The sequence below is a fragment of the Rossellomorea sp. H136 genome (assembly GCF_056838065.1).
On the sequence record NZ_CM166371.1, the window covers coordinates 1,693,187 to 1,749,013 of the forward strand.

63 protein-coding genes, 1 pseudogene and 1 other annotated feature (2 of these 65 only partly in view) are annotated in these 55,827 nt (G+C 40.1%); of the genes and pseudogenes, 44 read left to right on the plus strand and 20 right to left on the minus strand.

What is annotated here, in order from left to right; genetic code table 11:
• The 4 genes from ACYH0O_RS08530 to ACYH0O_RS08545 form a co-directional block, all read right to left on the minus strand.
• On the minus strand, positions 1-1,337 hold the 5' portion of the coding sequence (locus tag ACYH0O_RS08530; RefSeq protein ID WP_482631951.1) for a CoA-disulfide reductase. Its footprint begins 16 nt before the window's first position; 1,337 of the gene's 1,353 nt are visible here — the first part of the coding sequence; the start codon lies at positions 1,335-1,337; its stop codon lies off the left edge, out of view.
• A 69-nt stretch (positions 1,338-1,406) separates the two neighbouring features.
• A complete protein-coding gene (locus ACYH0O_RS08535) occupies positions 1,407-1,898 on the minus strand; it encodes a YajQ family cyclic di-GMP-binding protein (protein ID WP_034763412.1) in 492 nt (163 codons plus the stop codon).
• A gap of 167 nt (positions 1,899-2,065) precedes the next feature.
• Positions 2,066-2,197, minus strand: coding sequence for a DUF3941 domain-containing protein (locus ACYH0O_RS08540; RefSeq protein ID WP_149155174.1), 132 nt, complete (start codon positions 2,195-2,197; stop codon positions 2,066-2,068).
• Between the two features lie 57 nt (positions 2,198-2,254).
• Positions 2,255-3,112, minus strand: coding sequence for a DegV family protein (locus tag ACYH0O_RS08545; RefSeq protein ID WP_149155175.1), 858 nt, complete (start codon positions 3,110-3,112; stop codon positions 2,255-2,257).
• A gap of 187 nt (positions 3,113-3,299) precedes the next feature.
• Here ACYH0O_RS08545 and ACYH0O_RS08550 point away from each other — a divergent pair, with 187 nt between their 5' ends.
• Both ACYH0O_RS08550 and ACYH0O_RS08555 read left to right on the plus strand, forming a co-directional pair.
• Entirely contained in the window at positions 3,300-4,154 is an 855-nt protein-coding gene (locus ACYH0O_RS08550) for a YitT family protein (RefSeq protein WP_149155176.1), read from the plus strand.
• 54 nt (positions 4,155-4,208) lie between these two features.
• Positions 4,209-4,946, plus strand: coding sequence for a BsuPI-related putative proteinase inhibitor (locus tag ACYH0O_RS08555; RefSeq protein ID WP_482631952.1), 738 nt, complete (start codon positions 4,209-4,211; stop codon positions 4,944-4,946).
• A gap of 41 nt (positions 4,947-4,987) precedes the next feature.
• Here the strand turns inward: ACYH0O_RS08555 and ACYH0O_RS08560 are convergent, their stop codons facing one another.
• The 3 genes from ACYH0O_RS08560 to ACYH0O_RS08570 form a co-directional block, all read right to left on the minus strand.
• Complete coding sequence (locus ACYH0O_RS08560) at positions 4,988-5,179, minus strand: DUF3813 domain-containing protein (protein ID WP_044337708.1); 192 nt, start codon at positions 5,177-5,179, stop codon at positions 4,988-4,990.
• Positions 5,179-5,328 carry a hypothetical protein gene (locus ACYH0O_RS08565; RefSeq protein WP_187443328.1) on the minus strand — a complete coding sequence of 50 codons (150 nt, stop codon included), beginning with the start codon at positions 5,326-5,328 and terminating at the stop codon, positions 5,179-5,181. The genes ACYH0O_RS08560 and ACYH0O_RS08565 overlap by 1 nt, the downstream gene beginning before the upstream one ends.
• A 114-nt stretch (positions 5,329-5,442) precedes the next feature.
• The gene (locus ACYH0O_RS08570; protein WP_482631953.1) at positions 5,443-6,258 is read right to left on the minus strand and encodes a Cof-type HAD-IIB family hydrolase; all 816 of its coding nucleotides are present in this window, start codon (positions 6,256-6,258) and stop codon (positions 5,443-5,445) included.
• Positions 6,259-6,441: 183 nt separating this feature from the next.
• On the opposite strand from ACYH0O_RS08570, the gene ACYH0O_RS08575 reads away from it, so the two are divergent.
• Together ACYH0O_RS08575 and ACYH0O_RS08580 are read left to right on the plus strand one after the other, a co-directional pair.
• Positions 6,442-7,215 (plus strand): prolyl oligopeptidase family serine peptidase, encoded by a 774-nt coding sequence (locus tag ACYH0O_RS08575; protein ID WP_482631954.1) that lies wholly within the window; start codon positions 6,442-6,444, stop codon positions 7,213-7,215.
• Positions 7,216-7,299: 84 nt separating this feature from the next.
• Entirely contained in the window at positions 7,300-7,608 is a 309-nt protein-coding gene (locus ACYH0O_RS08580; protein WP_044337705.1) for a metal-sulfur cluster assembly factor, read from the plus strand.
• A gap of 130 nt (positions 7,609-7,738) precedes the next feature.
• Here ACYH0O_RS08580 and ACYH0O_RS08585 read toward each other — a convergent pair.
• Positions 7,739-8,432 (minus strand): annotated as a pseudogene (locus ACYH0O_RS08585) (Crp/Fnr family transcriptional regulator).
• 72 nt (positions 8,433-8,504) lie between these two features.
• Positions 8,505-9,314, minus strand: a complete 810-nt coding sequence (locus ACYH0O_RS08590; RefSeq protein ID WP_149155181.1) for an undecaprenyl-diphosphate phosphatase — start codon at positions 9,312-9,314, stop codon at positions 8,505-8,507.
• A 204-nt stretch (positions 9,315-9,518) separates the two neighbouring features.
• Between ACYH0O_RS08590 and ACYH0O_RS08595 the strand changes: the two genes are divergently transcribed.
• Together ACYH0O_RS08595 and clpB are read left to right on the plus strand one after the other, a co-directional pair.
• Complete coding sequence (locus ACYH0O_RS08595; RefSeq protein WP_113969938.1) at positions 9,519-9,698, plus strand: YjzC family protein; 180 nt, start codon at positions 9,519-9,521, stop codon at positions 9,696-9,698.
• A gap of 159 nt (positions 9,699-9,857) precedes the next feature.
• On the plus strand, positions 9,858-12,461 hold the full coding sequence (clpB, locus tag ACYH0O_RS08600) for an ATP-dependent chaperone ClpB (RefSeq protein WP_482631955.1): 2,604 nt from the start codon (positions 9,858-9,860) through the stop codon (positions 12,459-12,461).
• 28 nt (positions 12,462-12,489) lie between these two features.
• On the opposite strand, the gene ACYH0O_RS08605 is transcribed toward clpB, so the two are convergent.
• Positions 12,490-12,657 (minus strand): YjzD family protein, encoded by a 168-nt coding sequence (locus tag ACYH0O_RS08605; protein WP_395940667.1) that lies wholly within the window; start codon positions 12,655-12,657, stop codon positions 12,490-12,492.
• 288 nt (positions 12,658-12,945) lie between these two features.
• On the opposite strand from ACYH0O_RS08605, the gene ACYH0O_RS08610 reads away from it, so the two are divergent.
• The 4 genes from ACYH0O_RS08610 to ACYH0O_RS08625 all read left to right on the plus strand — a co-directional run bounded on the left by ACYH0O_RS08610 (position 12,946) and on the right by ACYH0O_RS08625 (position 15,696).
• A complete protein-coding gene (locus ACYH0O_RS08610) occupies positions 12,946-13,689 on the plus strand; it encodes a hydrolase (protein WP_482631956.1) in 744 nt (247 codons plus the stop codon).
• A 22-nt stretch (positions 13,690-13,711) separates the two neighbouring features.
• Positions 13,712-14,428: a hypothetical protein gene (locus ACYH0O_RS08615; protein ID WP_482631957.1), complete on the plus strand. Its 717-nt coding sequence runs from the start codon at positions 13,712-13,714 to the stop codon at positions 14,426-14,428.
• A gap of 114 nt (positions 14,429-14,542) precedes the next feature.
• Positions 14,543-15,508: a BMP family ABC transporter substrate-binding protein gene (locus tag ACYH0O_RS08620; protein ID WP_482631958.1), complete on the plus strand. Its 966-nt coding sequence runs from the start codon at positions 14,543-14,545 to the stop codon at positions 15,506-15,508.
• A complete protein-coding gene (locus ACYH0O_RS08625) occupies positions 15,508-15,696 on the plus strand; it encodes a ComZ family protein (protein ID WP_148968454.1) in 189 nt (62 codons plus the stop codon). The genes ACYH0O_RS08620 and ACYH0O_RS08625 overlap by 1 nt, the downstream gene beginning before the upstream one ends.
• 47 nt (positions 15,697-15,743) lie before the next feature.
• On the opposite strand, the gene ACYH0O_RS08630 is transcribed toward ACYH0O_RS08625, so the two are convergent.
• Positions 15,744-15,959: a hypothetical protein gene (locus ACYH0O_RS08630; protein ID WP_149155188.1), complete on the minus strand. Its 216-nt coding sequence runs from the start codon at positions 15,957-15,959 to the stop codon at positions 15,744-15,746.
• A gap of 197 nt (positions 15,960-16,156) precedes the next feature.
• Here ACYH0O_RS08630 and ACYH0O_RS08635 point away from each other — a divergent pair, with 197 nt between their 5' ends.
• From ACYH0O_RS08635 to ACYH0O_RS08655, 5 genes are all read left to right on the plus strand, one after another.
• A complete protein-coding gene (locus ACYH0O_RS08635) occupies positions 16,157-17,089 on the plus strand; it encodes a beta-ketoacyl-ACP synthase III (RefSeq protein WP_149155189.1) in 933 nt (310 codons plus the stop codon).
• A gap of 44 nt (positions 17,090-17,133) precedes the next feature.
• Positions 17,134-18,378 (plus strand): beta-ketoacyl-ACP synthase II, encoded by a 1,245-nt coding sequence (gene fabF / locus ACYH0O_RS08640; RefSeq protein WP_482631959.1) that lies wholly within the window; start codon positions 17,134-17,136, stop codon positions 18,376-18,378.
• A gap of 94 nt (positions 18,379-18,472) precedes the next feature.
• Positions 18,473-19,240 carry a DUF2268 domain-containing putative Zn-dependent protease gene (locus ACYH0O_RS08645; protein WP_482631960.1) on the plus strand — a complete coding sequence of 256 codons (768 nt, stop codon included), beginning with the start codon at positions 18,473-18,475 and terminating at the stop codon, positions 19,238-19,240.
• Positions 19,241-19,407: 167 nt separating this feature from the next.
• Entirely contained in the window at positions 19,408-19,617 is a 210-nt protein-coding gene (locus tag ACYH0O_RS08650; RefSeq protein ID WP_430313385.1) for a YuzI family membrane protein, read from the plus strand.
• A gap of 84 nt (positions 19,618-19,701) precedes the next feature.
• A complete protein-coding gene (locus ACYH0O_RS08655; RefSeq protein WP_482631961.1) occupies positions 19,702-20,451 on the plus strand; it encodes a DUF3603 family protein in 750 nt (249 codons plus the stop codon).
• A gap of 129 nt (positions 20,452-20,580) precedes the next feature.
• On the opposite strand, the gene trpS is transcribed toward ACYH0O_RS08655, so the two are convergent.
• Complete coding sequence (gene trpS, locus ACYH0O_RS08660) at positions 20,581-21,579, minus strand: tryptophan--tRNA ligase (RefSeq protein WP_482631962.1); 999 nt, start codon at positions 21,577-21,579, stop codon at positions 20,581-20,583.
• A gap of 51 nt (positions 21,580-21,630) precedes the next feature.
• Positions 21,631-21,863: a binding site (T-box leader), on the minus strand.
• 44 nt (positions 21,864-21,907) lie between these two features.
• Positions 21,908-22,291 (minus strand): DUF3899 domain-containing protein, encoded by a 384-nt coding sequence (locus ACYH0O_RS08665; RefSeq protein WP_188048433.1) that lies wholly within the window; start codon positions 22,289-22,291, stop codon positions 21,908-21,910.
• A 507-nt stretch (positions 22,292-22,798) separates the two neighbouring features.
• Here ACYH0O_RS08665 and ACYH0O_RS08670 point away from each other — a divergent pair.
• From ACYH0O_RS08670 to pepF, 12 genes are all read left to right on the plus strand, one after another.
• Positions 22,799-24,454, plus strand: a complete 1,656-nt coding sequence (locus tag ACYH0O_RS08670; protein WP_482631963.1) for a peptide ABC transporter substrate-binding protein — start codon at positions 22,799-22,801, stop codon at positions 24,452-24,454.
• A 170-nt stretch (positions 24,455-24,624) separates the two neighbouring features.
• Complete coding sequence (gene opp3b, locus ACYH0O_RS08675) at positions 24,625-25,554, plus strand: oligopeptide ABC transporter permease (RefSeq protein ID WP_475141251.1); 930 nt, start codon at positions 24,625-24,627, stop codon at positions 25,552-25,554.
• Positions 25,554-26,579, plus strand: coding sequence for an oligopeptide ABC transporter permease (gene opp3C, locus ACYH0O_RS08680; protein ID WP_482631964.1), 1,026 nt, complete (start codon positions 25,554-25,556; stop codon positions 26,577-26,579). Before opp3b ends, opp3C begins: the two co-directional genes overlap by 1 nt.
• A 19-nt stretch (positions 26,580-26,598) precedes the next feature.
• Positions 26,599-27,669, plus strand: coding sequence for an ABC transporter ATP-binding protein (locus tag ACYH0O_RS08685; RefSeq protein WP_482631965.1), 1,071 nt, complete (start codon positions 26,599-26,601; stop codon positions 27,667-27,669).
• Positions 27,669-28,604: an ABC transporter ATP-binding protein gene (locus ACYH0O_RS08690; RefSeq protein WP_149155199.1), complete on the plus strand. Its 936-nt coding sequence runs from the start codon at positions 27,669-27,671 to the stop codon at positions 28,602-28,604. The genes ACYH0O_RS08685 and ACYH0O_RS08690 overlap by 1 nt, the downstream gene beginning before the upstream one ends.
• Positions 28,605-28,886: 282 nt before the next feature.
• Complete coding sequence (locus ACYH0O_RS08695; protein ID WP_482632529.1) at positions 28,887-30,038, plus strand: putative glycoside hydrolase; 1,152 nt, start codon at positions 28,887-28,889, stop codon at positions 30,036-30,038.
• A 259-nt stretch (positions 30,039-30,297) separates the two neighbouring features.
• Positions 30,298-30,870, plus strand: coding sequence for a GNAT family N-acetyltransferase (locus ACYH0O_RS08700; RefSeq protein ID WP_149155200.1), 573 nt, complete (start codon positions 30,298-30,300; stop codon positions 30,868-30,870).
• Positions 30,871-31,173: 303 nt separating this feature from the next.
• Positions 31,174-31,569 (plus strand): transcriptional regulator SpxA, encoded by a 396-nt coding sequence (gene spxA / locus ACYH0O_RS08705; RefSeq protein WP_032089161.1) that lies wholly within the window; start codon positions 31,174-31,176, stop codon positions 31,567-31,569.
• 359 nt (positions 31,570-31,928) lie between these two features.
• Complete coding sequence (gene mecA / locus ACYH0O_RS08710) at positions 31,929-32,600, plus strand: adaptor protein MecA (RefSeq protein WP_149155201.1); 672 nt, start codon at positions 31,929-31,931, stop codon at positions 32,598-32,600.
• A gap of 74 nt (positions 32,601-32,674) precedes the next feature.
• Complete coding sequence (gene cls, locus ACYH0O_RS08715) at positions 32,675-34,180, plus strand: cardiolipin synthase (protein ID WP_482631966.1); 1,506 nt, start codon at positions 32,675-32,677, stop codon at positions 34,178-34,180.
• An 88-nt stretch (positions 34,181-34,268) separates the two neighbouring features.
• Positions 34,269-35,465, plus strand: a complete 1,197-nt coding sequence (locus tag ACYH0O_RS08720) for a competence protein CoiA (protein ID WP_482631967.1) — start codon at positions 34,269-34,271, stop codon at positions 35,463-35,465.
• 85 nt (positions 35,466-35,550) lie between these two features.
• Positions 35,551-37,374: an oligoendopeptidase F gene (pepF, locus tag ACYH0O_RS08725; RefSeq protein WP_482631968.1), complete on the plus strand. Its 1,824-nt coding sequence runs from the start codon at positions 35,551-35,553 to the stop codon at positions 37,372-37,374.
• Between the two features lie 103 nt (positions 37,375-37,477).
• Here the strand turns inward: pepF and ACYH0O_RS08730 are convergent, their stop codons facing one another.
• The 5 genes from ACYH0O_RS08730 to ACYH0O_RS08750 form a co-directional block, all read right to left on the minus strand.
• Positions 37,478-37,666, minus strand: coding sequence for a hypothetical protein (locus tag ACYH0O_RS08730; protein WP_482631969.1), 189 nt, complete (start codon positions 37,664-37,666; stop codon positions 37,478-37,480).
• A gap of 284 nt (positions 37,667-37,950) precedes the next feature.
• Positions 37,951-38,817 (minus strand): ClpXP adapter SpxH family protein, encoded by an 867-nt coding sequence (locus ACYH0O_RS08735; protein WP_482631970.1) that lies wholly within the window; start codon positions 38,815-38,817, stop codon positions 37,951-37,953.
• Complete coding sequence (locus tag ACYH0O_RS08740) at positions 38,810-39,211, minus strand: globin domain-containing protein (RefSeq protein WP_149155206.1); 402 nt, start codon at positions 39,209-39,211, stop codon at positions 38,810-38,812. Before ACYH0O_RS08740 ends, ACYH0O_RS08735 begins: the two co-directional genes overlap by 8 nt.
• 268 nt (positions 39,212-39,479) lie before the next feature.
• A complete protein-coding gene (locus ACYH0O_RS08745; protein ID WP_482631971.1) occupies positions 39,480-40,121 on the minus strand; it encodes a lytic transglycosylase domain-containing protein in 642 nt (213 codons plus the stop codon).
• Between the two features lie 52 nt (positions 40,122-40,173).
• Positions 40,174-40,755, minus strand: coding sequence for a CYTH domain-containing protein (locus ACYH0O_RS08750; RefSeq protein ID WP_482631972.1), 582 nt, complete (start codon positions 40,753-40,755; stop codon positions 40,174-40,176).
• A gap of 128 nt (positions 40,756-40,883) precedes the next feature.
• Here ACYH0O_RS08750 and ACYH0O_RS08755 point away from each other — a divergent pair, with 128 nt between their 5' ends.
• The 4 genes from ACYH0O_RS08755 to ACYH0O_RS08770 are packed head-to-tail and all read left to right on the plus strand — an operon-like array spanning position 40,884 to position 43,672.
• Positions 40,884-41,258: a UPF0738 family protein gene (locus ACYH0O_RS08755; RefSeq protein ID WP_482631973.1), complete on the plus strand. Its 375-nt coding sequence runs from the start codon at positions 40,884-40,886 to the stop codon at positions 41,256-41,258.
• A 26-nt stretch (positions 41,259-41,284) separates the two neighbouring features.
• Entirely contained in the window at positions 41,285-41,941 is a 657-nt protein-coding gene (yjbM, locus tag ACYH0O_RS08760; protein ID WP_149155210.1) for a GTP diphosphokinase, read from the plus strand.
• Positions 41,942-41,959: 18 nt separating this feature from the next.
• Positions 41,960-42,757, plus strand: a complete 798-nt coding sequence (locus ACYH0O_RS08765; protein ID WP_034763479.1) for an NAD kinase — start codon at positions 41,960-41,962, stop codon at positions 42,755-42,757.
• Positions 42,758-42,778: 21 nt separating this feature from the next.
• Positions 42,779-43,672, plus strand: coding sequence for an RluA family pseudouridine synthase (locus tag ACYH0O_RS08770; protein ID WP_482631974.1), 894 nt, complete (start codon positions 42,779-42,781; stop codon positions 43,670-43,672).
• 75 nt (positions 43,673-43,747) lie between these two features.
• Here the strand turns inward: ACYH0O_RS08770 and prpE are convergent, their stop codons facing one another.
• Entirely contained in the window at positions 43,748-44,485 is a 738-nt protein-coding gene (prpE, locus tag ACYH0O_RS08775) for a bis(5'-nucleosyl)-tetraphosphatase PrpE (RefSeq protein WP_482631975.1), read from the minus strand.
• 286 nt (positions 44,486-44,771) lie between these two features.
• Here prpE and mgtE point away from each other — a divergent pair, with 286 nt between their 5' ends.
• The 5 genes from mgtE (at position 44,772) to ACYH0O_RS08800 (ending at position 50,456) form a co-directional block, all read left to right on the plus strand.
• The gene (gene mgtE / locus ACYH0O_RS08780) at positions 44,772-46,115 is read left to right on the plus strand and encodes a magnesium transporter (RefSeq protein ID WP_149155390.1); all 1,344 of its coding nucleotides are present in this window, start codon (positions 44,772-44,774) and stop codon (positions 46,113-46,115) included.
• A 25-nt stretch (positions 46,116-46,140) separates the two neighbouring features.
• Positions 46,141-48,003, plus strand: a complete 1,863-nt coding sequence (locus ACYH0O_RS08785; RefSeq protein WP_149155213.1) for a monovalent cation:proton antiporter family protein — start codon at positions 46,141-46,143, stop codon at positions 48,001-48,003.
• A gap of 403 nt (positions 48,004-48,406) precedes the next feature.
• The gene (locus ACYH0O_RS08790; RefSeq protein WP_482631976.1) at positions 48,407-48,892 is read left to right on the plus strand and encodes a DinB family protein; all 486 of its coding nucleotides are present in this window, start codon (positions 48,407-48,409) and stop codon (positions 48,890-48,892) included.
• A gap of 81 nt (positions 48,893-48,973) precedes the next feature.
• Positions 48,974-49,750, plus strand: a complete 777-nt coding sequence (gene fabI, locus ACYH0O_RS08795) for an enoyl-ACP reductase FabI (RefSeq protein WP_113969974.1) — start codon at positions 48,974-48,976, stop codon at positions 49,748-49,750.
• Between the two features lie 148 nt (positions 49,751-49,898).
• The gene (locus ACYH0O_RS08800) at positions 49,899-50,456 is read left to right on the plus strand and encodes a CotO family spore coat protein (protein ID WP_482631977.1); all 558 of its coding nucleotides are present in this window, start codon (positions 49,899-49,901) and stop codon (positions 50,454-50,456) included.
• A 46-nt stretch (positions 50,457-50,502) separates the two neighbouring features.
• On the opposite strand, the gene ACYH0O_RS08805 is transcribed toward ACYH0O_RS08800, so the two are convergent.
• Positions 50,503-50,988, minus strand: a complete 486-nt coding sequence (locus ACYH0O_RS08805; RefSeq protein WP_148968484.1) for a CotY/CotZ family spore coat protein — start codon at positions 50,986-50,988, stop codon at positions 50,503-50,505.
• A 127-nt stretch (positions 50,989-51,115) separates the two neighbouring features.
• Between ACYH0O_RS08805 and ACYH0O_RS08810 the strand changes: the two genes are divergently transcribed.
• The 8 genes from ACYH0O_RS08810 to spoVIF all read left to right on the plus strand — a co-directional run.
• Positions 51,116-51,466, plus strand: a complete 351-nt coding sequence (locus ACYH0O_RS08810) for a DUF1360 domain-containing protein (RefSeq protein ID WP_149155216.1) — start codon at positions 51,116-51,118, stop codon at positions 51,464-51,466.
• 266 nt (positions 51,467-51,732) lie between these two features.
• A complete protein-coding gene (locus tag ACYH0O_RS08815; RefSeq protein WP_482631978.1) occupies positions 51,733-52,200 on the plus strand; it encodes a sporulation protein in 468 nt (155 codons plus the stop codon).
• Between the two features lie 12 nt (positions 52,201-52,212).
• Positions 52,213-52,683: a stage V sporulation protein AC gene (gene spoVAC, locus ACYH0O_RS08820; RefSeq protein WP_149155218.1), complete on the plus strand. Its 471-nt coding sequence runs from the start codon at positions 52,213-52,215 to the stop codon at positions 52,681-52,683.
• On the plus strand, positions 52,683-53,699 hold the full coding sequence (gene spoVAD, locus ACYH0O_RS08825) for a stage V sporulation protein AD (protein ID WP_482631979.1): 1,017 nt from the start codon (positions 52,683-52,685) through the stop codon (positions 53,697-53,699). The genes spoVAC and spoVAD overlap by 1 nt, the downstream gene beginning before the upstream one ends.
• Before the next feature lie 18 nt (positions 53,700-53,717).
• Positions 53,718-54,074, plus strand: a complete 357-nt coding sequence (gene spoVAE / locus ACYH0O_RS08830; RefSeq protein WP_149155220.1) for a stage V sporulation protein AE — start codon at positions 53,718-53,720, stop codon at positions 54,072-54,074.
• A 15-nt stretch (positions 54,075-54,089) separates the two neighbouring features.
• Entirely contained in the window at positions 54,090-54,782 is a 693-nt protein-coding gene (locus tag ACYH0O_RS08835; RefSeq protein WP_149155221.1) for a DUF421 domain-containing protein, read from the plus strand.
• Between the two features lie 79 nt (positions 54,783-54,861).
• Entirely contained in the window at positions 54,862-54,978 is a 117-nt protein-coding gene (locus ACYH0O_RS08840) for a YjcZ family sporulation protein (protein ID WP_082051146.1), read from the plus strand.
• Positions 54,979-55,595: 617 nt separating this feature from the next.
• Positions 55,596-55,827: the 5' portion of a sporulation-specific transcription regulator SpoVIF gene (gene spoVIF, locus ACYH0O_RS08845; RefSeq protein ID WP_113970022.1), read on the plus strand. 29 nt of this gene lie beyond the right edge of the window; 232 of the gene's 261 nt are visible here — the first part of the coding sequence; its start codon is at positions 55,596-55,598; the stop codon falls past the right edge of the window.

Consider the following 55,827-nt stretch of genomic DNA (forward strand, 5'->3'; position numbering starts at 1 on the left):
AACCCGGCACCCTTATAGCCGATCATATTCAACAAACCTTTAGGAGAAGAGAAGGGAGGGGCGTAGCAGGTTTCGATTTCCTGGAGGTCGGTAATGGTCAGGCCACCGTAAATGGCTGTGGCAAGAACGTCGATTTGCTTGTCTACTCCTTCGCCACCAACTACATTTCCTCCAAAGATCTTTCCGGTGTCAGGACAAAAGTGGACTCTCACATACATATCATGAGCACCGGGATAATAGCCGGCATGTGACTTTCCTTCATGCACGGATGTTTTATACGAATAGCCCTTTTCAATTAATTCCTTCTCGCCTATACCGGTAGATGCGATGGAAAGGTCGAATACCTTCGCAATAGCAGTACCCAGCATCCCCTTAAAAGGTACGGGGTTTCCTGAAAGATGTCTTGCGATTATATAAGCTTGCCGATGGGCTGGCCATGCGAGAGGAACCTGCTTAGGGGTCCCGTCAATAAGATCCATGGACTCTACCACATCTCCAACTGCATAAATGGAGGGGTCGTCTGTTTGCATAAACTCATTACTGACGACACCACCTGACTCTCCTGTTGATAACCCGGCTTCCTTAGCAAGAAGGTTATTAGGCTTTACGCCTACCGAAAGGAGAATGAAGTCAGACTGAAACGTTTCTCCGCTATCTAGTTTCAGGGTATTTTCTGCTAGCACCTCTTTCAGTCCATCATTGGTGTACAACTTAACACCTTGTTTCGTTATATGCTCTTGCAGTTTGATGGCAGTCTCTTCATCGATTACACTAATCACATGTTCCGATCTTTCAACCAGATTGACTTTCATCTCCAAATGAGTGAAGTTCTCAGACATTTCGACTCCTATATAGCCACCGCCGATAATGGTACAGTTTTTTGGGTTTGAGGTTTCAACGAATTGCTTTATTCTGTCCATGTCTTCAACGGTTCTGAGATGGAAAGCCGGAATTTTATCAAGTCCCGGGATGTCAGGGATAAAGGGGGAAGCCCCTGTTGCGAGCACGAGGTAATCATATGCTTCTTCGTAATCCCGGTTTTTGTCATGATCTCTCACAAGTATAGATTTTTTATCACGATCAATTTTTAGCGCCTCATGATGCATGCGAACATCGATGTTTTTTTTCGTATGTAGTTTTTCAGGTGTGGCAGCAAAAAGACTTTCACGGTCTTTAATGACTTGACCTAAATAATAAGGCATTCCGCATGCCCCGTATGAAAGATAGGATGTCTTTTCAAGAAGAATAATTTCTATTTCACTATCCAGTTTTCTAATCTGTGATGCAGTGGTGGCACCGCCGCCGACCGCCCCAATAATGATGACCTTTTTTTTCATGTTTTTCCTCCTAAATGAAAGAAGTCTAATGGATATATTGTACCCATTAGACTTCTTTGAAAAACCGAATTAACGAAAGTTTACGTACTGCACATCGATAGAAAGATCTGCCTCGCGGATAGCGGCGATGATTTTTTGAAGATCATCCTTGCTTTTTCCAGTGACCCGTACTTGATCATCCTGCACCTGACTCTTCACTTTTACGCCGGAGTTTTTGATGATGGTATTGATTTTTTTTGCATTATCTTTATCGATTCCTTGAACGAGCTTCGCACGCTGACGAACGGTTCCGCCCGAGGCCCCTTCAAGCTTGCTGTAGTCAAGGTTCTTAACAGGTACATTACGCTTGATGAGTTTGCTTAGAAGTACATCCTTTAACTGATTCATTTTAAATTCATCATCAGAAACGAGAACGATTTCCTCTCCATCTAATTTAATGTCACTCTTACTTCCTTTAAAGTCATAACGTGTTTGAACTTCTTTCAACGCAATTTGAATCGCATTACTCACTTCAGACATATCCACTTTCGACACAATATCAAATGAACTCTCTTTTGCCATATGTAACCCCTCCATAGTATTATCTCTTTCATTATAGACAACCTTTAATGGTGCATACAACTTCTATGAATGCATTGGGGGGATTTTTTAAAAAATAAAAAGCACCAGCTCTATAAAGAACTGGCACTTTCCGTATCCAAGAGCCGGAGACTGCCCACGGCAACCCCTTACAAATGATCCGTCTTCTTAGAATACTGATTTTTCCCGGCTTTACGATTCACTTCTTTGATCTTATTTTTTTCCTGATGCAGGGCATTGTTGTCTCTGGCCTTTTTTTCGTTATCAGATGTATGTGGCATAGTGATTCTCCCTTCGAGTATATTCTTCTCTCATAGTATGAGGAAGAAGAGGGGAGTTTATGAGTGTTCGTTTAAGAAAAATATGGCTAAAGTGCCTGTGCCTGTATGAGAACCTATGGCACATCCAATAATACTGATATATACATCTTTCGGTGAGAATTTTTCTTGAATGAGCTTCTTCATTTCAAGAGCAATTTCTTCGTCGTCTCCGTGGCTGATGGCGATCACTTGATTGGAGAGGTCTTCACCCCGTTCTTCCATCAAGTCGAGAATTCGTTTGAGAAGCTTCTTCTTCCCACGCAATTTTTCAATCGGGACAAGCTTTCCATCTTCTACATGTAGAAGAGGCTTGATGTTTAGCAGACCGCCAAGAAAAGCTGATGCTTTTGATACTCGTCCGCCTTTTGCCAGGTATTCTAGGTCTTCTACAGTGAATAGGTGCTCCATATGCTCTGAGTGGAAACGGGAGGCTGCGATAATTTCTTCTTTACTTCCGCCGTTCTGTAACAGTTCAGCAGCCTTCATTACAACTAATCCGTAACCCAGAGAAGCGCATTTTGAATCGATAATGGTCAAATCAAGAGCGGGGTGTTCCTCTTTTACCTGATCGCGAATCATCACAGCCGTTTGATACGTCCCTGATAATTGTGAGGAAAAGGCAATGTAGATACCGGATTGATTCGATTCTGCAAGCTCTGTGAACTTCTTCATGAAAAGGTCCGGTGATACTTGAGACGTTTTTGGCATATGTCCTTCCCTTATTTTGTTGAATACGGTTTTCGGCTCGATGGTGACGAGGTCCTCGTAGTCCTGACCATTAATATGTACTTTCAGTGGCAGCAGTTCTATGTTGTGTTCGTTGAAATATGCAGCAGGAAGGTCGCTCGCACTATCAGCAAATAATTTTACTGTCATCCTAATCATCCTTTGATTATTCTATATAGCTTTAGTCTAGCTATATTTCATTCAAATAACAATCCATAGAGTATGAATTAAAGGTGAAAAGTATCATTATCTTCTGAAAGGATGATTATCGGGATGAGTTTAGTTAAGATGAATTGTGGAACATAGAAAATAACAACTAGATGTGGGAGGTCTGTCAATGTCGAGAGATCATGTTCAGTTAGAAGCGAAGAAGTTTTTCGTAGTGTTAGTAGGGGCAGTACTGGGCGCCATTGCGATGAATTTTTTCCTGATACCGGCAAATGTTTATGCAAGTGGGTTTACAGGATTGGCACAGTTATTGTCGAGTGTGTTAAAAGAATTTGCACCATTCAATATTTCAACAGGTATTTTATTATTTATTTTAAATATTCCTGTGACGATTCTGGGGTGGCTTAAAGTTGGCCGTTCCTTTACAGTGTATAGCTTCATTTCCGTATTTCTGACGTCCTTATTCCTGGAAGTGATTCCTGTGATTAAATTATCGCCTGATATTCTTTTAAACGCCGTCTTTGGCGGGGTCATTGCCGCGGTGGGAGTTGGAATCACGTTAAAATGGGGTGCATCTACGGGAGGGATGGACATTATTGCCATGATTCTTTCCAGAATGAAAGATAAGCCTGTCGGGTCTTATTTCTTTCTGATGAATGCGGTCATCATTACTTCTGCAGGATTTCTTTATGGGTGGGAGAAAGCATTGTATACGTTAGTAACGTTGTATGCTTCTACCCGTGTCATTGATTCCATCCATACACGCCATGAAAAACTCACAGCGATGATTGTGACAAAGAAATCCAATGAATTAAGAGAAGCCATTCATTCAAAGCTTGTCAGGGGAATCACGACTCTGCCTGCAAAAGGGGCTTTTTCCGGTGAAGATAAGGAAATGTTGATCATTGTCATTTCTCGCTATGAACTTTACGAACTCGAACATACTATTAAAGATGTAGATCCAAACGCATTTACCAATATCGTGCAAACGACTGGGATATTCGGATTTTTTAGAAAAGATTAGATTCTTAATATTAACAAATACTAAAGGTGAACTTGAATAGAAAGGGGTATCACCTTGAAGGCATTTGTTTATATACTTATTAGTTCTTTCATGCTCTTTAGTGTACCATCTCAGATGAAAGCAGAGAAGGCACCTTTGATCTTTTCTGTAAAAACTTTTCCGGGAGAAGAAGGAACTCAGATCAGGCTCGTTCTTTATAATAATAGTGAAGGGGATAATAAGATCACTTTCCCTACGAGTCAGATGTTTGACTTTACAATCAAAAACAAAGCGGGCCAAATGGTCTATCGGTACAGTCAGGGGAAATCATTCCTACAGGCGTTTCAAACCCTTACGTTGAAAAAGGGTGAAACGAAGATTTGGAAAGAAACATGGGATTACAAGCAGGAAGGAAAACGTGTCCCAAAAGGGGACTATAGAATTGAAGCACAGCTGATTGGAGAGGATATGAGTGGATTTGATCATCCTTTGCGAGCTGTGGACTCATTCTCGGTTCCAGAAGAAAACCCGTCCTTTAGAGGAATTACTGTACGTGAGGTGAAAGGGCGTTATACCATCACAGGGCGAGCCCGGGTATCAGATGGCAGCTTTTATTATTCGGTGGAGGACGGACATAGAGTGTTTCTAAAAGAAACATTATTCAAGGTTAATAAAGAAGCGCCTAACTGGACTGATTTTTCCATCATACTTCCGGAGTTATCAGGTAGTGCTGAGAAGTTCTTTATAAGTCTTTATGAGCGGGATAAAGGCGATGGGAAGATTCTTCACCAATATGTCATCTCCATTCCGTAAAAAAACAAGGGTTGTCGATTTGGACAACCCTTGTTTTTTCTTTATGACAGGCGGTTTAACTCATCTTGAAGAGCGTGAAGCTGCTTTTGTTCTTCGACATTTGAGTTAGCGTAAGCAGATGACAACGCGTTTTTCGCTTTATCAATGGACATTTGAGCGTTTTCTCCCGTACTGCATGCTTGTTGGGCAGAATGAACCGCGTTACGGGCCTGTTGGAATAATGGATTACTCATTACTCCATTCCCCCTAACCCTTCGCCATGTGATGCAAGCTTTTTAGCCTCTGCTTCAGCATACGTCAGATGGTACGGAATACGTTCATCATGTTTTGTTACAGCGATTTTACCTTGTTGTACAAATCGTTTAGATTTATTTCTACCCATCACTACCACCCCTTTTGCAAGTTGGAACGCATGATGCGCTCCTTTTTAGTATGGCTCAAGTGGTGGTGGAATACAGTAAGAAGATATACCCACAGCTTCCAAAAACGTTCTGGTTTAGAGATTAAAACGTTTTTGCAAGTAGCGTCCGATCCCGTCGTCTTGATTCGAAAATGTCACTTCATTGGCAATATCTTTAAGGGGATCAATGGCATTCCCCATGGCAACTCCAGTGCCTGCATATTCAAGCATTTCAAGATCGTTATCTTCATCTCCGAATGCAATAATCCGTTCTTGCGGAATATTTAAAGATGATGCAACTCGTTCAATTCCGACTGCTTTATTCAATCCTGATTTAACGATTTCGATGATGTGCCACGGTGCAGCCCAGCGGCGGTGGTCAATCAATTCTGCATGAACATTATCCAGGTGTGCACGAATCTCGGGAACATCTTCTTCCTCAGCGTGAATGAGCATGGAAGTAGGATGATCAGAAAGTACATTTCGGATGTCTCCAGTTGAGATCGCTGGATTGCCCATCATGAATACATCTATGATCTTTTCATCGTGATAGTGCAGATACACATCATCCATCACTTCGGCAACAATGTTGCGGAATTTAAAATCGTCACATGCATCAATGATTTGTTTTGCCACTTTTAAATCCATTGGCTCGTGATACAATCCCCATGCATCATTCATAGGATGATGCACGAAAGCACCGTTGAAATTTACTATCGGAGTAGTTAGCTTTAATTGTTGATAATACAATTCACTCGCACGATAAGGCCTGCCTGTGGCAATCATCACCTCATGCCCTTTCATGCGTGCTTTTGTTAATGTATCAAGAGTTTTTGATGAGATTTTCTTCTCATCCGTTAATAGTGTTCCGTCTAAATCCAGAACAATCAGATGTTTTTCTTGTGCGTTCATGAATACAAATCCCCAATCTTATTGGTATTAAGGCAATTTTAGCGCCAGACATTGAAAGTTGTCCACCCCAGCTTCATATCATTTAAAAATGTTTACAAACGCTTACGATTTAAATATTATACATACTACCAAATCTAGGATATCATAGTAAAGTGAAATGCATTCAGGAGGGAGAGACCACACATGATCTTAGTTGACAAATCAACCATTCAAAGCATTCCATTTCTTCACCTTGTAAAAGAAGAGGATATTGATAAGCAAGTCCCGGTATGCTTTTTTATCCACGGATTTACAAGTGCCAAGGAGCATAATTTACATTACGCCTATTATCTTGCGGAAAAAGGATTTAGAGTGATTCTTCCCGATTGTTTAGAGCATGGAGAGCGGTCGACAGGCAAATCAGAGCATCAATTAGGACAAGTATTCTGGAAGATCGTCTTAAATACGATTCATGAATTATCGATTATTAAAGGCCATTTTGAAGAAAAAGGATTGCTCGTTCATAATGGTGTCGGAGTTGCAGGGACTTCAATGGGTGGTATCGTCACACTTGGAGCGTTGACTCAATATGATTGGATCTCTTCTGCTGTCTCGCTGATGGGGAATCCTGCATATGTGAAGTTTGCTCAAGCTCAGTTGGCCCAAGTTGAATCATTAGGATATGAACTTCCATTCAGCGATGAAGAAATAGAAAACATGATAAGCGAACTGGCTCATTATGACTTAAGTCTTCAGCCTGAAAAACTTAGCGGCAGACCATTAATGTTCTGGCACGGAAAACGGGACAAAGTTGTACCATTCAACCTGACACACGAATTCTACCAAAGCATCCTGCCATACTATGAATCCCAGGAAGATAACCTGTTATTTATAGAAGATGATAAAGCGGATCATAAAGTAACGAGAGAAGGCGTGTTAAAGCTTGTTGAGTGGTTTGAGAAGCATCTATCGGCCTAACGTTTTGTTTTATAAACGTTCTTTTGTTAAGATGAATAGTGAAAATAGAAATGGGACAAGTATTGAGAGCAAAGGAGTGTTAGCATGGATCAAGATCTTAAAGATAATTTGATGGGGGCACTGGAACAGGTGGTTGACCCTGAATTAGGAATAGACATTGTTAATTTAGGTCTGGTATATGACGTGGATCTGGATGAAGAAGGTAAAGCAACGGTCACTATGACACTTACCTCAATGGGATGCCCGCTGGCTGGTACCATTGTCGATCAAGTGAAAACAGCCCTAAGTGACATCCCTGAAGTGAAGGAAACAGAAGTAGACATCGTCTGGAATCCGCCATGGAGCAAAGACAACATGTCCCGCTATGCTAAAATTGCATTGGGGATTAGGTAACACGAAAAGCGGAGCCGACTGGTCAGGCTTGACTTATGACCTCGAGGGTCTAGCCGCCGGAGCTGGACAAGTAAAAAGCCGAGGATGCAGTACCTCTACTGCATCCTCGGCTTTATTCATGCATCGGTCATCAGTCAATCCTACAAATCGAAACCGGACAGTTTTCACAATCGATTTCATCTTTGAGAAAATTCAAATCAAGTATCGTGAAATATCCTTTTTCCCACACCAGGATATTGTCTTTCTTCAATTCACTAAGTAAACCGATTCACGACTTCCCTTGAGGAACCACAGAAATTGGCCAGCTCCTGATTGGTTAACGGAAAATCAATCAGTATGCCATTTTCAACGGTTTTTCCATAGCTGTTGGACATACGGATCAGTGTTGAGTAGAGTGCACCTTTTTTTCCATGAAGAACCAGATCCCGAAACTTCGTTTGATTTTGTTGATTTTGAATTTGAATCCATTTTAGCCATTGGATTGTCAGACCGTTATTACCGGATAGCTTATCTTCAAAGGCTTCTTTAGGAAGTACATAAGTCTCCGTATCCTCAAGGATTTTTGCACTGAGCATATAGTAAGCTTCTTCGGTAAATAACGTTAACTCCCCGATCACATCGTCACTTGAACATATGCGTAATGACAACTCCCGGCCATCAGGAATCACTTTGCTGATCTGAACTCGACCACTTTTGATTAAGTATAACTCGTGAGCTGGTTTCCCCTCTTGAAACAGGAAAGTTCCTTTTTTAACGGTTTTCAACGTTTTTTTCTCGAAAAATAATTGTTTAATACCGGAAGGAACTTCTAGATTTTCACTCATGAGATCACTTCATTTCCATCGTAATGTCTTATTCTTAAAGCCTACCAAAGGAAACAGACAGTTAGAAGTGATTTACGCGAAAATTAAAACAGCAGCTCCGACAACGGCACAGTAAATGGCAAAATATTTCAGGTTACCTTTAGCCATAATATTCATGAACCATTTTAAAGAGAAGTATGAAGCAATAAGAGACGCAATAAACGCGACTAAGTAAGGAATGGCCATTGAAGCAAGGTTCGGATCCTTGATCAAATCACTTATTCCGAATACCATAACCCCGACACTTACAGGGATATAGAGCAGGAAAGAGAATCGTAATGCCGTTTCAGCTTTCATCCCGCTTGCCATTGCCGCAACAATGGTTGCACCTGAACGACTGATTCCAGGGATAAGGGCTACTGCCTGGGCAAGACCGATAATGATAGCGTCTTTCACATTTAAGTCGCCATCGTTTTTTCTACCTCGAAGGTTACGGATTAACCACAAGGCAATACCGGTAATAATTAAAGTAACCCCTACTGTCCATACATAAGTTAAATTTTTCTCAATCACGTCACCAAATAATACACCAATCACCCCGGCAGGGATAGTACCAATCAATAAGTAAACAATGAAATGAAAATCACGTTTCGTTTCTGGTGTTTTATGTTTGAAATAGCCTAAGCCATTCACGACCAGGCGCATGATATCTTCACGGTAAATAATGAGTACAGCCACTAACGAAGCCGTATTAACCAGCATTTCAAATGTTAGGGTAGCATCCTTGATTCCAAGGAAATGCTGGGCTAATAATAAATGCCCACTGGATGAAATCGGGATTGGTTCAGTAAACCCTTGAAAAATCCCTAAAAATAAATATTTCATAATCAGATAAAAATCCATTGTGTTTCCTCCAAGCTTTTTTTCTCCACAGTTTTTAATTTAACACCATAAAGGGAAAGACTGTAAAGCCTTTTTCCAAATGTTAACCGAACCGTAACTTGTTTATCATATAAAGCATTCTGATATCCTTCATCTGGCATGCATGAATGCTCAGCCTTGTAGAAAAATAGTAAGGAAGCATCGCTTCGAAAAGGAGGGGTAAGAATGGGCCAGTCACGACAGTTCAAAGCTGGAGAAAAAGCACCTAATAATGGTGAATATATCGAAATTGGTGAAACTGGGAGTATGGTGAAAAATCCGCAGAAACTACGATTAAATGCGGGGGACCGATTTCCTGAAAACTCCAACCATAATCGTCTATGGACGTATATGAGAAAACCTTAACCCCATAAGGGAACAAGGATGCCGTGACGGCAACCCACCTTAGTAAGGATGGTGACGTCTATAGGAGGCTTTCCTTGTTCCTTTTTCTTTTCCTTTTTCCATGAAAGATATATAATAGATGGAAAGGTCAATAAAGGTCAAAATGCGAGGTGTAGCACGATGAATTTTGATAATATGACTCACAACATTCAAGAAGGATTGGCTTTGGCGGGAGAGACAGCTAAAGAAAGACTACATACAGATATTACCCTTTTTCATTTGTGGAAATCACTCCTCAGCTCAGAAGACAGTTTTCTCAGAACGATCTATGAGCGTGCAGGAGTAGACGTAGAAGACTTAAAGAATTGGATCGATGACAAGTTAAACGGAATCCCTTCTGTAGAGGGGGATGGTCTGCAGTATGGCCGGTTTTTTGCAAGAGATATCCATCAGCTTATGCAAGATAGTGATGCATTAAAGGCTAAATGGAAAGATGACTATATCTCGATCGAACATCTTGCCCTTGGGCTATTCAACCAAAAGAACCACCCGGTTACGACATACTTAACAAAACACAATGTAACAGAAAAAGAATTTAAGGAGATCATTGAGACAATTAGAGGAGGGAGCAAGGTGACCACACAGAATCCTGAAGTGAAATATGAGGCGTTGAAAAGATATGGAAGGGATCTTGTTGCGGAGGTCAAGTCGGGAAGAATAGATCCGGTCATAGGCAGGGACAGTGAAATCCGCCACGTGGTTCGAATCCTTTCCCGTAAAACGAAAAATAATCCTGTCCTCATAGGAGAGCCCGGTGTCGGTAAGACGGCCATCGTTGAAGGACTTGCACAGCGGATTGTCAGAAAAGATGTCCCGGAAGGCTTGAAAGATAAAACCATCTTCGAATTAGATATGAGCTCTTTAGTTGCAGGTGCCAAGTTCAGGGGTGAGTTTGAGGAACGCTTAAAGGCTGTATTGCAGGAAGTGAAAAAGAGTGAGGGACGCATTCTTCTTTTCATTGATGAACTCCATACGATTGTTGGAGCAGGGAAAACGGAAGGAGCGATGGATGCGGGGAATATCTTAAAGCCGATGCTTGCGAGGGGAGAACTTCATTGTATAGGTGCTACCACGCTCAATGAATACCGTAAGTACATTGAAAAGGATCCCGCTTTGGAAAGACGTTTCCAACAAGTACTCGTTCAGGAACCAAATGTGGAAGATACGATATCTATTCTAAGGGGCTTAAAGGAACGATTTGAAATTCATCATGGAGTAAATATTCATGACCGGGCCATTGTGGCAGCTTCAAGACTTTCCGATCGCTATATATCCGACCGTTTCTTGCCGGACAAAGCAATAGACTTAATCGACGAGGCATGTGCGATGATCAGGACGGAAATTGACTCGATGCCATCAGAACTGGATGAAGTGACACGTAAAGTGATGCAGCTGGAAATTGAAGAAGCTGCTTTAAATAATGAAAAGGATTCTGCCAGTCTTGAACGCCTGGATCGAATTCGTGAAGATTTAAGCAATCTGAAGGAAAAAGCGAATACGATGAAGTTAAAATGGCAGCAGGAGAAAGAAAGCATAGGGATCGTCCAGGAGAAGCGGGAAGAACTGGAGAAGCTCAGGCGTTTACTCGAAGAAGCTGAAAGTGATTATGATCTGAATAAAGCTGCTGAGCTTCGTCACGGCAGGATTCCAGCTATGGAAAAAGAACTTGTTGCTGTTGAGTCTGAGATGATGAAAGAGCAGGAAGGGCGGTTGCTGCGTGAAGAAGTGACGGAGGATGAAGTGGCAAATATTGTAGCAAGATGGACAGGGATACCGATCACTAAGCTTGTAGAAGGTGAAAGGGAGAAGCTGTTAAAACTTGATCGCATTTTGCATGAAAGGGTGATCGGGCAGGATGAGGCTGTTCAATTAGTAAGTGACGCCGTTATTCGTGCGAGAGCAGGTATTAAAGATCCGAATCGTCCAATTGGTTCATTCATTTTCTTGGGTCCAACGGGAGTAGGGAAGACAGAACTTGCGAAGACACTTGCTCACACGTTATTTGATAGTGAGGAACAGATAATTCGGATTGATATGTCTGAATATATGGAGAAGCATGCGGTTTCACGCTTGATTGGTGCACCTCCAGGTTATGTTGGTTATGAAGAAGGCGGCCAGCTGACAGAAGCGATCAGACGCAAACCGTATTCGGTCATCCTACTTGATGAAATTGAGAAAGCTCATCCAGAAGTATTCAATATTCTTCTGCAAATGCTCGATGATGGGAGGATAACCGATTCTCAAGGAAGGACAGTTGATTGTAAGAACACGGTTATCATTATGACCTCTAACATCGGGTCCTCTCATCTTCTTGAACGGAATAAGGGGGAAGAGGAAATTGATATAGAAACGAAGAATCTGGTCATGAGTCAGCTTCGTTCCTCTTTCAGACCGGAATTCCTTAACCGGGTAGACGACATTATTCTCTTTAAACCATTGAGCATTGAGAATATAAAAGGGATCATCGATAAGCTAGTAGAAGACTTGCAAAACCGAGTGGAAGAACAGCTTATATCATTGTCATTAACGGAAGGTGCAAAAGAATATATAGCACAGGAAGCTTTTGATCCGGTTTATGGTGCACGCCCTTTGAAAAGGTATTTGCAGAGAGAAATCGAAACCAAACTGGCAAGAGAACTGATAGCAGGAAATATCAGGTCAAACGAAACCATTACCATCGACAGAGGAGAGAACGGTATATCGATCATTAAGAAGGATAAATAAAAAAAGCAGCCGGACTTGGCTGCTTTTTTTAGTGCTTTTCGACTGGCTCGTTTGGTATAACAAGCGTGATAAGGAATACTAATATCGTTACACAAACCGATATAATTAATCCTGTTTCAAAGTGAAAAGCAATTCCATTCATTGAACTTACAACGTAAGTTAACATTTCAGTCAGAGCAAATGCCCAGAAAAACATCCAGAAAAATCTCACGTCAAGTCACCTCATTCCTATGTAATCAACTAATACATTATTAGAGTGTTCTAACCAATTTCAATCTTTTTTATCTTACCACAGGTTCATGAATTAATAAATGACTAATCTGTGAAATGTAAACCTTATCATATACCGGTAAAAATCTCTTTAGGGATACTCTCTTTTTTAACTAAATTTGCAAATATCAAAGGTTCTTTGGGCTATCTCCCTTACCAATGTTGTCTCCTTACATAAACTATAATGACTTACTATGTAAAAGGAGAAATTCTAATGTATCAGCGATTGTTTCAATTAGAGCAAGAGTGGTGCATGATTCATTATCCTGAACGCCCAAATGGATTCGCTGTAATGGTAATAGGAGATTCCCATCACTATGTAGATGATAAGAGCAGCTTTTGGGTTCAACATGAGGCACGTTACAAGTGGATTCAAGAACTGACCGCCAAAGGCTACATTGTGTATTATAGTAATCTTTACGGAGCGAATTGGGGTAGCAATCAAGCCGTGCAGTTAGCCAAACGACTTTATCAGCATGTGAAACGAAATGAAATCATTAATGGAAAGATTCATATATTGGCTGAAGGAATGGGGGCTTTGGTATTGAAAGACCTCTATCCGAAAATGGAGCAGGACATTAGAAGTGCAGTTATGCTTGCACCTTGCGTGTCTTTATATGATCATCTGGAACAAGAGAAGGAACAGAAGTTCTTTTATAAAAAGATAATAAAAGAACTCTCACACACGTTTCGATTGAAAGAGGAGGAGTGCGAATCCTTCATCAGTCAACAATCGAAGGACTACGAAGTATTTAAAAATATCTCGATTCCGCTTTACATTGTTCAATCAACGACTCTTAATCGTTATAAAAATCAATTCACTCTCATAAAAGATATATATACGGAGCGTTTAGAAAAAGGCACATCAACGGATTTGTTCTTTGTACTCCCTGAAAAACGTGCTTCTCTGGGAAGGAAATTTGCTTCATACTTTTCTTTACATGAGAAAGAGTTATAACAAACACATTGGAGTGATTGACTTGAATCATGCATTCGTATTTGCCGCTCAAAAGTTTTTGGGATTTGAGCTTTGTGATGCCCTTCTTGAGAATGGATGGACCGTAACGGCAGTGGATGAAACAAAAGAAACAGAGGAAAAGTGGTTAGGAATTGGAAGGAACTCAAACATTCAATATGTTCCTTATGACGACTGGGATAAGGAAGTACAATCAGGATGCAGTGTGTTCCTTCCATACTATGATCAGGTAAGAGAAGATAAAGTAAGTTACTTGTCAGAAGTAGAAGGGCTGCTGTCAAAAATTGAACAACCCCTCTCGATCATTCGAATCTATTCCAATCTAGACAGAGATCAAAAATGCAATGAAGGAACAGTTTTCTACCTTCCAACTCTGTACGGAATTCACCAGCCGACAGAATTTCTGTTCGCTCAACTTTTAAATGGAGAAGATGGTGACTCTCCATACATTGATGATCCAAGTGGAGCGATCTATGTAAAGGACGCTGCCCGATCTATAATAAAGCATTCATCCAATTCAGGAGAAATCTATAAGGTGAAAGCACTCTCAAATCAAAGCTGGAAGGAAGCCTTATCGTATGTAACGAAGAAGTCTTTTACTCCCGTCAGAATGGATGCCGAACCAAATGGAAAAGAGCTTATCGTCAAGCCGTCCAAGTCTCATGAATCGGTCATTAAAGAACAATTAAGGGGCATTCATTTGCATGAAATTCAGGAATAAGAAAACTTTTTCTTTCCTTGTGGATAGGGATGAGGGTAAAATAAATATGATGTAATAATTTGCTATTGATTCTTTTTTATAGATGCTGCACGGGCTTTAAAGGAGTTGCTGCACATGAGTAAGAAATTTTACACCATTTTCATGATTGTATTCCTTATTGGAATAAGTGGTTGTTCAACAGGAGACAGCGTTGAAATAGAAAATGTTGGTTTACTGGTTCCGGAAACCGTAAGCGATGGAGTATGGGGAACAAAAGGTTACAAAGGATTATTGAAAATTCAATCCGATTACAATGCAGACGTTTTCTATAAAGAGAGCATAAAAAATGATACATCAATTAAACAAGCGGTAAAAGAGTACAGTGATGATGATGTTACCTTAGTGTTTGGCCACGGAAGTGAATATTCCGGGATATTTAACACCCTTTCCGGTGATTATCCCACCATCCATTTTGTAAGCTTTAATGGGGATGCCACAGAGGAGAATACAACAAGCCTACAATTTAAGGGCTATGCAATGGGCTTCTTCGGAGGCATGACAGCAGCTTATCAAACCAATACGAATATAGTCGGGGTGATTGCTGCTTTTGAATGGCAACCTGAGGTTCAAGGGTTTATAGATGGAGTGAAATACCAAGATAGTGAAACGGAGCTCATTGTCGAGTACACCAATCACTGGAATGATCAAGATATTGCCTTCGAAAAGTTGGAGGGATTAATGAATCAACGTGTCGATGTTGTATATCCTGCAGGTGACGGCTATAATGTAGCTGTAATCGAAAAACTGAAGGAAAAGGGTCTCTATGCCATTGGCTATGTCTCGGATCAATCAGATTTAGGTGAATCCACGGTATTAACGAGTACTGTGCAGCATGCAGATAAACTGTATAGTATAGTTGCGGAAAGATTCGCGAAAGGCGAACTCGATTCTGGAAACCTCGAATTTGATTTTGAAGACGGAGTCATTTCCATGGGTAAATATAGTCCTATCATTCCAGAAGATTTTCAAGCTGAGATGAAGCAACATGTTCAAGCCTACATCGAAACAGGCAAATTGCCGAACGGAAAGGAATCGAAGTAATGAATCAAGACAAAACGATGGAGTTCATGCAGATTGCCATGAAGTACTTCCCACAAGCAAAAGAGCAACTGGATCAAGCGGGTGTTGAGTTCACTCCCGAAATGCTGCAACCATTCATGACGCTATTTACACAAGTCATGAGTGAAGCCTATGAATTAGGGAAACAGGATGCCTTACATAAAGAGTGAGTGTACAGTAAAACGGTTCATTGAATTTTTCAATGAACCGTTTTTTTTTATTTAATATTCCATTGCTTTAATAATGGACTGATTTTCTTATAGAGTGGTTTCAGTTCATCGATGGAATTCATCATGGAGTGAACGCCATCGAGTAATGATCCTCCTTCATTGCTGCCTTCACGCTTTTCCTGAGAAGGAGCCGCTTCTTTTTTTCGGATCCTTCCTCCATACATCATCTGATCAAATGGATGCAGCTTCTTTTCTTCAGACATTTCCTCACCCCCTCTACCTACTATGTAACCTATGAAAGGGGGGTTGTACGAGTATAGTCAAACGCATAGAAGAAAGGGAAAAGAAAAAATAATTGCAGAAAGTAGAAATCTTCGATAAAATTAGTACCAAGTCATAATAATTGATAATAAACTAAAGAATAAGAAAAAAACATAAAAAGAAAGTAGGGAATGCCGGTATGAATACAGGAATTATTGGAATTGGGCGTTACCTTCCAGAGAAAATCGTAACCAATGCAGATCTTGAGAAAATGGTGGATACATCTGACGAATGGATTCGTACGAGAACGGGCATTGAAGAGCGAAGAATAGCAGATAATGAAACAGACACATCAGACATGGCGTACGAAGCAGCAAAAACGGCCATTGCGGATGCAGATATTTCGGCAGAAGAAATTGATCTGATCCTAGTGGCTACGGTGACACCTGACCAGCCATTTCCATCTGTAGCATGCTTACTTCAAGAAAGATTAGGAGCAAAAAAAGCAGCTGCGATGGATATAAGTGCTGCATGTGCCGGATTTATGTATGGTATGATTACGGCAAAGCAGTTTATCGACAATGGTGCGTATAAGCATGTACTCGTTATAGGAGTTGAAAAGTTATCCAAGGTCACAGATTGGGATGACCGGAATACTGCTGTTCTGTTCGGGGACGCAGCAGGTGCAGCGGTACTTGGACCGGTTCCCGATGATAAGGGAATACTTGCCTTTGAATTAGGTGCAGACGGATCGGGTGCAAAGCATTTGTACCAGGAAGAAAACATCATCATGAATGGACGAGAAGTTTTTAAATTTGCCGTTCGTCAAATGGGCGAATCGAGTGTGAATGTCATTGAAAAAGCAGGCTTAAAGAAAGAAGATGTTGATTTCTTAATTCCTCACCAAGCTAATATCCGTATTATGGAAGCAGCAAGGCAACGATTGGAATTGCCTATTGAAAAGATGTCTAAAACTGTAAATAAATACGGGAATACTTCAGCAGCTTCCATCCCTGTTTCTTTAGTGGAAGATTTAGAAGCAGGAAGAGTGAAAGAAAATGATGTAGTCGTCATGGTAGGATTCGGCGGCGGTTTAACCTGGGGCGCTATTATCATGCGCTGGGGCAAATAAATAGAACTCTCTTCTATAACTTGCAGACAAAGGAGATGGAATAAATGAACAAGAAACGTGTAGTCGTAACAGGATTGGGAAGTGTTACCCCGTTAGGTAATGATGTTGAATCAACGTGGGCGAATATTTTAGCAGGGAAAACGGGTGTAGGTCCGTTAACGCGCTTAAATGCAGATGATTATCCAGCCAAAGTGGCAGCAGAATTGAAAGATTTCAATATCGAGGATTTCGGTGTCGAAAAAAAAGAAGCGAGAAAAATGGATCGCTTCACTCATTATGCGATTGCAGCATCGTTAATGGCTGTCAAAGATTCCAAGCTCGACATTACAGACGAAATCGCTCACCGCGTCGGCGTGTGGATCGGTTCGGGTATTGGTGGAATGGAAACGTTCGAACAGCAATATGAAACCTTCCAAAAGCGAGGGTATCGCAGAGTAAGTCCATTTTTCGTTCCAATGATCATTCCTGATATGGCTGCTGGACAAGTTTCCATCATGCTGGGAGCAAAGGGCTTTAACTCTTGCACAGTCACTGCGTGTGCGACAGGGACCAATTCGATTGGAGATGCATTTAAAGTCATCCAGCGGGGAGACGCGGATGTCATGGTTTCAGGTGGGGCAGAAGCACCGATTACAAAGATGTCAGTAGCGGGCTTCTGTGCGAACACAGCTCTATCGACTAATACAGATCCTGAAAAAGCTTCGAGACCATTCGATGCAAACCGTGACGGATTTGTCATGGGAGAAGGAGCAGGTGTCGTGGTTCTGGAAGAGCTTGAGCATGCACTGAAACGTGGAGCGCCGATCTATGCTGAAATCGTAGGCTATGGCTGTACGGGTGATGCGTATCATATCACAGCTCCTGCACCGGCTGGAGAAGGTGGAGCCCGAGCAATGAAAATGGCATTGGATGACGGTGGAATCCTTCCTGAGCAAATGGATTATATTAATGCTCACGGAACAAGCACTCCTTACAATGATAAATACGAAACGATGGCAGTAAAAGAAGTATTTGGGGAACATGCCTATAAATTAGCCATGAGCTCAACGAAATCCATGACAGGTCATCTTCTGGGAGCAGCAGGGGGAGTTGAAGCGATTTTCACAGTACTCGCGATGAAAGACAGTGTGTTGCCTCCAACAATCAATATAGAAACACCAGATCCGGATTGTGATCTTGATTATGTAGCGAACGAAGCAAGAAAACAGGAAGTGAATGTGGCGATGAGTAACTCATTAGGTTTCGGTGGCCATAATGCTACGATCGTCTTTAAAAAATATAACAACTAAAATGAGAACGAGCCTGCTACACGTTAGCAGGCTCGTTTTTTGTTGTGAACTCTCTTTCCTTTACATATACATGATAAAAAGCCAGGAAAGAGGGATGAAGGTGACCGTTGCTCCTACTGATGAATGGCTGGTGGAATCCATTCATAAGCCTTTAGAGCTGTTAAAGAATACAATTAACGGAAAAGACGATCAAAAATCGTTTTATCAATACCTTATGAGGCATGGCATGTACAAATCATCACAGCATGCCGAAGATATTTACGAAAAGATGAAAGAACATAACATTTGGGAACGGTTTGCCCTTTATGAAAAAAAGTATAAAAGAAAATGGAATGGTCCCAATGTTCCTATTTACTTATTTCCCGTGCAGGAAAAGAGAGGTATGTTCCAATCGTCAATGAAAAAGTCAGGTGTATGCTTTAAAGACGAGATATTCTTTTTTATAACAGAACAGGAAGATATGAAAGAGTACGAAGCTCTCTTTGTTCATGAATACCATCACTGTGTCAGAATGAAATTACTAAACAAAAAAGACACACAATATACCTTATTGGATTCAATCATTTTTGAAGGACTGGCAGAACATGCCGTTAAAGAGTACTGTGGAGAAAAATACTCAGCTTCCTGGACAAAGGCATATGAAGAAAAAGAAATGTCACGTTATTACGATAAATGGATACATCCTAATTTAGATGTAACAAGAAGCAGTCCCATTCACGATCACTTACTTCTTGGGAAGAAATCGTATCCTAACATGCTGGGTTATGCTGCTGGTTATTATCTGGTAGAAAATTATTTGAAGAAGAATGTTGCATCTACCATAGCCCTAATAGGAAAAGCATCATCAACCTTCTTACCATAGGAGAATGGGGGATCAAATCTTTCAGGTATTTTTATGAATACTAGGCATGGGATAAAAATAGGAGCCTAATTTCGTCATATCTTCCATTTACCCTCATAAACTATAGTAAGAATGGACGAGCTAAATCTCTAAATGCGAGGATAGAGGCGGAAGGTATGGTGTTTCGAATGTTTGTATTGTTTATCGGGTTTGGACTGGCTGTTTCAGGAGGAGTGAGTTTAATAATTTATTTAAACCTTCTCACCACCGGAATGACTTTTTCAGACTATATTCTTTTCGTATCCACCCGAGTCGAATGCTATTTATTTCTCTTAGGGATTCTCATCATCACGCTCTCGATCTATATCCCCCGAAGGAAAAATAATCACTATCTATAAAACCCTTGTTGAATAGGAATAAATTTACACCGATTTGCCTATACTGATTGACAAATAAGATTGTAGCAAAGCGAGGGGTCAATCATGTTATATCTTCATGATGTATGGGTAAATTGGTTCGAAGGCGAAGAAAATGGCTACAATGTCTGTCATTTTCACGAATGGAGAAAAGAGGACGTTATTGAGTTATTGGATCAAGTTCCTCTCATTAAAGTGGACACTGTTCTATTTCATTACATCGAGAATGATTTATCAGAGTTACCTCAACAACTGCTTAATAATGTCTATCAAAAAGCTTACTTACGAAAAAACCATGAACGAATTCAGCTGGATTATTGCTTCATTGTCACAGACGGGACAGGAATACTCGCAGTGGATACGATTGGGTATACCGTTCCAATCAGAAAAAGCAGGCTGATCCCAAGACAGGAACAGCTCGTCTATGAAATGGTGGAAAGTCATGAAACGATGCAATATGCCATTCAGCCTGAGGCTAAAAGAGAGGATTCCTATCACATTCTCTCACCAAGTCCATATATGATGAGTGGACTGACGAGAAAAGAAAGACAGTTGAAGCAATTATTATTTATGGCGCTTGATCAGCTTCACAGCTCGAACAATACGGCCGAAATCCGCTACTGGTACACCGAATGGGCTCCACAGCGATACCGGACCATCCAGGAATTGGACTTTGAAGAAATTTGGCAAATGTTATACGAAGAAACGCAGTATGGCTGGTCGGACAAGCACCTGACCCTCTGTGAAAATTTAATCAAGGGACAACCCTTCTTCGAAAAACTGTGGGAAGTGGAGAATCGTCCTAAGGTAAATTGATAGGTGGATGAAAACCTCTAGTCTGTGATGGACTTGGGGTTTTTTGTTTAGGGTTTGAGGGGGAAGGCGATGATGATCGGTCACAATAAAAAAGCCCAGAGCTTCATATGCAAGCTCTGAGCAACAATACTATTTCCTCTTTCTCTCTTTACGCCCGAGTCCCATGGCCTTTTCCATCTTCTTCAGCATTTTGTTTGCTGTGAAATTAGCTTTTTCTGCCCCGCGATCGAGGATATCATCCAGCTCTTCAGAATCAATCAATTCATAGTAGCGGTCCTGCACGGGCTTAATGGCATTGACGACTACTTGAGCTAAGTCACCTTTAAAGTCTCCATAGCCCTTACCTTCATACTTTTGTTCAAGTCCTTCTATTGAAGTGCCTTCAAGAATCGAATAGATGGAAAGGAGATTTGATACTCCTGGTTTGTTTTCTTTATCGTATTTAACGACTCCTTCTGAATCCGTCACAGCACTTTTTATTTTCTTTTCAATCTGTTTCGGATCGTCGAGAAGTGTAATAAATGATTTCTGGTTAAGGTCGGACTTACTCATTTTCTTCAAAGGATCCTGAAGGGACATGACGCGGGCGCCCACTTTAGGAATCCGGACTTCAGGAACCGTAAAGATGCTGTTGTATTTATTATTAAAGCGCTCTGCAAGATTTCTCGTTAATTCCAAATGTTGTTTCTGATCTTCTCCCACAGGGACTAGATCTGTTCCATATAGAAGAATATCGGCTGCCATTAATGGTGGGTAAGTTAACAAACCTGCAGAAACGGCTTCTTTCCCATGTGATTTATCCTTGAATTGCGTCATTCTTTCGAGTTCACCAATATACGTCACACATTGCAGGATCCATCCTGCCTGTGCATGAGCAGGAACCTCTGATTGAATGAATAGTGTTGATTTCTCAGGGTCGATACCGCACGCAATGTAGAGTGCAGCAAGGCTTCGGATGTTTTTGCGAAGCTCCATTTTATCCTGCGCTACCGTGATTGCATGTTGATCCACTACACAGAAATAACAATTGTATTCTTCCTGAAGCTCAGTGAATTGCTTCATGGCCCCGATGAAATTCCCAAGCGTAATCGTACCGCTCGGTTGTATGCCGCTAAATATTGTTTTCATCTTTATTTCCTCCTGTTTTACACAAAATAAAAACCCACCCGTCCTATTGAAGATAGGGACGAATGGGATGATTTCCGCGGTGCCACCCTAAGTACTCAGATGAGTCAGCTTAGTCCATGACGAGCATGGAACCCCTTTAACGTGAGGTAAATCCGTTATATGCTACTCCATTTCACAAATAAAGCTCAGAAGTCCATTCCCTTTCCAATGATTACTTGTTTTCACCATCCACAAGCTCTCTATAAATCATATTGAAAAGTACTACTCTTCATCTACGCTTATTACTTTCATTTATATATTTTTATTATATGAAAAATCAAAGGGTAATTCAAGTGTACAGCAGATAGGACAAGGCAATAGAAAGAAGCAGGGTGATGGAGCCGACTATCAGTACTGACCTTGTAATGGAAAAAGATCGCTTGACTCCGTATTCTTCATGGGCTTCCTTAGTCTCGTCCAGATCGTCAAACTGGGAAATATACTTTCCTTGTTTCGTGCTGTTTCGGAATCTCTTAAGGGCATAAACGATGCCGTTGAAAAATCCTTTTTGAAATATATAAAGGAGGGAACCTGCGGCAACATACGTTATTCCGATAATAAACAAGCTATCTATAATAGAGAGAAACAGGCTTTTTTCCTGAAAAATAGCAGTGACGATGGCAATGATGAAAAACAGCAGGGTAAGTAAGTAGAAAAAATTTAATCGTTTCATAGTTCTCCTTAAAATGTTTTTATCAAAAGTATACATGAAGCACTTAGGAGAATTCAATCATTCATATATATTCAAGCCATCTTGCATTGTATGAGGAGGGAGAACATAAATCCGTATATGGCGTACATAGTTGAAGCTTAGGTGAAATCATAAAAATATGACTAGAATAAAGTATGTATTCTATTTTTTATATTTAGTCCTGAATATTTATATTTATAATAGAAAATCAGGTCGTAATTTTAGGGATAGGCCCAAAAAACATAATAAGATACGTGCTGGGAAATTTACATTTGTAACAATTGTAATGGGACAAACTCTCTAAAATGTTCAACTAAAACCCTTTTATACCAACGTTTTGGCATCAATATACCTACTAATCTGATAATTTAGCAAAAAAACTGTTAAATTCATATTGCAATAATTTCTCTATCATGTATAATAAGTAACAAATCTTCTGAAAATTAGAAGATAAATAAATATGAGATTTACGAGGAGGTCAATTTCAAGATGAAGAAAAAGTTTTCATTCTTGCTAGTTCTTCTTCTTGCTCTTAGTACTTTCTTAGCTGCTTGTGGCGGCGACAAGAAAACTGAGGGCGATGAAGGAGCATCTGGCGAAGGCGGCGAGTCTGCTGAACAAAGAGAACAGGTACTTAACTTAATTGAGGGTTCTGAGATCCCATCAATGGACTCTACTCTAGCAACTGACGCTGTTTCATTCAAAGTAATGAACAACGTATTTGAAGGTCTTTACCGTTTAGGTGAAAATGATGAAGCTGTACTTGGTATGGCTGCAGAAGAACCACAAATCAGTGAAGATGGTAAAACATACACGTTCAAAATCCGTGATGCTAAATGGTCAAACGGAGATGCAGTCACTGCGAACGACTTCGTTTACGGTTGGCAAAAAGCTTTAAACCCTGATACTGGTGCTGAGTATGCGTACATCATGTACGATATCAAAAACGCTGCAAAAGTAAATGCTGGTGAAGTTCCAGTTGAAGAATTAGGTGTTAAAGCTGTTGATGAAAAAACATTAGAAGTTCAGCTTGAAACAGCTGTACCTTACTTCAAAGCTTTACTTTCTTTCGCAACTTTCTATCCTCAAAACCAAAAGTTTGTTGAAGAACAAGGCGATAAATTCGGTCTTGAAGCCGACACTACAGTTTACAATGGTCCATTCACACTTTCTGAGTGGAAGCATGAGCAAAGCTTCAAGTTAACTAAGAACGACGGTTACTGGGATGCAGAAACTGTTAAGTTAAAAGAAGTTAACTTCAATATCGTTAAAGATACTGCTACTGGAGTTAACTTATACGAAACAGAAAAAGCGGATATCGCTGGTCTTTCTGCTGAATTTGTTGACAAATACAAATCAGATGAAAACTTCAAAACAAAGGCTGATACTGCGGTATTCTTCCTACGTTTAAACCAAAAGAATGAAATTATGGCTAACGTAAATGCTCGTAAAGCATTTGATGCAGCTTATGACAAGCAAGGTATGGTTGACGTTCTTCTTAACAATGGTTCAATTCCTGCGTACTTCTTAGTACCAAAAGATTTCGTTTCAGGTCCAGACGGCGCTGAGTATCGTGAAGCTGTAGGTGATTTCGGTGGTTACGATACTGATAAAGCTGCAGAGTATTGGGCTAAAGCGAAAGAAGAGTTAGGGAAAGATTCTATTGAATTAGAACTACTAAACTATGACTCTGACAGCTCTAAGAAAATCGGTGAATTCTTAAAAGAACAATTAGAGCAAAACTTAGAAGGATTAACTGTTTCAATCAAAGCACAACCATTCAAGCAAAAGCTTGAGTTAGAATCTAAAGGTGATTATGATGTTTCATTCGCCGGATGGGGTCCTGACTATCCAGATCCGATGACATTTGTTGACATGTTCGTTACTGATGGTGCACATAACCAAATGGCTTACTCTAATCCAGAGTATGACAAGTTAATCGAACAAGCTAAAGGTGAACTTCTTGATGATCCGGAAGCTCGCTGGCAAGCAATGGTTGACGCAGAAAAGATTCTTTTCGAAGATCAAGCGATCAGCCCAATGTACCAACGTGGAACTGCTTTCCTAGAGCGTCCATATGTTAAAGGTCTGTTACGTCACTCATTTGGTGCAGATGCATCATACAAATGGGCTTACATTGAGTAATCGTTAGCTCAATTAACAAACCTTCTGAGGAGAGTGTATGCGTAAGCATACGCTCTCCTTTTCCAGTGAGTGTCGAAAATTATCAAAAAAGTAAAAATATATTGAATATTTGTCGAAAATCGATATAATTAAAATGTAGAAAAAAAAAGATAAAAAAGGGGGGCTAAAGAATGGTCAGATATACAATTCAACGTATCGTCTATATGATCATCACTTTGCTTATCATTGCAACCGCCACTTTCTTTCTGATGAAGCTCCTACCTGGATCTCCACTACAAAACACAGAAAGGCTGACTCCGGAACAACAACAAATCATCCTGGATAAATACGGTCTGAATGACCCACTGCCAGAACAATATGTGAATTATATGGTTGGGTTGGCAAAAGGTGATTTAGGGTTGTCCTTCCAATATGACAATCGTCCAGTAACACAAATTCTTGGAGATCGTATTGGTCCTTCCGCACTTCTTGGATTCCAAGCTATGGTATTAGGTACATTCTTAGGGCTACTTATTGGAATTATTGCAGCAATCAAACACAACACATGGTTGGATTACGGCTCAACATTCCTTGCTGTACTGGGTATTTCGATTCCTTCCTTTGTATTCGCAGGACTTCTGCAGTATTATGTTGGGGTTAAACTTGAATGGCTGCCGGTTGCATTATGGGGAGAATATAAACACACGATTCTTCCAACATTAGCACTGACAGTATTCGTAGTAGCGACCATTGCACGTTTCATGCGTACTGAAATGCTGGAAATATTAAACTCGGATTATATTTTACTTGCAAAGGCAAAAGGGATTTCCCAAACATCTACAGTTGTAAAGCATGCTGTTAGAAATGCTTTAATCCCGATTGTAACGATTCTAGGACCAATGACTGTTGGTGTAATGACAGGATCTCTTGTTGTTGAACGTATTTTTGCTGTCCCTGGTTTAGGGGAACAATTCGTTTTATCTATTAACACAAATGATTACACGGTTATTATGGGGATTACCCTCTTCTTTAGTGCTTTATTCATTGGTGTAATCTTCTTGGTAGATATTCTTTATGGAATTATCGACCCACGTATTCGCTTAGCTGGAGGGAAGAAATAATGGAAGCAAACAAAAAGAATTTAGATCAACTTAGTCCAGAACTCTTCCAACCTCAAAAGGCTAGGGGAGATGAGTCAGAAAAAATTTCGCGTCCAAGCCTTAATTTCTGGCAAGATTCTTGGATTCGCTTACGTAAGAACAAGGGTGCAATTGCTGGTATTATTATCACGGCAATCATTATTTTCTTTGCTCTCTTTGGTCCAATGATGAACGAATACAAGTTTAGCGATCAAAATATCCGGCATGCAAAGCTGCCACCAAAAATTGAAGCGCTTTCAGGGATTAGTTGGTTACCATTTGACGGAAAAGATGCAGATGGCTTTGATGTATATGAATCAAGACAAATTAAAGAAAACTATTGGTTTGGTACTGATGACTTAGGGCGTGACCTTTGGACCCGTACTTGGAATGGTACTCGTGTATCTCTTTACATTGGTATATTAGCAGCCATTATCGATTTCATAATCGGTATCTCTTATGGTGGGATTTCTGCTTATTACGGTGGGAAAGTCGACGATATTATGCAACGTATCATTGAAATTCTTGTCGGGATTCCAAACTTAATTGTGGTAATTCTCTTTATCCTAATCTTTGAGCCGGGTATATTCTCCATAACCATGGCCATGGTTATAACCGGTTGGACCGGCATGGCCCGTATCGTCCGTGGACAGGTTCTTCAATTAAAGAACCAGGAATTTGTACTTGCTTCCCGTACTTTAGGAGCAACAAGCAACCGTTTAATCTTTAAACACTTGCTTCCAAACGTAATGGGACCTGTTATTATCACTACAATGTTCACAGTTCCTGCTGCGATTTACACAGAAGCATTCTTAAGCTTTATCGGATTGGGGATTGCTCCACCAAGAGCATCTCTGGGATCATTGGTTAATGAGGGATACAGATCAATCCAGTCATTTCCTCATATGATGTTGGTACCATCATTTGTCATCTCATTAGTCATTTTAAGCTTTAACTTAATGGCAGATGGTCTGCGTGATGCACTAGATCCGAAAATGCGTAAGTAATGGAAGGGAGATTATGAATATGTCAAAAATTTTAGAAGTGAAAGATCTACACGTCTCCTTCAATACGCATGGAGGGGAAGTACAGGCTGTCCGTGGTGTAGATTTCCATTTAGATAAAGGTGAAACACTAGCCATTGTAGGTGAATCTGGTTCCGGTAAATCAGTAACTACTAAGGCGATCATGAGATTGATCCCAAATCCTCCAGGCTTCATTAAGGGTGGAGAAATGTTATTTGAGGGGAAAGACTTAGCAAAATTACCGGAGAAGGATATGCAGAAAATCCGTGGGAAAGATATCTCTATGATTTTCCAAGATCCGATGACGTCCTTGAACCCTACAATGACAATTGGTAAACAGATCATGGAACCCCTGGTGAAGCACCAGAAAATGAGTAAAAATGATGCGAAAAAACGTGCCATCGAGTTACTTAAACTTGTTGGTCTGCCTAGTCCGGAAACTCGCTTTAAACAATATCCTCACCAATTCTCGGGTGGTCAGCGTCAGCGTGTCGTAATCGCAATCGCTCTTGCTTGTAATCCGAAGATTCTGATTGCCGATGAGCCGACGACGGCATTGGATGTTACCATCCAGGCTCAGATCCTTGAATTGATGAAAGATTTACAAACAAAGATAGAAACTTCCATCATTTTCATCACTCACGATCTTGGAGTTGTTGCGAACGTAGCTGATCGTGTAGCTGTTATGTATGGTGGACAAATTGTTGAGACAGGTACGGTGGATGAAATCTTCTACGATCCACGCCACCCATATACTTGGGGATTGATCGGCTCAATGCCGACAACAGAAACAGAAGGTGAGCAGGAGCTGGTTGCCATACCTGGGACTCCACCGGATTTATTAAATCCACCTAAAGGAGATGCATTCGCTCTTCGCAGTGAGTATGCATTGAAAGTGGATTTTGAACAAGAGCCACCATATTATCAGGTTTCAGATACTCATTATGTTAAGTCCTGGTTATTGCATCCAAGTGCTCCAAAAGTTGAGCCACCTGAAATCGTGAAATTAAGACATAGACAAATGCCTTCTAATTATAAAGAGCCGGTACTTGTTGAGGGGGTTCGTTCATAATGGCAGAAAAATTATTGGAAATCAAAAATTTAAAACAGTACTTTAACCCGGGGAAACCGAATATGGTTAAAGCTGTCGATGATATCAGCTTTGATATTTATAAAGGGGAAACCCTTGGCCTGGTAGGGGAATCTGGCTGCGGTAAATCAACGACTGGTCGAACGATCATTCGTTTGTATGATGCTACAGACGGTCAGGTTCTCTTTAATGGTGAGGACGTTCATGGTAAAAAATCGCGTTCACAATTAAAGAAATTCAACCGTAAGATGCAAATGATCTTCCAGGATCCATACGCAAGTTTGAACCCTCGTATGAAGGTTGCGGATATCATTGCTGAAGGTATTGACATTCATGGACTGGCTTCTTCCAAAGAAGAACGCATAAAGAGAGTTCATGACCTGCTTGAAACAGTTGGTTTGAATAAAGAGCATGCCGGCCGTTATCCACATGAATTCTCTGGTGGTCAAAGACAGCGTATCGGGATTGCCCGTGCCTTGGCAGTAGACCCGGACTTCATCATTGCCGATGAGCCAATTTCCGCTCTTGACGTTTCGATTCAGGCTCAGGTAGTTAATCTTATGCAAGAGCTTCAGAAAGAGAAAGGACTAACGTACTTATTTATCGCCCATGATCTTTCCATGGTAAAATATATTAGTGATCGCATCGGGGTTATGTATTTTGGTAAGTTAGTCGAGTTGGCACCGAGTGATGCCCTTTACAAGAACCCGCTACATCCTTATACGCAATCTCTTTTATCAGCGATTCCGTTACCGGATCCAGAGTATGAGCGCACACGCAGAAGAAAAGAATATAATCCTTCTGTTCACAATTATACAGAGGATGATAATCTTGAAATGCGTGAAGTGGCGCCTGGCCATTTCGTATATTGCTCGGAGAAAGAGTTTGCGCAGTATAAAGCTCAGTACAAAAGCTAAATATTTTGCAAAGCTCCCTTTTATGAGGGGAGCTTTTTTTAATGAAGGGTTTTCATAATAGCTTATTTTATTCTTTTTTAACATGAAAATCATACTATATAATGAAGATATTTAATTTCCTTGGAAATTTCGACAGATTAGGAGTAATACCCCTTTTCTTTCAAGTTATTTCCTTGTTAGAATAGTATAAGGTGTTACATATTTTACTAGATAGCTTATTTAATAGAGGAGAGGTTTATTTTGAAATGGAGTAAGGTAGCGACATCCTTATGTTTAGTCACAATGTGCGTATTGCCGTTCCAAACAGCGAGTGCTGAAGGAGAAGGGACGGTTGCCCATGAGAAGAGAAGTCTTTCTTTAAGTAAGAAAGAAATAGCAAGTCCCGTCCCAAGATTTGCATATGATTCCGGCTTTAAATTTGAATATCCTGGTGCGGTTAGAGGGGTTTATGTTACAGGTCACTCTGCTGGTGGAGCGAGATTTGACAGCTTAACGAAACTAATGGATGATACGGATCTAAATGCAATGGTTATTGATATTAAAGATGATCACGGATATGTTACATACGAACCCGATGAATCTTCTCCATACGCTAAAGTAGGTCAGCCTTATATCAAAGATCCTAAAGCGATTTTAAAGACACTTGAAGAAAAACAGATATACCCGATCGCAAGAATTGTGGTATTCAAAGATACAGTTTTAGCGAATGAGAAACCCGAGCTTTCCTTTAAAGATGGAAGCCAGGTATGGAAAAATGGCAGAGGTGAATCCTTTGTGAACCCATTCCTGAAAGAAGTATGGGATTATAATGTGGGAATTGCAATCGAAGCCGCTAAGATGGGATTCCAGGAAATCCAGTTTGATTATGTCCGTTTCCCTGAAGGCTTTGAAAAACGTGATGATGAGCTGCAATATAATGGTGGCGAATATGCGAATCAAGACTCAGATAATGTACAGAAACGTGTGCATGCCGTTACAGATTTTGTAGAGTACGCGCATAAAAAACTCGAGCCATATGGAGTTAAGGTTTCTGTGGACATTTTCGGTTATACAGCAACGCTTCCAGAGGCACCTGGGATTGGACAGAACTTCTCCAAGATATCTGAAAATGTCGATGTGATTTCATCCATGATTTATCCAAGTCACTGGACTCCGTACTTTGGAATTGCAAAGCCCGATTTACAACCTTATGAATTGGTTTCTGAATATGCTAAGCTTGAAAATTCTAAATTAGCAGAATTAGAAAATCCTCCTATTTCAAGACCATGGCTACAGGATTTCACTGCTTCCTGGTTAGGAAGTGGAAACTATAAAGCCTACGGAAAAGCAGAAGTTGAAGCACAGATTAAAGCATTGAATGATCAAGGCATTAAAGAATTCCTTTTATGGGATGCCGGTAATACGTATACAGAAGGTGTAGATTATACACCTTGATCGAGAAGACCGACCTGGGAAGTTTTAGGGGCGGTCTTTTCGATTTGAAAAAATACTCAAACATTGTTATCATTAAAGTATTGGTAAGATTAACCGCTTTCAACCACATTACCCTCTTCATAGGTGTTTCAAGCCTGTGATTCCGTATTTTTTATCCCACGGATGAGACTAACATCAAACATAAACATTTTTTTTCTGAGAAACATAATTGTATCCCGTTAGTCAATGTCACCCAAAATTCTTTTAAAGGAGTAGATCCATGCATTGGTATGAAAAGTTAAATAAGTATTTCCCGGTAGAGGAAATGAAATCAAAAGAACACCTTGAGTCATTACTCAAAGAAAGAAGCGACATCTATCATAAAGATGAGGGGCAATACCACGTACTTATGTATGCCGAGCTTGATGATTTCATCTTTATCGATTATCTTTTTGTCTCAAAGGATGCTCGTGGACAAGGATTAGGTCATAAGCTGCTCGAGAAGTTAAAGGAAAAGAACAAAGCGATTATTTTAGAAGTAGAGCCAGTTGATTATGAAGATACTGACACTGAAAAGCGTTTAAAGTTCTACAAGCGTGAAGGATTCGAACATGCTGTCAGTATTGGATATGCACGTCGATCCCTTGCAACAAACGAAATCAATGAAATGGAAATCCTTTATTGGGCTCCAAATAACGAATCAGAAGATCTGATCTTCAATTCTATGAAGAAAACATATGAATTAATCCACACTTATAATGATAAAAAGTTTTATGGTGCGTCTTACCAGCCGGTTGAAGAAGTCTTGAAGAAAGACAAAGACCGAGATGGGGATGTTCTGAAAAATCTCTAAATCAAAAGAACCTTATTGTCCATTCGCAATAAGGTTTTCTAAATGAAAAAATGAAAATGTCCTATATCATGTTTAGGCTCTTTTTGAACCGGGTAAAGCCATAGTAGAAAGAGATGATATAGCATATGTTAAACCTATGTATAGGAAATTTGACAAATTGGTTAAAACTATGTTCAAGGGACAGTAATTCATGTATAATACATAATAGAGATTTCTTATTTAAACTTATTTTAATTAACAGCCGATGTTTAAAATGAAATACTCTATATAATAAAAAAATCCTTAAGGGAGTGTGAATGATTCGTGGTTACATTATTCACTTCACCTAGTTGTACATCTTGTCGTAAGGCAAAAGCTTGGTTAGAAGAGCATGAGATTCCATATACAGAGCGTAACGTATTTTCCGAGCCATTAAGCATTGATGAAATAAAGGAAATCCTGCGTATGACTGAGGACGGAACGGATGAAATCATTTCAACCCGTTCTAAGACATTCCAAAAGCTTAATGTAGATTTAGAAACTTTACCACTTCAAGAACTGTTCGAGCTTATTCAGAAAAATCCTGGTCTTTTAAGACGTCCAATCATTTTGGATGAGAAACGTCTTCAGGTAGGATACAATGAAGATGAAATCAGACGATTCCTGCCTAGAAAGGTTCGTACGTTCCAACTTCTCGAAGCTCAAAGAATGGTAAACTAAAGTATTCTTACATTCTCATCATATTATCAATGTTTGAGAATATATAAGGAAAAAGGGGCTGACCCTTTAAGGAACGTTGCGTATCCTTTCGGGTCAACCCCTTTTATATTAGTATAAGTATTAACACTTGAATTTTCTGCAAATATTCGCTAGAATGTCAAAAACACGTTAAATAGTGGGATTTGTGAAGAAAAAAATGGGTGTTATTTTTATTCCATTTTCAGTGTTTATATCATAAAATAGAAGTACAAGGTACAAACTAACCTAAATGTATCTTCTATCTTCACCAGCAATCGAGCAAAATTGCTCAGAGGGTGTAGTCCCTTCACCAACATCATGCAAGAAGGGAGAGGTGTTAATTGGAAATCGAACGCATTAACGAAAATACGGTCAAGTTCTATATATCTTACGGAGATATAGAGGATCGCGGCTTTGACCGCGAGGAGATCTGGTATAATCGTGAAAGAAGTGAAGAACTCTTCTGGGAAATGATGGATGAAGTTCATCAAGAAGAAGATTTCGGAATTGAAGGACCGCTATGGATTCAAGTTCAAGCGTTAGATAAAGGGCTTGAAGTACTGGTTACAAGAGCTCAGGTTTCAAAGGATGGTCAGCGATTTGAGTTGCCAATTCCAGAGGATAAACTCAAGGAACTGCCTGTAGATGAACGGATAGAGGAGCTTCTGGATCAGCATTTCCAAATCAAGCAGGATCAAGATGGAGAAGCAGAAGTGGCACTGGATTTTACTTTGAAGTTCAATGATTTCGAAGATGCGATTTCTTTATCCCATCGGATGAAAGACATGCCTTTAGATCATTTGGAAACCAAGCTGCTTGCATTCGAAAATAAATATTTTATTTACGTTAAATTTTCAGAAGAGCACTTCTCGGAAGAAGATATCGACAATATGTTAAGTATACTACTTGAATATGCGGATGAGACACGAATGACGGTTCATCGCTTAGAAGAGTATGGAAAAGTAGTCATTAATGAACATGTATTCGGGACATTAAGTGAACACTTTTCTTAAGGATCATACCGGTTTCATTTAGAAATCGGTATTTTTTTATTTAGCTCATTAAGCCAGTGGAAGGTGTTAGAGGTATGAAAAATACAGTGAGAGTCCTCTTATTTATTGCTGTTCTTGTGCTAAGTTATATTTTTTATTTTGATCAGTACCTTTCAGGAATGGTCAAATATATTAGTCTGGTTTTTACTTTCTCTGTAATTGTGATAGGATTTCTTATCTTCTTTGAGAATCGTCACCCCACTCAAACAATAACATGGTTAGTTGTTTTAGGTGCTTTCCCATTCCTTGGTTTTATCTTCTATTTATTATTTGGCCGAAATTACCGGAAAGAGAAAATGTATAAGAAGAAGTACATATTGGACAAGGAAACTTATAATAAATTTGAGCCTGGCCCTAAGGAAATGAACGCTGAAATGTTTGGTTTGTTTCAGGAAAAGCACTTTCAGCTTGCTCAGCGAATAGGAAACAGTGCCATTTCTTTTTCCAGTGAAACGAAGCTTTTAACCAATGGTAACGAGACATTCGGGGAAATCCTGAGATGGTTAAAAACTGCCAAACATCACATTCATATGGAATATTATATTGTCCGTCATGATGATATTGGAAATCAGATTAAGGATATCCTTATTGAACGAGCCAATAATGGGGTGAAAATTCGCTTCCTTTATGACGCGGTTGGGGCATGGCAATTATCAAAGGATTATATTGCTGAATTAAAAGATGCAGGGATTGAAGTGGTTCCATTTGGTCCCGTTAAAATTCCTGTTCTCAATAATAAGTTTAACTTCAGAAATCATCGCAAGATCATCGTCATTGATGGAAGTATTGGATTTGTTGGGGGACTTAATATTGGCGATGAGTACTTAGGTAAAAATCCACATTTTGGTTTCTGGAGGGATACCCACCTGCTTGTAAGGGGGGAAGCGGTTCGTACGTTGCAGCTCATCTTTCTACAAGATTGGTATTATATGACAAATGATGATTTCTTGACTCCAGGGTATTTAAGCCCTGATCCATTGGAAGATGCAAACGATGGTGGAGTTCAAATGATTGCAGGAGGACCTGATAATGAGTTGAGCGTTTTGAAGAATATCTTCTTTTCGATGATCACTTCTGCAAGAAAAAGCGTATGGGTAGCATCACCATATTTCATACCGGATGAAGATATTTTCTCAGCACTTAAAATTGCTGCTTTAAGTGGTGTGGATGTCAGGCTATTGGTTCCCCATAAGCCTGATAAACGAATTGTATTTCACGCTTCACGATCTTATTTCCCTGATCTTCTCGAAGCAGGAGCCCGAATCTTTGAATATCAAAAGGGCTTTATGCATAGTAAGATCATCATTGTAGATGAAGAAATGGCATCAATCGGGACATCAAATATGGATATGAGAAGCTTTCATTTAAATTTTGAAGTCAATGCATTTCTATATAAAACAGAAAGTACCGATTCTCTTGTGAAGGAATATTTACATGATTTAGAGGATGCAGAAGAACTTAAGCTGGAAGAGTTTCAAAAGAGACACCTTGGCTACCGGTTATTGGAATCCACTTCACGCTTAATGTCACCTCTACTATAAGATGAAGCCTTCAAGTGATTATTTGCTTGAAGGTTTTTTTGAAGGATTTTCACGATTTTTGGCGAATAATTATTGAAGGAGGTGTTCTATGTTAACAGCTTTATTTCAAGAGAAAGTGTTTTCTACCATCCACTACACAAGAGAGGAATTAAAGAATCTGCGAAGTAAGCGTCTTATATTTCTCTGTCCTCATTGTTCATCCGAATTGAACCTGCGCATCGGAAACCAAAACGTTCCACATTTTGCTCATTATTCACAGTTCCATTGTGAGATCGGAAAGCAGCATGAGTCACCGCGACATCTGCTTAGTAAGCAACTGCTATATGAAAGATTAAGAGAGCTTTATACGGAGGTAAAGGTTGAATATTTTGTAAAAGAGCTTCAGCAAATCGCTGATGTTTATGTAAAAACAAAATCAAAAAAAGTTGCCATTGAGATTCAATGTTCTTCCATTCCCATTCCCGACATCCTTTCTAGAACTGGAGGATATCACAGTCAAAACATCACTCCGTTTTGGATACTTACCCAACCGGTGACAGTAAAGCAAAAGGGATTGTTGCATTTACCGTCATTTCAGCAAGCCTTTATCAGGTATTCACCCCATGTACACCATTTTCTTCTACAATTTTCTCCTGAAGATAGAAGCCTTACATTATTTACTCATCTCATACCTGTTTCAGTCTCAGCTTTTATTAGTGCAGCACCTGTCAGGATCCCTATCGAGCAATTCACTCTTCCTTTGTCCATTCAACATTCTACAATCAATCACCTGTATTTATTAAAAAACTGGAATCAATTCCGAATGAAGTGGATCTATAACAAACTTCATTACAATAAAGCGAAAAACGATTTATTTCTAAGGGAAGTGTATAGAGATGGGGATACATTTTTATATTTACCTTTGTTTGTTGGAATGCCTGTTTTCCCTCATGGGATTCATTTTAAGAATCATGCGATCGAGTGGCAATACTATTTATGGAAGGATTGCATGAAAAAGGATCGATTTATTTCAGAGGAAAAAGTAGCTGGGGTGATAAAAAGAAGGATGGATAGAGGATATTTAGAATTCCGTTCGTTTCCTTTTGTATCGAGGGATCATTTGCTAAAGGATTTAGTAAAGAGTTATTTGGCTCTCTTGGAGGATATGCAGGTGGTAAGAAGGATGGAGGATGGAAACTATCAGCTTATACAGACGTGGAATTGTCCAGACAACTTTCCAGGTTTCGAACAGCATCAGAATGAGTTTTTTCCTAAATGGAAGCATATATTAAAAAAGATCCAATAAAGATTGTTTAGTTGCAGGAAAATCTTAGATAAGAGAGAATGTAACTATAAGGAATTTTCTGTAGATTTCAGAATGGAGGATGAATATGTCAAAAGATACAGCTGCGAAAAGTCTGCCTGGCAGGAAAGAGGTAGAGGAGAAGTTAACGTGGAGATTGGAAGATATATTTGAGAGTGATGAAGCGTGGGAAAAAGAATACAAAGAAATTAAAGAGTTAACAGGCAAAGCTGACGAGTTTAAAGGAACTTTAGGTGAGAGTGCAGAACAGCTTTATAAAGCATTTGCCTTCCAGGATGAAATTATGGAACGTATGGGCAGGGTATATACATATTCTCATATGCGATATGACCAGGACACAACCAATTCATACTATCAAGGACTAGATGACCGTGCCAAAAGTCTTTATACTCAGTTAGGGAGTAAATTTGCCTACTTAGTGCCTGAAGTGCTTTCGATTGAGGAAAGTAAGCTTCAAGGATTTCTTGACGAAAAAGAAGAGCTGAAGAAATATAAGCATGCTTTAGAAGAAATTAATCTCCAGCGTCCACATGTTCTTTCAGCGGAGGAAGAAGCATTACTTGCTCAAGCTTCCGAAGTGTTCAGTGCGGCGAGTAACACGTTTGGTATGCTGAACAATGCAGACTTGGAGTTTCCGAGCATTAAAGATGAAAACGGGGAAGAAGTAGACATCACACATGGCCGTTTCATTCGTTTCCTGGAGAGCAGTGATCGACGCGTGCGGGAAGAAGCGTTTAAAAAAGTGTATGAAACATATGACAAATTCGAAAATACGTTTGCCTCTACATTAAGTGGAGCAGTGAAGAAAGATAATTTCGTCGCAAACGTTAGAAATTACGATTCAGCAAGACATGCGGCATTATCAAATAATAATATTCCTGAACAGGTGTATGATAACCTGGTTGATACTGTCAATAAGAACCTTCATTTGCTGCAGCGCTATGTAAAGCTTCGTAAGAAAGTATTAGGCTTGGATGAAGTTCATATGTATGACTTATATACACCATTAGTGAAGGAAGTCAAGATGGACATCAGCTATGATGACGCACAGAATATGATCCTGGATGGCTTAAAGCCTTTAGGAGAAGAATATGCCAATGTCCTTAAAGAAGGCTTTGATAACCGTTGGGTGGATGTTGTCGAGAACAAAGGAAAAAGAAGTGGTGCATACTCTTCAGGAGCATATGGTACCAACCCTTATATCCTCATGAACTGGCAGGATAATGTGAATAATCTATTTACACTCGCACATGAGTTCGGGCATAGTGTTCACAGCTATTATACGCGCAGTGCTCAGCCGTACACGTACGGGCATTACTCCATCTTTGTTGCCGAGGTGGCTTCTACGTGTAATGAAGCTTTATTGAATGATTATCTATTAAACACAATTGATGACGAGAAAAAACGTCTGTACCTATTAAATCATTACCTGGAAGGATTCAGAGGAACCGTTTTCCGTCAAACTATGTTTGCAGAGTTTGAACACCTCATTCATAAAAAAGCCCAAGAAGGAGAAGCACTTACTTCTGAATTCTTAACGAAAGAATATTATGAATTGAATAAGAAGTATTTCGGAGAAGACATCTCCATTGATGAAGAGATTGGATTGGAATGGGCTCGAATTCCTCACTTCTACTACAATTACTATGTTTATCAATATGCAACCGGCTTCTCGGCTGCGACCGCACTCAGTCAGCAAATCCTTGAAGAAGGAGAGCCGGCAGTTGAACGCTACATCGATTTCCTGAAAGCGGGCAGTTCTGATTATCCGATCGAAGTACTGAAAAAAGCAGGAGTGGATATGACAACCTCCAAGCCGGTAGAAGACGCGTGCAAAGTCTTTGAAGAAAAGTTGAATGAAATGGAAGAACTTCTTGAAAAATTACAGTAAATAGAGATCAGGAGCTATTGGTTTAAAAATAAACTCCCCTTAGAAAGGAATATATTCTAAGGGGAGTTTATTTTGGTAGTATTTGCCAAACGAGGTCCGTCCCTCATTTCATTGATTTGAATCCTTTGAAGCGGTTGCGGTTTCCAAGGGAGTTGAAGAAGAGCAGGAGTGAGAGAAAGAGGATCGGGGATGTTATATAGATCGGAACAAGGCGCATGAGTCCGAGGATGTTTATGAAGAAGCTGATCAGGATTAACAGCAGGAGGATTCCGTATTTTATTTTTAGTGCCATATCATTTCCCTCCCGTGATAAGTTGTCTTATAGACATATATATGAAGGAGGGGAAGAGAACATGAATGGTTTTTGACAATATTGTGAAATACCATACAAACAACTTGCCAATACAAGTGGATGCGTGATATATTATCAGTGTGAAGTTGATCACAAGCAAACATATACCCCTTTGTTTGACCGTGAAAAATTTCTCCCATCCCCTTTGTTCGTATTGAAAAACCGATGTTGGAAACAACATCGGTTTTTCTTGTTTATAGGCTTATTTTAATATATTGAAATAATTAATCGCTTATATATTTCCAGAAAGTTCCGTGCTTTGCAGGGAGCCTCTTTACTTTTTGCTGAAGTGTCCATTTCTTCATTTGCTTTTCTACTTCTTCAATGGATAAATCATAGACAACGGCTATTTCCTTCGATGCCACTACACGATAATATTTCATAAATACTTCCAGTGGAGGCAATGGTTGCTTATCAGGCTTCTCCCCAAGCATTTCTTCAATAATATGAACATATACCTCGTAGGAATACAATCCCGTGATCTTTAAGCCTTCATCTTCAATATTTTCATTAAAGAAGACCAATGTAGGAATTTCTTCTACTTCCATCTCAGATGTGATCTTTACATCACACTGAAATGCTTTGGACGCAGATGATGAATTGATATCGTTCATAAATTCACTCAAATCGAGCTTGGCGGCTTGAGCACACTCCTTGAGTACCTCGATATTGGAAATGTCCTGTTTCTGTAAGAATAATCTTTCCTGTAAAAATCTTAGAAACCGGATACCCGAATGCTTTCCTTGAAGCTCGGCAGCTTTAATGGCGAATGAAGCAAGATAAGGTGAATCAATTGGATTATCTATCCATAAGCTTCCGTCACATGACATTCCCGAACGGCTGGCTGTTTTATCCCATTGTTGTGCTAAATCTTCCTGCTTACGTTTGGTCGCTATGTTTAAAGATGCAAGCTGGCCGCTCAAAATATAACGAATACGAAAGTATTGTCCGTATTCAATGTGCAATTTCTTTAAGATTGGTTCAAGCGCCCAGCATTCCGGGCAAAGAGGGTCAACAAACATATATATTTCCAGAGGTTTCTTATCGTTTCCACACCCTTTAAGGTGATGCCAGCTATTTGTTCTAGTCAATGGTATTACCCTTTGGTGTTTCTGTATTCACCATATGATGGGCGGTTAATACGAGTCTGTGAAAAAAGTCATCTCTTACTGGACCCTCTAGATTGACTTCATCCATTGCCTCATGCATACAGCTTAACCAAGCCTTTGCCCGATCCTCCGTAATGGGAAATGGCAGATGCCTTGCGCGCAGCATGGGGTGACCATGCTCCTCTGTATAAAGCGCAGGACCACCTAAATATTGAGTTAGAAATTGTTTTTGTTTGCGAGCTGTCTCGGTTAAATCATCAGGAAATATTGGTGCTAACTCGGGATGATTCGCTACTTTATTATAAAAAGCTTCAACGAGCATGGAGAGTTTCTTTTCGCCGATAAGATTATAAGGCATGTGTGGTTTCTCGACCATAAGAATGACTCCTTTTTACTTAGATTGTATGTTTATTCTAGCAAGCATTTATTTATATCTCAAACAAATCGCCTTACATCAACTATTATTCCTAAATTAGTGTAGCCTTTTTTCTGATGTCTATCCTGATTTCAGGAACTTGGGGGGAATGATGAAGATGGATTTAAGAGGAGGTAGTGCTATCAGACTATAGTTTTGTCTTAAGTTTTAATAGGAAAATACATAAGAAAAGGCTGACCAGGAAGTTGTGGTCAGCCTGTTTGAGGGGTCATGCAAAATAGTGGTCGGTCACTTTTTTCACATAAGCAGTGGTTTCTTTAAACGGTGGAATGCCGTTGTATTTATCAACATTTCCAGGACCTGCGTTATAGGCTGCCAGAGCCAGTTTAACGTCCCCATTATACTTATCGAGCATTTGCTTTAAGTATTTTGTACCGGCGAATACGTTTTCTTCCGGGTCAAAGATGTTGTTTACGCCTAGCCCCCTTGCAGTACTGGGCATGAGCTGCATTAACCCGGATGCACCTGCATGGCTGACTGCATTAGGGTTGAAGTTGGACTCAATATTAATGACCGCTTGAATCAGTTTTATGGGGATACCATAGTGATTGGCCGCGCGGGAGATGATTTCATCAATCTCCTGAGGAGCATTCTGGTTCGGTTTGTTCAAAGCGGAAAGTCCAGGAGGAGGTGGTGAAACAGAGAACGCTGTTTTGGTTTCCAGTGCCTCTTTAACGGCACCTAATGTTTGGTTGATATTTAAATGGTTCTGGTTAGTGTGAAGTGCCTGATTTAATAGTTGTTGAAATAGATCGCTGGACACACCAGTGTTTTGCTGAACAGAAGATACTGAACCCAAGCTGTTTAGAGCTTGCAACTCTATCATCGTTCTCAACTGCTGAACATTCATGAGTATAACTCCTCTTCTGGAAGACTTTATTCATATACTATATCGGTAATCGTCAATCCTTTTTTAATTTTTCCAGGTAAAAACGTTTGATTTTATTATCCGTTTCCCGTAGTGGAATGTTTAGTTCCTCCAGTAAGTTCAGGAATATTGCTTCACCTGATTTACGCTCTTTCACTTCATATTCCAGCTCATAGTCTACCTTTTGTAAATATGAACTTTTATCGAAGACCAGGAGCCCGTCTTTATAGTCGATTTCAGCCCGGCTTGTCGTCAGCGTTCCGAAATAATGAAGGGACCCAATGGGGGTTTGAAGGGAATTCAGAACATCTTTGACTTCTCCTTCAGGAAATGCCCCTTGATGTAAAAGCGATTCAGACTCTTCCTTTGTTAACCTTTGGTTCGTTTCTAGTAGATCCTCTTCTAAAGGGGTTTTTAAGGTTAATGTATAAGTCCCGTTCCTCTCTCGGATTCTTAAGGCTGATTGTTTACCTTTTAATTGATAGTCCGGCGTATCAAAATAGTGATTGTCTTGAGATGAGAAATCCTCATCTTTTATATGAAAATGTGAGGTTAATCGCGTAAATTCATCTTGTGTTACTAAATTCTTGAATTCTATTTCAATTTCCTGTGCCATGAGAGACATCCTTTCCTTACATACTTCTTATATTATCTCTTTAATAAAAGAGAACTTCAATGTTTAGATGAAATGGTTGTCTTATGTTAAAATGATACTGATTGTTTAATGGAAGGATGAAGAAAAGCATGAGGAAAATAGTTCAATTTAAACACACAACATATGAAAACGGTACATTATTCTTACATACCGACCAAGCAGAGCTCCTGCAAGGAACAACGGCAGCTGGTCAAATTATTGCGGACTCCGATCGCTATGCTTTTGTATACTTAGCAGAAAATGAAGAGGAATATGTTTACTTATACCTTGAAGAATCGATCTGGGATGAATTGAAAAAAGCACTTCAGGAAAAGAATGCAGTCATTGCAAAAAGCGATGATTATTCTTTGGAGTTGGATCAATTCACTGAAGAGCTCGACTATCTTGTGACCAATATAGAAGGAAATGGCAACTACGGTGACGAAATGGTAAAAAAGGTAGAGAGCGTATTTCTTGATAAGTAGTCACGTGACGTAAAGAGGTGAGGAGAATGAATCACTGGGAACAATTTTTAGCTCCCTACAAGCAAGCGGTTGACGAATTGAAGATTAAGCTTAAAGGGATGAGGGGAGAATATGAACTTCATAACACACATTCTCCCATTGAATTTGTGACTGGAAGAGTAAAGCCGATCGCGAGTATTCTTGATAAAGCAAATCAAAAAGGGATCAAGCTATCTAATATTGAAACAGAAATGCAAGATATCGCGGGACTCAGAATGATGTGTCAATTCGTGGAGGATATTCATGTGGTAGTGGAAAAGCTACGTGGACGGAATGACTTTACTATTATAGAAGAAAGAGATTACGTGACCCATAAGAAACAAAGCGGGTACCGTTCCTATCATATTGTCATTGACTATCCGGTTCAAACGATTCACGGAGAAAAAAACATTCTGGTAGAAATCCAAATTCGGACACTTTCGATGAATTTTTGGGCTACGATAGAGCATTCTTTGAATTATAAGTACAGTGGACAGATTCCCGAGCAAGTTCGTCTTCGTATTCAAAGTGCTGCTGAAGCAGCATTCAGACTGGATGAAGAAATGAGTTTGATTCGTGAAGAAATTCAGGAAGCCCAAGTCATATTTACAAACAAAAAGGAAAAGGATCAACGGGGGAAAAGCTCTAAACCAAATCAACAGTGACTTAAAGGGGGTACACGAATGAAGTTCGCGATTACATCAAAAGGTGATTCGAAGTCCAATACATTAATGCACAAAATGAGGACCTATCTCCAAGATTTTAATTTAACCTATGATGATGATCAACCGGATATCGTCATATCGGTTGGAGGAGATGGGACGCTGCTTTATGCATTTCATCGCTACAGATCCCGGTTAGATAAGACAGCATTTGTAGGTGTACATACAGGACATCTCGGCTTTTATGCCGATTGGGTGCCGGAAGAGATCGAGAAGCTCGTGATCGCCATAGCGAAGACACCTTATCAAATCATCGAATACCCTTTATTAGAAACAATCATCCGCTATCAGCATGGGGGGAAAGAAACCCGTTACTTAGCGTTAAATGAATCGACGGTCAAAAGCGTTGAAGGAACCCTGGTAATGGACGTGGAAATCAGAGGCCAGCATTTTGAACGATTTAGAGGAGATGGGCTCTGCTTATCGACTCCATCAGGTAGTACGGCTTACAATAAAGCACTTGGCGGGGCAATCATTCACCCGTCTCTTCCAGCTATTCAATTCGCTGAAATGGCTTCCATCAATAATCGTGTATTTCGTACCATCGGATCACCTTTGATTTTACCTGCACATCATACATGTATGCTAAAGCCTGTGAATGGACCTGATTTCCTGGTCACCATCGACCATCTTTCTCTTCTTCATAAAGATGTGAAGAGCATTCAGTATCGAGTGGCTGATGAGAAAATCCGTTTTGCCCGCTTCCGTCCATTTCCCTTCTGGAAGAGGGTGCATGATTCCTTTGTGGCGGATGAATGACTTAAGGCTGGGAAGTGTAAGATGAAATTCTATACATTGAAATGGGTCATCCCTTCCTCCTATGACGGGAAACTGATGAGAGAGTTTTTAATCGATCAGCAGATCTCCAAGCGTACACTTACTTCTGTGAAGTTTGATGGAGGGACTATAACCGTTAATGGAAAAGAAGAAAATGTCAGATATCATCTTATAGAGGGGGATATTCTTGAGATGAAGTTCCCTGAAGAAAAAGGGAGTGAGTCTTTAGTTGCTGAAGAGATTCCATTGTCAATCATATATGAGGATGGGGATGTTCTCGTAGCGGATAAGCCATCGGGTATGAAATCCCTTCCGACTAAGAATGAGCCGACAGGAAGTCTCGCCAATGCCATTGCCGGTTATTATGAGAGGGTAGGTATTTGTTCGACGGTTCATATCGTTACTCGATTAGATAAGGATACATCGGGGCTTGTTCTAATAGCAAAACACCGCCACGTTCATCATTTATTCAGTCTTCAGCAGAAGGTGCGGGGAATTAAGAGAACGTATGAAGCGTTTGCAGAAGGTCGGTTGGACTCGGACGCTGGTACGATCGAAGAGCCTATCGGCCGGAAATCGAATAGTATCATTGAAAGAGAAGTTCGGCAGGATGGCCGGTATGCCCTGACACACTATAGAGTGATAAAGCGGTTCCAGGATTTCGATCATATTGAGTTGAGTTTGGAAACCGGGAGAACACACCAAATCAGGGTTCACATGTCATTTATCGGACACCCCCTGGCAGGGGATGATTTGTATGGAGGCAGTGTGGTGTTGATTAGAAGGCAGGCACTACACTGCAAGAATCTGTCTTTTTTTCATCCTGTTAAAAAAGAATGGGTGCATTTGGAGGCTGAGATGCCTCGGGATATGCGGATTTTACTTGAAACACAATAAAAAAAGAGATTCTTTTCGGTTGAACTGAAAAGAATCTCTTTTTTGTGGGAGAAAGAAGTTTAGGAAGAGTATTTTTCAATCAAACTCCCGAAACTTCTCCTCCACAAAAGGCATGCTCGACCCCACACTCACCACTTCGATCTCAGGGTATCTCAAAGCAGTCAACTTCCCGCCAAACACAGCTCCTGTATCAATATTTGCAGTCTTATTAACGATCCGTGCCTCTCTTACCGGGGTGTGGCCATATATGATCCACGGGTCACCTTTATAATCCGAAGCCCAGTCTTTTCTGACCGGCGTTCCGTCTTCATTCTTCTCACCTGTGATGTCACCATAGAGAACGAATGTTTTCACCCGATTACTCTGCTTTCCGATCAGCTCTTCTTTTATACCGGCATGGGCAATGATTAGCTTTCCGTCATCCAATACGTGATACAAAGGGGACTGTTCATACAAAGAGAGAAACATATCCCGATATCGGTCACGTTCACTCCGGGAAAGGGCACTCAGTTCCGCTACTGTCGTTTCCAGCCCGTGCAGGATCTTCACATTATTCCCCAGGAAGTAGCGATAGAGTTTATTACAATGGTTTCCGGGGACATAGTAAAGAGATCCCTTTTTAAACAGATTAAAGACCGTTGAAATGGTCTGAAGCGAGTGATGGCCACGGTCAGTTAAATCCCCTACAAAGCCGAGCAGCCTTCCATGTGGATGAACGGGGAGACCGGATGTCCAATCGTAGCCTAACTTTATTGTTAATTCTTTGAACTCTTTAAAACAGCCGTGAATGTCTCCGATTATATCTATTTTCATAGGATCCCTGCTTTCCTGTAGCATTTTTCTTTTCTTTTCGGTTATTTTATGCCATATTAATGATTCAGTCTTTCATATAGAGCGGATGTTTATTCATAATTTTAATATCCCTTCCGTACATAACCAAATCCATATTAAAGGTGGTTATCAATTCATAAGAGACATTCGTCATAAGATTTGCTAGTATTATTACGACTATATACAATTCATGATAAGAAGGAGGGTGTATATGATGTCTGAAATAACCCAGGATCAATCAAAAGAAAGAGATAAACAAGAAAAAGAAATGTATGATGAAGAACTTCTCATTAGAGCACTACAAGAAGAAGATCTGGATTTATTTCGCTCAGAATTCGTCCATTTACACTCTTATGACCAAGCTAAGTTTTTTTCGAAAATAGATGAAGCCCTGCGAAGCCGCCTGTATCATTATCTGTCTCCGGAAGAGATGGCGGAGCTTTTTGAAAGTCTGGATATAGATGAAGAGGATTATCAGGGTATATTAGCGGAAATGAATCCTACTTATGCCGCTGAAATGCTATCGAATATGTATGCTGATGACGCGGTGGATGTCTTAAATGAGCTGGATAAGGACCAAGTAGTTAGTTATTTGACGATCATGGATGATGAATCGGCTAAAGAAATAAAAGAATTATTGCATTATGAAGAGTATACAGCCGGTAGTATCATGACTACTGAGTTTGTCGCCATATCCAAGAATCAGACCGTCCGTTCTGCCATGTATATCTTGAAAAATGAAGCCCCTAATGCTGAAACGATTTACTACATTTATGTAGTGGATGATGATAAAAAACTCGTAGGGGTTATCTCCTTAAGGGATCTCATCATCAGCCATGATGATGTGATGATAGGTGAAATCATGAGCGATCGTGTCATGTCTGTAGGCGTCAGCGAAGATCAGGAGGCAGTCGCGAGACAAATGAAAGATTATGACTTCCTTGCTTTGCCTGTTGTTGATTTCCAGCATCACTTACTGGGGATCATCACCGTGGATGACATTATGGACGTTATGGAAGAAGAAGCATCTGATGACTATTCAAAGTTAGCTGGTATCGCGGATTTGGATTCCATCGACCGAAGTCCATATAATGCAGCGAAGAAGCGTCTTCCATGGCTGATTGCATTACTGTTTCTAGGGATGTTCACCGCGAGCCTTATCGGGAGATTTGAAGACACGTTAGATAAAGTTGCGATTCTTGCCGTGTTTATCCCATTGATCGCCGGAATGGCAGGTAATACCGGAACTCAGGCCCTTGCTGTTGCCGTTAGAGGGATTGCAACCGGTGACCTGGAAAAGGAAAACAAGATGTCCCTTGTCATCCGTGAAGCGGGAACCGGACTTATAACTGGTACTACATGCGGGTTAGTCGTCAGCATCGTGGTCTATGTATGGAAAGGTGAATTCTTCCTGGGAGTTCTCGTTGGGATCTCCGTGTTGGTGTCATTATTTGTTGCAACGCTCGCTGGTACATTAGTACCGTTACTTATGCACAAACTAAAAGTGGATCCAGCAGTCGCTTCTGGTCCTTTTATTACGACGATAAATGATATTATCAGTATTTTAATTTATTTTGGCTTAGCGACATTGTTTATGAATTACTTAATATAGAGAGAAGAGAGAGGGGGAGGTATTGATGGAACAGCATGCGTCCGTTACATCATTAGTTATTGTTATTCTTGTAGCTTTTTTAACTCCCATATTGCTGCATAAATTCAAATTGAATTTTATTCCTGTAGTCATCGCTGAAATCATTATGGGATTAATAATAGGTAAGAGCGGATTTAATATCGTTCACCAGGACATGTGGTTGGAAACACTGTCTACACTTGGATTTATTTTCCTCATGTTCTTAAGTGGTCTGGAAATTGATTTCACTGCTTTTTCAGGAGGAAAGAAGAAAAAAGAACGGTTACCGAATGGAAAAGAAGAACCGAACCGTCTGAAGGTAGCGACTATTATATTTATCGGGATATTCTTTGTTTCACTTGGCCTGTCTTATCTGTTCGTCTTATTCGGGCTCATTGATAATGCATTCTTAATGACCCTTATTATCTCCACCATTTCACTTGGTGTCGTGGTTCCTACACTTAAGGAAGCACATATCATGAAAAGCGCCATCGGGCAGATCATCCTGCTTGTGGCGGTTATTGCAGACCTTGTGACTATGATATTACTGGCTGTATTCGTGTCACTATACGGTGAAGGTCATGGAAACATGTGGCTTCTCCTCATCCTGTTCGGTGTTGGAGTACTCTTATATTTCCTGGCAAAGAGATTGAAGAACAATTCCTTCATCAAGAGTTTGTCGACAGGTACCGTACAAATCGGCACACGAGCTGTCTTTACATTGATCATTCTACTTGTAGCTGTATCTGAAACCGTTGGGGCTGAAAACATTCTAGGTGCATTCCTTGCAGGTGTACTGGTTTCATTATTGGCACCAAATCAGGAGATGGTTCATAAGCTTGATTCCTTTGGTTATGGATTCTTAATCCCGATTTTCTTCGTGATGGTAGGGGTTGAATTGGATCTGGGATCACTACTAAGTGATAAAAAGATGCTTCTGTTGATTCCGTTACTTCTGCTTGCGTTCCTAGTTTCGAAAATCATCCCGGTTTACTTATTAAAGTATTGGTATGATACGAAAACAACGATTGCGTCAGCATTTTTACTTACATCAACGTTATCACTTGTCATTGCAGCTGCTAAAATCGCTGAGAGAATGGAAATCATCACAGCACAAATGAGTGGTACGCTCATATTAGTAGCCGTGATCACGTGTATCATTACGCCAATATTCTTCAAAAAGCTCTTCCCAAGGGAAAGCGCAAAGGAGAAAAAGCTCAAGATTACATTCCTGGGAGCTAATCAACTTACGATGCCGGTTTCAAGGGAACTTCATTCATCCCTTTATGAACCAGTCTTGTATCATACAAAACAAGATAAGTCTGATCGTAATATTGCTGATTCTTTGTTTACCATCAATGAAATTGATAATTACGAGTTAGACACACTCGAAGAGAACAATATCTTTGATTCTGATATCATTGTGATTTCAACGGGTGATGAGGAAATCAACGCAACTCTTGCCGTTACCGCTAAAGAATATGGCGTAAATCGTGTCATTGTAAGGGTTGAGAGTCCTGACTTACATGAGACACTGAGAGAACAGGACATTGAAGTATATTCCGTATTCCTGTCAACGAAAGCTTTACTACGTGCACTCATTGAATCACCGTCTGTCTTGAATATCCTTACGAATCAAGAGGCCTCGCTTTATGAGATCCGCATGCTGAACAGTCAGTTTGAAGGCATGACCCTTCGGAAATTTCCGTTTACAGGGGATGTTATATTTGTTCGGATCTTTAGAGGAAAAGATTCCATTGTTCCTCACGGAGATACAGAACTCCACATGAATGACCGCTTGATCGTCACCGGATCAAAAGAATATGTAGATGAACTAAAACGCGAGCTTGAATTCTGCGAGTATTGCTAAGTTTAAGATAAACTAATCAAGAGGCTGGGACAAAAGTTTTTTTTCCTAAGTCAAACCCGAACAAACCTGCTTCTTAGTGTGCAGATTTGTTCGGGTTATTATTTATTTTCGAATCATTTGATTTTAGCTGTTTCCAGCGGTTGATTGGAGTGCAAGACGAAGACTCCTGCGGGAAAGTAGCTTACGTGAGACCCCGCAGGCTTGCCGAGGAGGCTCACGGGCTACCCGCGGAAAGCGTAGTCTTGCACGGAAATCATTAGCGGTATGAAGAACCTACACTTCTATTGTTCGTCTTTTTATCGTGGTTTTTTAGTTTTGTCCCAGCCTCTTTTTTTATTAAAGGAGTTTTCATACTTACCTCTAATAACTAATAAAAGAGATTAATGATTGGGAGGCTAAAAGCATGTGGGAAACAAAGGTAATTGAAATCAGAGCTAGGGTGAAAGCTAGCTTCATGGATGTACCTGTTGAGAAGCTGAATGAAAAGCCTTCGCCAGAGGAATGGAGCATAGCTCAAATTATTCTCCATCTGGCTGGAGCGGAAAAAAGATTTTTAACATTGGCAATCGAGTCAGCGGAGAATCAAACAGGAACATGTGAAAATGGAGCTGATTTATCCGTGTTCGATGATCCATCTAAGAAATTGAAGGCACCAATCGAACCAACTTCTGTGTTTCAAAAAAAGGAAGATTTAATGCTGGCCTTAGATGAATCCCGGTCATTCACTACACGCTTCCTGGAATTATACACGCAAGAAGGTTTGAAAAGTCGATCCATGAACCATCATCGATTTGGAGATATGCCCATATGGCAGGTGTTAGAGCTTCTAGGTAAACATGAACAAAGGCATTTAGTTCAAGTCGAAGAAGTTAAAAGGCGAATCCTGTAGGAATTCTTCTTTTCTTTTGTGGTGTATTACTGTAGAATTAGTATCAGGTACTAATAACATGTATAAAATAGGAGGATTACAATGACTCTTTCATTAAAAGGTAAAACATATGTCGTTATGGGAGTTGCGAATAAACGCAGTATAGCATGGGGAATTGCCCGTTCCTTACATCAATCAGGTGCACGTTTAATCTTTACATATGCAGGCGAGCGTTTTGAAAAAGGGGTTAGAGATCTTGCCGGGACTTTGGAAGGTGGAGAAGATTCATTAGTGTTGCCTTGTGATGTAACAAGTGATGAAGACATCGAAAAATGCTTTGCAACGATTAAGGAAGAAGTCGGAGTGATTCACGGACTTGCCCACTGTATCGCATTTGCCAATAAAGAAGAGCTTGCTGGTGATTACATGAACACAACAAGAGACGGGTTCCTTCTGGCTCACAATATCAGCTCATACTCCTTGACAGCTGTTGCTAAAGTAGCGAAGGATCTTATGACTGAAGGTGGAAGTATCGTTTCCATGACATACCTTGGTGGTGAGAGAGTGATGCAAAACTACAACGTAATGGGTGTAGCAAAAGCATCTCTTGAAGCGAGTGTGAAATATCTTGCCAGCGATCTTGGAAAGCACGGCATTCGTGTGAACGCGATCTCTGCAGGACCGATCCGCACCTTGTCTGCTAAAGGTGTAGGTGACTTCAACAGCATACTGAAAGAAATCGAAGAGCGTGCTCCGCTCCGCCGCAATACAACACAAGAAGAAGTCGGTGATACGGCAGTATTCCTATTTAGTGATTATTCACGAGGGATTACAGGTGAGAACCTGCATGTAGACTCCGGTTATCATGTATTAGGTTAAAATATAGACATACGGAACCCTGGTTGCAGAAATTTTACTGTAGCCGGGTTTCTTTTGTTATGTAGAGATAGTATTTATCTATAGCTAACAAGAAACTCATAGGCGGTTCCTGCATACATATAAATGTAGAATGGAAGGAGGGATACGATTGAATAGACAGAAAAAGCCACTATTATATATACATCAACCCAGATTGAATGATGTGAAAAGCAGCATGCAGGAAGTCTTTAGAGGGTCGTCAAGCATCGTCCAACCAAAAAAAGAAGAAAGAAACACCCAGCCAATCGAAATGAAAAGGAAAAGCGCTGAGTTGTTTGAAGCTGCTCCATTAGGGAGGTTAAAGCAGCCTGAGTATCATACGATTGTAAAAAGGGAAACTCAAGAGGTTCGGCCCATTATAAAAGAGGCTTCTAATAATGAAGAACCAACTCAAGGTGAATTAGGCATGGAACACTCACATGACGGTTACTTTAAACCACTTACTCCTTTTAAAGACCTGGATCTGAATGGGAAAATTGAATATATGCAGCAAAGTATAATGGGGAGAGCCCCATTTCCATGTGCGTTTCAAACAGAAGAAGGGGTGTATCGTGGTGTATTAACCAGTGCAGATGGCGCATCCATTGATATTAAAACGTTTCAAGGTGAAGAAATTACTTTAAATAGAAATTCTATAAAGGCGATCAAAATCATTGGATTGAAATAAAAGAAGCCAGCCGGAATTTCCGACTGGCTTTTTATTCCTGTGCTGATTAGTCACAAACTCCTTCTACTCTTACATCATCGATACATTGGATAGCGCAGAAGCAATCTAGATCAACTGTGATACAATCTCCAGTCAATTCGTAAATGAAGTTATTATTTAACCCCATTAATTCGTCTTCTGATTCTACGTCTTCACCTGTAACATGAACTTTCTTTAAAACTTGAAGTGTGGCACAGCAGTCGTCAAATACATTCTTCACACGGAAGTAAGGTGTTTTCCAGCAATAATGTTTAGGGTGAACCTTGAATAGGTCTCCTTTTTTATTATAAAGTTTGAAAACACGAGTATTTGGTGCATTTCCAACTGGACTTACCAAAGATCCTAATGGTTCAAGAAAACAATCATTTTTACAATCAAAACAGTCTTGATCTGCTGCATCTTGAACATCTTTAATAGCGCGAACAGCAAGGCATACACAACCGCGGTCTCTTGCACCTGCAATGTCATCTTTTCTGTAATTACCGCAACCCATAAGAATTTTCCTCCTTAAATAATTTTCACTACACTAATAACATATTGTAGAAGAGGAAATTGGGTAACGGACAAATGCCCCTTTTGACTAAATTGGGCGGGATATAGTTTATATAAGGAGTGGGAATATGGAGTTACTTGACATTATTATATTGGGTATTGCTGTGTTTAGACTGACTCACCTCATCGTATTTGATAAAATAACGGAATTCTTAAGGACTCCTTATTTTGATGAAGTATCTGAAATGTCAGAAGATGGGGTGGAAGAAATCTTCCTTTTACCCAAAAAAGGTGGAATAAAAGGGTTTATAGGGGAGTTATTATCATGTTATTGGTGTACAGGTATTTGGGTTACTGTATTCCTATATGCAGGAAATATTTTTTTTCCACAATTTTTCATCCCGATTATCACAGTATTGGCAGTTGCTGGAGTCGCTTCCATATTAGAGGCGGCTGTCCAAAGTTGGATAAGAGAGTAGCTCATTAGGTAATTAGTGGAAACAAGCTTGCACTATCGCACATATAATGGTCGTAGGGCAATGGTAAAAGGAGGGCGATCATTATGAAGATTACTACTGCAAATACCAAGAAACCAACAAATTCTCCCGTTAAGAAAAAAGGCTGCGGTTGTGGATCAAAAGTGAAGAAAAGATAGGCTGCTCAAAAATGGGCAGTTTTTTTTTTTCATAAAATCTCACTTTAAGAAAAAAATAAAACATGAGTACAAATAAAAGAGGGATATGTTATGAACAAAAAACGAATCATCGTTCCACTTACGCTACTTGTCTTAATAGGTTGCGCCAATAAGGAAGATGGAAACGACAGCAAGATTGCGCTTATGAAGAAAACGGATCCGCCCCCAATTGAGTTAGTGGACAATCCTGAAACAGACAGCTATGGACATGCCATTAAGAGGGAAATTTCGAAAATGAAAGAGCTTTATGACGTAGCGGTCATTCAAGGAAAAGAAGAAACGCTCGTGGTATATAAAGTGAAGCACCTGCAAAGATTCCATATGAAGAAGATCGAAAAAAAGATGGATGGTTATTTAGAAGAGAAATATCCGGATGAAGACTTTATATTGTCCAGTGATTACAAGATATTTCTTGAAACCATCCGTTTAAAGGAAAAGCTTAAGAGGGGTTCGATTTCAAAAAAAGATGCGGAAAAGAAGTTCCAGGATATTGTGAAGCTTCAAAAGGAAAAGACGTAGGAGGAATGTTTTGTGGGGAAATCACCAAAAACGCCCGAACAGAAAAAATACGAACAGTTGGAGAAACAATATGAAACAAAGAGGCCACTTCTTAAAAATGTACTAAAGGCTTTCTTTGTGGGAGGATTCTTCTGCTTAGTCGGTCAGGGAATTACGTATATATTTATTTATTTCTTTAATTTCACTGAGCAAACTGCAGGAAATCCAACTGTTGCCACTATGGTATTTATATCAATGCTTCTGACGGGGTTTGGCGTGTATGATCATATCGGTCAGTTTGCAGGTGCAGGTAGTGCAGTCCCAGTAACAGGATTTGGTAACTCCGTCATTGCGGCAGCCATTGAGCATAAAACGGAAGGGTATGTTTTAGGAGTTGGCGGTAATATATTCAAGTTGGCAGGTTCTGTAATTGTATTCGGAGTGTTTTCAGCATTTATCGTTGCATTAATCAAGACAATCTTAATTCAATTGGGGGTGATTTAATGCTTAAGGGTTCAAGGTCATGGGTATTTCCTACTTATCCAGCCATCCTGTCTACCGGTGTCGTTGGAGGTCCGTTTGAAAAAAAAGGGAACTTAGCTTCCGACTTTGATCAGTTTTACGATGACCTGTGGCTGGGACAGGACACATATGAAAAAGCCAATCGAACTCTCATAGAAGATGCAGTTCAGATTGCGTTGGAAAAACAGTCTCTTCAAAAAAGCGATGTACAGTTTTTCTTAACGGGGGATCTTATTAATCAAATTACCCCATCAAGCTTTGCTGCCAGGACCAATGGAATCCCATACTTCGGATTATTCGGAGCATGCTCAACATCGATGGAGGGCTTGGCGTTATCTGCATTCTTGGTAAATTATCATGGGGCTCAGCATGTGGTGACAGGGGCATCCAGCCATAATGCCGCGACCGAGAAACAATTCCGTTACCCGACTGAATATGGCGGTCAAAAGCCTCCAACAGCTCAGTGGACTGTAACAGGTGCAGGTTATGCTGTAATTGGGGAAGGGGGGGCTGTTACGACCCCGACGCCGAGAGTGACGTCTGCAACTATTGGAAAGGTAATGGATATGGGGTTGAATGATCCATTTAATATGGGTGGGGCCATGGCACCGGCTGCAGCGGATACGATTGCTGGGCATTTTCAAGATCTGGGAAGAGATCCTTCATACTATGATTTGATCATCACAGGTGATCTGGCTAAAATCGGCAGGCAGACTGCCATTGAGATGCTGAGAAAAAAGGGGTATAACTTCTCAGATCATCAGTTTAATGATTGTGGATTGCTCATATATGGAAATGATCAACCGGTCCAATCTGGAGCCAGTGGTCCAGGGTGCTCAGCCACGGTTCTCTATGGACATCTATTGAATGAAATGAAAAAAGGAACATATAAACGAATCTTAGTCGTGGCGACGGGTGCGCTGTTATCTCCCCTTACATTTCAACAAGGGGAAACGATCCCCTGTATTGCACATGCGGTTTCAATCGAATATATGTAAAAGAAAGGAGGAAACGAAGTGTTAGCAATGTTTTTTTGGGCTTTTACCATAGGCGGCATCATTTGTGTGATTGGTCAATTAATGTTTGATGTTGCTAAATTAACCCCGGCTCATACACTAAGCTTACTGGTTGTGGCGGGGGCAGTTTTTTCAGGATTTGGATTGTACGAGCCGCTCATTGATTTTGCCGGTGCAGGAGCGACCATTCCTATAACAAGTTTTGGTAACGCCCTTGTCAATGGAGCCATGCAGGAATCACAGGAGCATGGGATAGTGGGAGTCCTTACGGGGATGTTTGAAGTGACAAGTTCAGGGATTTCGTCAGCAATCATATTCGGTGTCATTGGGGCACTCCTTTTCAAACCAAAAGGATGATAGAGGTGAAAAACGATGCCTGAATATTTAGAGGTGGCGTTACGCAGTATATTTATCTTGCTTTCCTTATTTGCAATAACCAAGTTACTTGGGAAGAAACAGTTATCTAAATTGTCATTTTTTGAGTACATTACAGGAATCACGGTTGGGAGCATTGCAGGGACACTTTCCATGGATCTTGGCCTTCCTTTAAGTGAAGGGCTGATGAGCATCTTTTTATGGTTTTCCTTTCCACTCATTTTCTCATTTCTTTCTCTTAAGAGCGTTCGATTTAGACGATTTGCTGAGGGAAAGCCGGCTGTTTTCATAAAGGATGGAAATATTGATGAGAAGGCTTTAAAGAAAGAACAGTATTCCGTTGATGAACTGCTGGAACAATTGAGAAAGAAAGACGTTTTCAGAGCTGCAGATGTGGAGTTTGCGTCATTGGATACCAACGGAGATCTAAGTGTTTTGCTCAAAAGAGAAAAAAGGCCGCTTGTTCGAGAAGATGTATTTAATATCTCACAAAAGTCTACTCCTCCACAAGCAGTCATTTCAGATGGGGAAATAGATGAAGAGGCTCTGCGAGAAGTAGGATTTCCTCTGCCCTGGTTACAAAAAGAGCTAGCCAAAAGACAATTGCAAGTTGAATCCATTTTCCTTGCCCAACTTGACACTGAAGGAAACCTGACCTTCGACCTGTACAATTGGACAAACACACAATAAATTCTCCAAAAGCCCATACGTATTGTTCTCTCTATACATATGTTATAAGAGACTAAAGGTAAAAGAGAGGTGAAATTATATGTATGGATATGGATACGGTGGCTGTGGATATGGCGGCGGCGGTTATGGCTCAACATTTGTATTGATCGTTGTGCTTTTCATTCTCTTGATTATCGTTGGAGCAAGCTTCTGTTAGAAAGGGGTACAAAAGGCAGAATCCTCATTTGAGAGATTTTGTCTTTTTGTTTTGTTCTTTTTACAAAGGTTGTTGTTTAATAACATGGGTTCTGCTTTGGCTCTGTCAATTTGTGACAGAGCTAAAAGGTGTCATAAAACAAGCTAAATCTTTGGTAGGTAATAACGATATACATTGACTAATTATATTTTTACCTTGCATAATGAGGTTAATTTTGTGCTCCTTTGTAGATAGTTTGTTTTGGGAACAAACGCTAACATAGCCACAATAGGAGCTTTTTTGGTATTTGTCTATCCGTTATTAGGAAGACGAAATTAGAAGCACAGGGTGGATTGTAGCGGAAAGCAACTGTCACATTTTCACGCTAACACATATTTAAATTTAAGTTCACTTTTTTGCAAGATATGCAATGCCAGTGGGCGAGACCCCAATGAGGGTGCTTTTCAGGCCGTACTTTCTCTGTGTAGATAGCAACAAGGTTAACGAAAAAGAGCAATTTTTTTAATAATGAATCTTAAATACAGGAAAACATGTAAACCTTCAATAAAATTAATTCATAATCACGCTCCTGGGTTTTTTACATATGATGCTTATAGTTAAAAGGAGGCGTGAAGGAAATGAATAATAACTTTTTTAAGAATTTAGAGAAGAAGACAGGCGTAAACATGAACGAAGTGTTAGAGCTTGCGAACTCATTACAAAATGCAAACTTCAAAGATGAAGCAACCGTTAGAAGCGTCATTAAACGCGTATCTAAAATTGCCAATAAGCCCGTAAACAAGGAAATGGAAAATAAGATTGTACAGTCGATTGTAAATGATGGAAAGCAATTAGACTTTGGAACCATCT

What these genes read in the sequence shown, in the direction of transcription:
- ACYH0O_RS08535 (WP_034763412.1), bottom strand. Translation starts at nt 1,898, where the DNA reads ATGGCAAAAGAGAGTTCATTTGATATTGTGTCGAAAGTGGATATGTCT.
- ACYH0O_RS08540 (WP_149155174.1), bottom strand. Translation starts at nt 2,197, where the DNA reads ATGCCACATACATCTGATAACGAAAAAAAGGCCAGAGACAACAATGCC.
- ACYH0O_RS08545 (WP_149155175.1), bottom strand. Translation starts at nt 3,112, where the DNA reads ATGACAGTAAAATTATTTGCTGATAGTGCGAGCGACCTTCCTGCTGCA.
- ACYH0O_RS08550 (WP_149155176.1), top strand. Translation starts at nt 3,300, where the DNA reads ATGTCGAGAGATCATGTTCAGTTAGAAGCGAAGAAGTTTTTCGTAGTG.
- ACYH0O_RS08560 (WP_044337708.1), bottom strand. Translation starts at nt 5,179, where the DNA reads ATGAGTAATCCATTATTCCAACAGGCCCGTAACGCGGTTCATTCTGCC.
- ACYH0O_RS08565 (WP_187443328.1), bottom strand. Translation starts at nt 5,328, where the DNA reads ATGGGTAGAAATAAATCTAAACGATTTGTACAACAAGGTAAAATCGCT.
- ACYH0O_RS08570 (WP_482631953.1), bottom strand. Translation starts at nt 6,258, where the DNA reads ATGAACGCACAAGAAAAACATCTGATTGTTCTGGATTTAGACGGAACA.
- ACYH0O_RS08575 (WP_482631954.1), top strand. Translation starts at nt 6,442, where the DNA reads ATGATCTTAGTTGACAAATCAACCATTCAAAGCATTCCATTTCTTCAC.
- ACYH0O_RS08580 (WP_044337705.1), top strand. Translation starts at nt 7,300, where the DNA reads ATGGATCAAGATCTTAAAGATAATTTGATGGGGGCACTGGAACAGGTG.
- ACYH0O_RS08590 (WP_149155181.1), bottom strand. Translation starts at nt 9,314, where the DNA reads ATGGATTTTTATCTGATTATGAAATATTTATTTTTAGGGATTTTTCAA.
- ACYH0O_RS08595 (WP_113969938.1), top strand. Translation starts at nt 9,519, where the DNA reads ATGGGCCAGTCACGACAGTTCAAAGCTGGAGAAAAAGCACCTAATAAT.
- clpB (WP_482631955.1), top strand. Translation starts at nt 9,858, where the DNA reads ATGAATTTTGATAATATGACTCACAACATTCAAGAAGGATTGGCTTTG.
- ACYH0O_RS08605 (WP_395940667.1), bottom strand. Translation starts at nt 12,657, where the DNA reads ATGTTTTTCTGGGCATTTGCTCTGACTGAAATGTTAACTTACGTTGTA.
- ACYH0O_RS08610 (WP_482631956.1), top strand. Translation starts at nt 12,946, where the DNA reads ATGTATCAGCGATTGTTTCAATTAGAGCAAGAGTGGTGCATGATTCAT.
- ACYH0O_RS08620 (WP_482631958.1), top strand. Translation starts at nt 14,543, where the DNA reads ATGAGTAAGAAATTTTACACCATTTTCATGATTGTATTCCTTATTGGA.
- ACYH0O_RS08625 (WP_148968454.1), top strand. Translation starts at nt 15,508, where the DNA reads ATGAATCAAGACAAAACGATGGAGTTCATGCAGATTGCCATGAAGTAC.
- ACYH0O_RS08630 (WP_149155188.1), bottom strand. Translation starts at nt 15,959, where the DNA reads ATGTCTGAAGAAAAGAAGCTGCATCCATTTGATCAGATGATGTATGGA.
- ACYH0O_RS08635 (WP_149155189.1), top strand. Translation starts at nt 16,157, where the DNA reads ATGAATACAGGAATTATTGGAATTGGGCGTTACCTTCCAGAGAAAATC.
- fabF (WP_482631959.1), top strand. Translation starts at nt 17,134, where the DNA reads ATGAACAAGAAACGTGTAGTCGTAACAGGATTGGGAAGTGTTACCCCG.
- ACYH0O_RS08645 (WP_482631960.1), top strand. Translation starts at nt 18,473, where the DNA reads ATGAAGGTGACCGTTGCTCCTACTGATGAATGGCTGGTGGAATCCATT.
- ACYH0O_RS08650 (WP_430313385.1), top strand. Translation starts at nt 19,408, where the DNA reads ATGTTTGTATTGTTTATCGGGTTTGGACTGGCTGTTTCAGGAGGAGTG.
- ACYH0O_RS08655 (WP_482631961.1), top strand. Translation starts at nt 19,702, where the DNA reads ATGTTATATCTTCATGATGTATGGGTAAATTGGTTCGAAGGCGAAGAA.
- trpS (WP_482631962.1), bottom strand. Translation starts at nt 21,579, where the DNA reads ATGAAAACAATATTTAGCGGCATACAACCGAGCGGTACGATTACGCTT.
- ACYH0O_RS08665 (WP_188048433.1), bottom strand. Translation starts at nt 22,291, where the DNA reads ATGAAACGATTAAATTTTTTCTACTTACTTACCCTGCTGTTTTTCATC.
- ACYH0O_RS08670 (WP_482631963.1), top strand. Translation starts at nt 22,799, where the DNA reads ATGAAGAAAAAGTTTTCATTCTTGCTAGTTCTTCTTCTTGCTCTTAGT.
- opp3b (WP_475141251.1), top strand. Translation starts at nt 24,625, where the DNA reads ATGGTCAGATATACAATTCAACGTATCGTCTATATGATCATCACTTTG.
- opp3C (WP_482631964.1), top strand. Translation starts at nt 25,554, where the DNA reads ATGGAAGCAAACAAAAAGAATTTAGATCAACTTAGTCCAGAACTCTTC.
- ACYH0O_RS08685 (WP_482631965.1), top strand. Translation starts at nt 26,599, where the DNA reads ATGTCAAAAATTTTAGAAGTGAAAGATCTACACGTCTCCTTCAATACG.
- ACYH0O_RS08690 (WP_149155199.1), top strand. Translation starts at nt 27,669, where the DNA reads ATGGCAGAAAAATTATTGGAAATCAAAAATTTAAAACAGTACTTTAAC.
- ACYH0O_RS08695 (WP_482632529.1), top strand. Translation starts at nt 28,887, where the DNA reads ATGTGCGTATTGCCGTTCCAAACAGCGAGTGCTGAAGGAGAAGGGACG.
- ACYH0O_RS08700 (WP_149155200.1), top strand. Translation starts at nt 30,298, where the DNA reads ATGCATTGGTATGAAAAGTTAAATAAGTATTTCCCGGTAGAGGAAATG.
- cls (WP_482631966.1), top strand. Translation starts at nt 32,675, where the DNA reads ATGAAAAATACAGTGAGAGTCCTCTTATTTATTGCTGTTCTTGTGCTA.
- ACYH0O_RS08720 (WP_482631967.1), top strand. Translation starts at nt 34,269, where the DNA reads ATGTTAACAGCTTTATTTCAAGAGAAAGTGTTTTCTACCATCCACTAC.
- pepF (WP_482631968.1), top strand. Translation starts at nt 35,551, where the DNA reads ATGTCAAAAGATACAGCTGCGAAAAGTCTGCCTGGCAGGAAAGAGGTA.
- ACYH0O_RS08730 (WP_482631969.1), bottom strand. Translation starts at nt 37,666, where the DNA reads ATGGCACTAAAAATAAAATACGGAATCCTCCTGCTGTTAATCCTGATC.
- ACYH0O_RS08740 (WP_149155206.1), bottom strand. Translation starts at nt 39,211, where the DNA reads ATGGTCGAGAAACCACACATGCCTTATAATCTTATCGGCGAAAAGAAA.
- ACYH0O_RS08745 (WP_482631971.1), bottom strand. Translation starts at nt 40,121, where the DNA reads ATGAATGTTCAGCAGTTGAGAACGATGATAGAGTTGCAAGCTCTAAAC.
- ACYH0O_RS08750 (WP_482631972.1), bottom strand. Translation starts at nt 40,755, where the DNA reads ATGGCACAGGAAATTGAAATAGAATTCAAGAATTTAGTAACACAAGAT.
- ACYH0O_RS08755 (WP_482631973.1), top strand. Translation starts at nt 40,884, where the DNA reads ATGAGGAAAATAGTTCAATTTAAACACACAACATATGAAAACGGTACA.
- yjbM (WP_149155210.1), top strand. Translation starts at nt 41,285, where the DNA reads ATGAATCACTGGGAACAATTTTTAGCTCCCTACAAGCAAGCGGTTGAC.
- ACYH0O_RS08765 (WP_034763479.1), top strand. Translation starts at nt 41,960, where the DNA reads ATGAAGTTCGCGATTACATCAAAAGGTGATTCGAAGTCCAATACATTA.
- ACYH0O_RS08770 (WP_482631974.1), top strand. Translation starts at nt 42,779, where the DNA reads ATGAAATTCTATACATTGAAATGGGTCATCCCTTCCTCCTATGACGGG.
- prpE (WP_482631975.1), bottom strand. Translation starts at nt 44,485, where the DNA reads ATGAAAATAGATATAATCGGAGACATTCACGGCTGTTTTAAAGAGTTC.
- mgtE (WP_149155390.1), top strand. Translation starts at nt 44,772, where the DNA reads ATGTATGATGAAGAACTTCTCATTAGAGCACTACAAGAAGAAGATCTG.
- ACYH0O_RS08785 (WP_149155213.1), top strand. Translation starts at nt 46,141, where the DNA reads ATGGAACAGCATGCGTCCGTTACATCATTAGTTATTGTTATTCTTGTA.
- ACYH0O_RS08790 (WP_482631976.1), top strand. Translation starts at nt 48,407, where the DNA reads ATGTGGGAAACAAAGGTAATTGAAATCAGAGCTAGGGTGAAAGCTAGC.
- fabI (WP_113969974.1), top strand. Translation starts at nt 48,974, where the DNA reads ATGACTCTTTCATTAAAAGGTAAAACATATGTCGTTATGGGAGTTGCG.
- ACYH0O_RS08805 (WP_148968484.1), bottom strand. Translation starts at nt 50,988, where the DNA reads ATGGGTTGCGGTAATTACAGAAAAGATGACATTGCAGGTGCAAGAGAC.
- ACYH0O_RS08810 (WP_149155216.1), top strand. Translation starts at nt 51,116, where the DNA reads ATGGAGTTACTTGACATTATTATATTGGGTATTGCTGTGTTTAGACTG.
- ACYH0O_RS08815 (WP_482631978.1), top strand. Translation starts at nt 51,733, where the DNA reads ATGAACAAAAAACGAATCATCGTTCCACTTACGCTACTTGTCTTAATA.
- spoVAD (WP_482631979.1), top strand. Translation starts at nt 52,683, where the DNA reads ATGCTTAAGGGTTCAAGGTCATGGGTATTTCCTACTTATCCAGCCATC.
- ACYH0O_RS08835 (WP_149155221.1), top strand. Translation starts at nt 54,090, where the DNA reads ATGCCTGAATATTTAGAGGTGGCGTTACGCAGTATATTTATCTTGCTT.
- ACYH0O_RS08840 (WP_082051146.1), top strand. Translation starts at nt 54,862, where the DNA reads ATGTATGGATATGGATACGGTGGCTGTGGATATGGCGGCGGCGGTTAT.